General features: G+C 71.6%; 50 protein-coding genes, 3 tRNA genes and 2 pseudogenes (1 of these 55 only partly in view). 29 read left to right on the top strand and 26 right to left on the bottom strand.

Annotated elements, in window-relative coordinates:
* Window positions 1-22, bottom strand: the 5' end (the start) of a protein-coding gene (locus AC5P09_RS10400; protein WP_493873567.1) for a phosphatase PAP2 family protein. It extends 797 nt beyond the left edge of the window; only the first 22 of its 819 coding nucleotides appear in the window; it begins with the start codon at window positions 20-22; the stop codon falls past the left edge of the window.
* Window positions 23-232: 210 nt separating this feature from the next.
* Between AC5P09_RS10400 and AC5P09_RS10395 the strand changes: the two genes are divergently transcribed.
* Window positions 233-847, top strand: coding sequence for a TetR/AcrR family transcriptional regulator (locus AC5P09_RS10395; RefSeq protein WP_493873566.1), 615 nt, complete (start codon window positions 233-235; stop codon window positions 845-847).
* Between the two features lie 150 nt (window positions 848-997).
* On the opposite strand, the gene AC5P09_RS10390 is transcribed toward AC5P09_RS10395, so the two are convergent.
* Window positions 998-2,017: a DUF2510 domain-containing protein gene (locus AC5P09_RS10390; RefSeq protein WP_493873565.1), complete on the bottom strand. Its 1,020-nt coding sequence runs from the start codon at window positions 2,015-2,017 to the stop codon at window positions 998-1,000.
* A 213-nt stretch (window positions 2,018-2,230) separates the two neighbouring features.
* Window positions 2,231-2,476: a hypothetical protein gene (locus tag AC5P09_RS10385; RefSeq protein WP_493873564.1), complete on the bottom strand. Its 246-nt coding sequence runs from the start codon at window positions 2,474-2,476 to the stop codon at window positions 2,231-2,233.
* A gap of 217 nt (window positions 2,477-2,693) precedes the next feature.
* Between AC5P09_RS10385 and AC5P09_RS10380 the strand changes: the two genes are divergently transcribed.
* The gene (locus AC5P09_RS10380; protein WP_493873563.1) at window positions 2,694-5,378 is read left to right on the top strand and encodes an ATP-binding protein; all 2,685 of its coding nucleotides are present in this window, start codon (window positions 2,694-2,696) and stop codon (window positions 5,376-5,378) included.
* A gap of 4 nt (window positions 5,379-5,382) precedes the next feature.
* Here the strand turns inward: AC5P09_RS10380 and AC5P09_RS10375 are convergent, their stop codons facing one another.
* The 8 genes from AC5P09_RS10375 to AC5P09_RS10340 form a co-directional block, all read right to left on the bottom strand.
* Window positions 5,383-6,174, bottom strand: a complete 792-nt coding sequence (locus tag AC5P09_RS10375; protein ID WP_493873562.1) for an SDR family NAD(P)-dependent oxidoreductase — start codon at window positions 6,172-6,174, stop codon at window positions 5,383-5,385.
* A gap of 64 nt (window positions 6,175-6,238) precedes the next feature.
* Window positions 6,239-7,366 (bottom strand): bifunctional 3-oxoadipate enol-lactonase/4-carboxymuconolactone decarboxylase PcaDC, encoded by a 1,128-nt coding sequence (gene pcaDC / locus AC5P09_RS10370; protein ID WP_493873561.1) that lies wholly within the window; start codon window positions 7,364-7,366, stop codon window positions 6,239-6,241.
* Window positions 7,363-8,694: a 3-carboxy-cis,cis-muconate cycloisomerase gene (gene pcaB, locus AC5P09_RS10365; RefSeq protein ID WP_493873560.1), complete on the bottom strand. Its 1,332-nt coding sequence runs from the start codon at window positions 8,692-8,694 to the stop codon at window positions 7,363-7,365. The genes pcaDC and pcaB overlap by 4 nt, the downstream gene beginning before the upstream one ends.
* Complete coding sequence (gene pcaG, locus AC5P09_RS10360; protein ID WP_493873559.1) at window positions 8,691-9,296, bottom strand: protocatechuate 3,4-dioxygenase subunit alpha; 606 nt, start codon at window positions 9,294-9,296, stop codon at window positions 8,691-8,693. The genes pcaB and pcaG overlap by 4 nt, the downstream gene beginning before the upstream one ends.
* Window positions 9,297-9,302: 6 nt before the next feature.
* Entirely contained in the window at window positions 9,303-10,076 is a 774-nt protein-coding gene (gene pcaH, locus AC5P09_RS10355) for a protocatechuate 3,4-dioxygenase subunit beta (protein WP_493873558.1), read from the bottom strand.
* Between the two features lie 17 nt (window positions 10,077-10,093).
* Window positions 10,094-11,296 carry a thiolase family protein gene (locus AC5P09_RS10350; RefSeq protein WP_493873557.1) on the bottom strand — a complete coding sequence of 401 codons (1,203 nt, stop codon included), beginning with the start codon at window positions 11,294-11,296 and terminating at the stop codon, window positions 10,094-10,096.
* Window positions 11,293-11,937 carry a CoA transferase subunit B gene (locus tag AC5P09_RS10345; protein ID WP_493873556.1) on the bottom strand — a complete coding sequence of 215 codons (645 nt, stop codon included), beginning with the start codon at window positions 11,935-11,937 and terminating at the stop codon, window positions 11,293-11,295. The genes AC5P09_RS10350 and AC5P09_RS10345 overlap by 4 nt, the downstream gene beginning before the upstream one ends.
* Window positions 11,937-12,692 carry a CoA transferase subunit A gene (locus AC5P09_RS10340; protein WP_493873555.1) on the bottom strand — a complete coding sequence of 252 codons (756 nt, stop codon included), beginning with the start codon at window positions 12,690-12,692 and terminating at the stop codon, window positions 11,937-11,939. Before AC5P09_RS10340 ends, AC5P09_RS10345 begins: the two co-directional genes overlap by 1 nt.
* Window positions 12,693-12,906: 214 nt before the next feature.
* On the opposite strand from AC5P09_RS10340, the gene AC5P09_RS10335 reads away from it, so the two are divergent.
* The gene (locus AC5P09_RS10335) at window positions 12,907-13,371 is read left to right on the top strand and encodes a MarR family winged helix-turn-helix transcriptional regulator (protein ID WP_493873554.1); all 465 of its coding nucleotides are present in this window, start codon (window positions 12,907-12,909) and stop codon (window positions 13,369-13,371) included.
* Window positions 13,372-13,385: 14 nt separating this feature from the next.
* Here the strand turns inward: AC5P09_RS10335 and AC5P09_RS10330 are convergent, their stop codons facing one another.
* On the bottom strand, window positions 13,386-14,402 hold the full coding sequence (locus tag AC5P09_RS10330) for a DUF3048 domain-containing protein (RefSeq protein ID WP_493873553.1): 1,017 nt from the start codon (window positions 14,400-14,402) through the stop codon (window positions 13,386-13,388).
* Between the two features lie 190 nt (window positions 14,403-14,592).
* On the opposite strand from AC5P09_RS10330, the gene AC5P09_RS10325 reads away from it, so the two are divergent.
* Entirely contained in the window at window positions 14,593-15,783 is a 1,191-nt protein-coding gene (locus AC5P09_RS10325) for a zinc-dependent alcohol dehydrogenase (protein WP_493873552.1), read from the top strand.
* An 82-nt stretch (window positions 15,784-15,865) separates the two neighbouring features.
* Here AC5P09_RS10325 and AC5P09_RS10320 read toward each other — a convergent pair whose 3' ends face one another.
* Window positions 15,866-16,930 (bottom strand): ATP-dependent DNA ligase, encoded by a 1,065-nt coding sequence (locus tag AC5P09_RS10320; RefSeq protein WP_493873551.1) that lies wholly within the window; start codon window positions 16,928-16,930, stop codon window positions 15,866-15,868.
* Window positions 16,931-17,004: 74 nt separating this feature from the next.
* Here AC5P09_RS10320 and ligD point away from each other — a divergent pair, with 74 nt between their 5' ends.
* Entirely contained in the window at window positions 17,005-18,042 is a 1,038-nt protein-coding gene (ligD, locus tag AC5P09_RS10315) for a non-homologous end-joining DNA ligase (RefSeq protein ID WP_493873550.1), read from the top strand.
* Window positions 18,043-18,055: 13 nt separating this feature from the next.
* On the opposite strand, the pseudogene AC5P09_RS10310 reads toward ligD, so the two are convergent.
* Both AC5P09_RS10310 and AC5P09_RS10305 read right to left on the bottom strand, forming a co-directional pair.
* Window positions 18,056-18,523, bottom strand: a pseudogene (locus AC5P09_RS10310) (3-keto-disaccharide hydrolase); the annotation flags it as partial.
* A 5-nt stretch (window positions 18,524-18,528) separates the two neighbouring features.
* Window positions 18,529-20,610, bottom strand: a complete 2,082-nt coding sequence (locus AC5P09_RS10305) for a zinc ribbon domain-containing protein (RefSeq protein ID WP_493873549.1) — start codon at window positions 20,608-20,610, stop codon at window positions 18,529-18,531.
* 162 nt (window positions 20,611-20,772) lie between these two features.
* Here AC5P09_RS10305 and AC5P09_RS10300 point away from each other — a divergent pair, with 162 nt between their 5' ends.
* Together AC5P09_RS10300 and AC5P09_RS10295 are read left to right on the top strand one after the other, a co-directional pair.
* A complete protein-coding gene (locus AC5P09_RS10300) occupies window positions 20,773-21,072 on the top strand; it encodes a hypothetical protein (RefSeq protein WP_493873693.1) in 300 nt (99 codons plus the stop codon).
* Window positions 21,073-21,209: 137 nt separating this feature from the next.
* The gene (locus tag AC5P09_RS10295) at window positions 21,210-22,244 is read left to right on the top strand and encodes a LacI family DNA-binding transcriptional regulator (protein ID WP_345562794.1); all 1,035 of its coding nucleotides are present in this window, start codon (window positions 21,210-21,212) and stop codon (window positions 22,242-22,244) included.
* Window positions 22,245-22,260: 16 nt separating this feature from the next.
* Here the strand turns inward: AC5P09_RS10295 and AC5P09_RS10290 are convergent, their stop codons facing one another.
* Window positions 22,261-23,055 (bottom strand): VOC family protein, encoded by a 795-nt coding sequence (locus AC5P09_RS10290; protein WP_493873548.1) that lies wholly within the window; start codon window positions 23,053-23,055, stop codon window positions 22,261-22,263.
* Between the two features lie 257 nt (window positions 23,056-23,312).
* Here AC5P09_RS10290 and AC5P09_RS10285 point away from each other — a divergent pair, with 257 nt between their 5' ends.
* The 6 genes from AC5P09_RS10285 to AC5P09_RS10260 all read left to right on the top strand — a co-directional run bounded on the left by AC5P09_RS10285 (window position 23,313) and on the right by AC5P09_RS10260 (window position 26,656).
* Complete coding sequence (locus AC5P09_RS10285) at window positions 23,313-23,558, top strand: WhiB family transcriptional regulator (RefSeq protein ID WP_266450345.1); 246 nt, start codon at window positions 23,313-23,315, stop codon at window positions 23,556-23,558.
* Between the two features lie 270 nt (window positions 23,559-23,828).
* Window positions 23,829-23,900, top strand: a tRNA-Gly gene (locus AC5P09_RS10280).
* A gap of 49 nt (window positions 23,901-23,949) precedes the next feature.
* Window positions 23,950-24,024 (top strand) — tRNA-Glu (locus AC5P09_RS10275).
* Between the two features lie 28 nt (window positions 24,025-24,052).
* Window positions 24,053-25,381, top strand: a complete 1,329-nt coding sequence (locus AC5P09_RS10270; RefSeq protein WP_493873547.1) for an SDR family NAD(P)-dependent oxidoreductase — start codon at window positions 24,053-24,055, stop codon at window positions 25,379-25,381.
* The gene (locus AC5P09_RS10265) at window positions 25,378-26,565 is read left to right on the top strand and encodes a leucine-rich repeat domain-containing protein (protein ID WP_493873546.1); all 1,188 of its coding nucleotides are present in this window, start codon (window positions 25,378-25,380) and stop codon (window positions 26,563-26,565) included. Before AC5P09_RS10270 ends, AC5P09_RS10265 begins: the two co-directional genes overlap by 4 nt.
* A gap of 15 nt (window positions 26,566-26,580) precedes the next feature.
* Window positions 26,581-26,656, top strand: a tRNA-Trp gene (locus AC5P09_RS10260).
* Window positions 26,657-26,677: 21 nt separating this feature from the next.
* Here the strand turns inward: AC5P09_RS10260 and AC5P09_RS10255 are convergent.
* From AC5P09_RS10255 to AC5P09_RS10240, 4 genes are all read right to left on the bottom strand, one after another.
* Window positions 26,678-27,655 carry an acyl-ACP desaturase gene (locus AC5P09_RS10255; RefSeq protein ID WP_493873545.1) on the bottom strand — a complete coding sequence of 326 codons (978 nt, stop codon included), beginning with the start codon at window positions 27,653-27,655 and terminating at the stop codon, window positions 26,678-26,680.
* A gap of 211 nt (window positions 27,656-27,866) precedes the next feature.
* Window positions 27,867-28,643, bottom strand: coding sequence for a dimethylargininase (gene ddaH / locus AC5P09_RS10250; RefSeq protein ID WP_493873544.1), 777 nt, complete (start codon window positions 28,641-28,643; stop codon window positions 27,867-27,869).
* 83 nt (window positions 28,644-28,726) lie between these two features.
* Window positions 28,727-30,982: an ATP-binding cassette domain-containing protein gene (locus AC5P09_RS10245; protein WP_493873543.1), complete on the bottom strand. Its 2,256-nt coding sequence runs from the start codon at window positions 30,980-30,982 to the stop codon at window positions 28,727-28,729.
* 10 nt (window positions 30,983-30,992) lie between these two features.
* Window positions 30,993-32,618 carry an ABC-F family ATP-binding cassette domain-containing protein gene (locus AC5P09_RS10240; protein WP_493873542.1) on the bottom strand — a complete coding sequence of 542 codons (1,626 nt, stop codon included), beginning with the start codon at window positions 32,616-32,618 and terminating at the stop codon, window positions 30,993-30,995.
* A 314-nt stretch (window positions 32,619-32,932) separates the two neighbouring features.
* On the opposite strand from AC5P09_RS10240, the gene AC5P09_RS10235 reads away from it, so the two are divergent.
* Together AC5P09_RS10235 and AC5P09_RS10230 are read left to right on the top strand one after the other, a co-directional pair.
* Window positions 32,933-33,571, top strand: coding sequence for a GOLPH3/VPS74 family protein (locus AC5P09_RS10235; protein ID WP_493873692.1), 639 nt, complete (start codon window positions 32,933-32,935; stop codon window positions 33,569-33,571).
* Between the two features lie 66 nt (window positions 33,572-33,637).
* On the top strand, window positions 33,638-34,507 hold the full coding sequence (locus AC5P09_RS10230) for an isocitrate lyase/PEP mutase family protein (protein ID WP_493873541.1): 870 nt from the start codon (window positions 33,638-33,640) through the stop codon (window positions 34,505-34,507).
* A 12-nt stretch (window positions 34,508-34,519) separates the two neighbouring features.
* Here AC5P09_RS10230 and ssgD read toward each other — a convergent pair whose 3' ends face one another.
* Window positions 34,520-34,936 carry a spore wall synthesis regulator SsgD gene (ssgD, locus tag AC5P09_RS10225; protein ID WP_493873540.1) on the bottom strand — a complete coding sequence of 139 codons (417 nt, stop codon included), beginning with the start codon at window positions 34,934-34,936 and terminating at the stop codon, window positions 34,520-34,522.
* Between the two features lie 243 nt (window positions 34,937-35,179).
* Here ssgD and AC5P09_RS10220 point away from each other — a divergent pair, with 243 nt between their 5' ends.
* Window positions 35,180-36,292: a WD40/YVTN/BNR-like repeat-containing protein gene (locus tag AC5P09_RS10220; RefSeq protein ID WP_493873539.1), complete on the top strand. Its 1,113-nt coding sequence runs from the start codon at window positions 35,180-35,182 to the stop codon at window positions 36,290-36,292.
* Window positions 36,293-36,363: 71 nt separating this feature from the next.
* A complete protein-coding gene (locus AC5P09_RS10215) occupies window positions 36,364-36,693 on the top strand; it encodes a plasmid stabilization protein (RefSeq protein WP_493873538.1) in 330 nt (109 codons plus the stop codon).
* A gap of 3 nt (window positions 36,694-36,696) precedes the next feature.
* Here the strand turns inward: AC5P09_RS10215 and AC5P09_RS10210 are convergent.
* A pseudogene (locus AC5P09_RS10210) lies at window positions 36,697-36,992 on the bottom strand (YciI family protein).
* 49 nt (window positions 36,993-37,041) lie between these two features.
* On the opposite strand from AC5P09_RS10210, the gene AC5P09_RS10205 reads away from it, so the two are divergent.
* Both AC5P09_RS10205 and mmpA read left to right on the top strand, forming a co-directional pair.
* Window positions 37,042-37,731 carry an endonuclease V gene (locus AC5P09_RS10205; RefSeq protein ID WP_493873537.1) on the top strand — a complete coding sequence of 230 codons (690 nt, stop codon included), beginning with the start codon at window positions 37,042-37,044 and terminating at the stop codon, window positions 37,729-37,731.
* A 120-nt stretch (window positions 37,732-37,851) separates the two neighbouring features.
* Entirely contained in the window at window positions 37,852-37,998 is a 147-nt protein-coding gene (mmpA, locus tag AC5P09_RS10200; RefSeq protein WP_307678520.1) for a morphogenic membrane protein MmpA, read from the top strand.
* A 7-nt stretch (window positions 37,999-38,005) separates the two neighbouring features.
* Here the strand turns inward: mmpA and AC5P09_RS10195 are convergent, their stop codons facing one another.
* A complete protein-coding gene (locus AC5P09_RS10195; protein WP_493873536.1) occupies window positions 38,006-39,184 on the bottom strand; it encodes a saccharopine dehydrogenase family protein in 1,179 nt (392 codons plus the stop codon).
* Between the two features lie 93 nt (window positions 39,185-39,277).
* Here AC5P09_RS10195 and AC5P09_RS10190 point away from each other — a divergent pair, with 93 nt between their 5' ends.
* The 5 genes from AC5P09_RS10190 (at window position 39,278) to AC5P09_RS10170 (ending at window position 45,539) form a co-directional block, all read left to right on the top strand.
* A complete protein-coding gene (locus tag AC5P09_RS10190; protein ID WP_493873691.1) occupies window positions 39,278-39,658 on the top strand; it encodes an MmcQ/YjbR family DNA-binding protein in 381 nt (126 codons plus the stop codon).
* 116 nt (window positions 39,659-39,774) lie between these two features.
* Window positions 39,775-40,905, top strand: coding sequence for a CaiB/BaiF CoA transferase family protein (locus AC5P09_RS10185; protein WP_493873535.1), 1,131 nt, complete (start codon window positions 39,775-39,777; stop codon window positions 40,903-40,905).
* Window positions 40,902-42,044 (top strand): acyl-CoA dehydrogenase family protein, encoded by a 1,143-nt coding sequence (locus tag AC5P09_RS10180; RefSeq protein WP_493873534.1) that lies wholly within the window; start codon window positions 40,902-40,904, stop codon window positions 42,042-42,044. Before AC5P09_RS10185 ends, AC5P09_RS10180 begins: the two co-directional genes overlap by 4 nt.
* Window positions 42,045-42,064: 20 nt before the next feature.
* Complete coding sequence (locus AC5P09_RS10175) at window positions 42,065-43,279, top strand: acetyl-CoA C-acetyltransferase (protein ID WP_493873533.1); 1,215 nt, start codon at window positions 42,065-42,067, stop codon at window positions 43,277-43,279.
* Window positions 43,280-43,349: 70 nt separating this feature from the next.
* The gene (locus AC5P09_RS10170) at window positions 43,350-45,539 is read left to right on the top strand and encodes a 3-hydroxyacyl-CoA dehydrogenase NAD-binding domain-containing protein (protein WP_493873532.1); all 2,190 of its coding nucleotides are present in this window, start codon (window positions 43,350-43,352) and stop codon (window positions 45,537-45,539) included.
* Window positions 45,540-45,614: 75 nt separating this feature from the next.
* On the opposite strand, the gene AC5P09_RS10165 is transcribed toward AC5P09_RS10170, so the two are convergent.
* Complete coding sequence (locus AC5P09_RS10165) at window positions 45,615-46,316, bottom strand: MerR family transcriptional regulator (RefSeq protein WP_493873531.1); 702 nt, start codon at window positions 46,314-46,316, stop codon at window positions 45,615-45,617.
* Between the two features lie 249 nt (window positions 46,317-46,565).
* Between AC5P09_RS10165 and AC5P09_RS10160 the strand changes: the two genes are divergently transcribed.
* Window positions 46,566-48,047, top strand: a complete 1,482-nt coding sequence (locus tag AC5P09_RS10160) for an amino acid permease (RefSeq protein WP_493873530.1) — start codon at window positions 46,566-46,568, stop codon at window positions 48,045-48,047.
* Between the two features lie 39 nt (window positions 48,048-48,086).
* A complete protein-coding gene (locus tag AC5P09_RS10155) occupies window positions 48,087-48,578 on the top strand; it encodes a macro domain-containing protein (RefSeq protein WP_493873529.1) in 492 nt (163 codons plus the stop codon).
* 11 nt (window positions 48,579-48,589) lie between these two features.
* Here AC5P09_RS10155 and AC5P09_RS10150 read toward each other — a convergent pair whose 3' ends face one another.
* Together AC5P09_RS10150 and AC5P09_RS10145 are read right to left on the bottom strand one after the other, a co-directional pair.
* Complete coding sequence (locus tag AC5P09_RS10150; RefSeq protein ID WP_493873528.1) at window positions 48,590-49,534, bottom strand: arginase family protein; 945 nt, start codon at window positions 49,532-49,534, stop codon at window positions 48,590-48,592.
* 36 nt (window positions 49,535-49,570) lie between these two features.
* A complete protein-coding gene (locus AC5P09_RS10145) occupies window positions 49,571-51,082 on the bottom strand; it encodes a M1 family metallopeptidase (RefSeq protein ID WP_493873527.1) in 1,512 nt (503 codons plus the stop codon).
* A gap of 197 nt (window positions 51,083-51,279) precedes the next feature.
* Between AC5P09_RS10145 and AC5P09_RS10140 the strand changes: the two genes are divergently transcribed.
* The 3 genes from AC5P09_RS10140 (at window position 51,280) to AC5P09_RS10130 (ending at window position 56,265) form a co-directional block, all read left to right on the top strand.
* Entirely contained in the window at window positions 51,280-53,235 is a 1,956-nt protein-coding gene (locus tag AC5P09_RS10140; RefSeq protein ID WP_493873526.1) for a Xaa-Pro dipeptidyl-peptidase, read from the top strand.
* Entirely contained in the window at window positions 53,232-54,476 is a 1,245-nt protein-coding gene (locus AC5P09_RS10135; RefSeq protein WP_493873525.1) for a M14 family metallopeptidase, read from the top strand. The genes AC5P09_RS10140 and AC5P09_RS10135 overlap by 4 nt, the downstream gene beginning before the upstream one ends.
* An 88-nt stretch (window positions 54,477-54,564) precedes the next feature.
* Window positions 54,565-56,265: a BCCT family transporter gene (locus AC5P09_RS10130; RefSeq protein ID WP_493873524.1), complete on the top strand. Its 1,701-nt coding sequence runs from the start codon at window positions 54,565-54,567 to the stop codon at window positions 56,263-56,265.
* Window positions 56,266-56,361 lie beyond the last annotated feature (96 nt).

Here is a 56,361-nt window from a genome sequence, read left to right as displayed (position 1 = left end):
AAGGCTCGGTGCGGGCATTCATCCCCCGGCCCTTTCGCTGACGTGGTGCGTGTGCTGATGCCGGACGAGCTTGTGACTCGTAGAACGGCCGGAACTCATCGATACGAGTGAGTACCGAAACGATAGTGTACCGATACGTTGCCGTACCGGTACACTGGAGTTTCGTTTGACATACGACACACTGGAAGAGCGGGCCTCACCGCCCGCGGGATCCGAGTGAGGAGAAGGGCAGATGACGTCGCAGGCCGCGAACGGACCGGAGACGGTCGTCGCCTCGCGCCGCTCCAAGATCACGCCGGAGCGTGAGAGGGAGTTCTTCGACGCCGTGCTCGAACAGATCCGCGAATGCGGCTACGACTCCGTCACCATGGACGGCGTCGCCTCCAGCACGCGCTGCAGCAAGTCCACGCTGTACCGGCAGTGGAAGACCAAGCCCCAGTTCGTGGCGGCGGCCCTGCGGGGCAGCCGCCGGGCGTGCTTCGCCGGCATCGACGCCGGCTCGCTCGCCGAGGATCTGCGCGGGGCTGCACGGGCGGCGGGCGCCGGGGCGACGCGCGACACCAAGCTGGTCCATGCGCTCGGCCATGCCGTCACGCAGGACGAGGAACTCGCGCTGGCGCTGCGTGAGGCGCTCGTCGAACCGGAGATCGCCGCGCTCCAGGAGATTCTGCGACGCGGCGTCGAACGCGGCGAGGTCGCCGCCGATCATCCGGCGCTGGAGTACATCCCGGCCCAGATGTTCGGTGTGCTGCGCATGCGGCCCGTCCTGGAGGGCAAGTACGCCGACCCGGACTACATGGTCCGCTTCGTGGAGGCCGCGGTGCTGCCCGCGCTGGGCCTGACCTAGGACCCAGGCCGCCGTCCGCGGATGACCGGACGGCGACCTGCTCGCGCCGCACCGTGGGGACGGGGGCGGCGCGCACCCCCCGGCCGGGTGGGGTTCCTCTTGAGCGGAGAGGCGCCCCACCCGGCCGCCAGGTTTTCCGGGACCTGGACGTCACACGTCCTGGCCGCTGCCGCCGTCCGTCGACACCTTGATGCCCTTGGCGATCTCGTCCAGCACGGCCTGCGTCTCCTCGACGTCGACACCGAAGCGGACGACGACCATCTGCTGGGGATTCGCGGGGGCGGGGAAGGCCAGCGACTGGACATAACCGTCGGATCCCTTGCTGGTGACCGCCTTCCAGCGGACCAGGTAACCCTTCTGCCCGGCGACGGTCACGGCCTTGGAGGCCAGCACCTCGTGCGAGGTGATCTTGCCGTAGGTCGTGCCGCCGTAGGACTCCTCGGCGTTGGCCGAGATGTCCGCCTTGGCGATCTCCTCGGCCGTGGTGCCCTTGGTGCCGAGCGCGATGGCGGGCGTCGAGTAAGCGCCGCCCTTCGTGCAGGACTTGGAGGTGTCGCCGGGGCAGTCGTAGGAGTCGTTCGACGTGACGATCGCGCCCGCCGCCATCTGCTGGCCGTACCAGTCGTCCGGTATGGGCAGGCTGATCCCGTCGATCGGGTCGGTCACCGAACCGCTCTCGATCTTCGGCGCCCCGGACTGGCCGGGAGACGGTGACTGGCCTCCGGAGCCGCCGTCGCCCCCGGAGCCGCCGTCGCCGCTACCCGGGCCGCCCTGGCCGCCCGTGGAGCCGTCCTGGCCACCGGGGCCGCCGCTCTGCCCGCCCGGCCCCCGCGAGTTGGCGGTGTTGTCGCTGCCGCCCTTGTCGCCGGAGAGCGCGTACACGCCCACGCCTATACAGGCGAGGACCACCACGGCCGCCGCCACGGCTATGCCCGTGCGCAGTCCGCGCCGCGAGCCGCCCGGCGGCTGGACGGGGTACCCGGGATACCCCGGATGCACCGGGTAGGGCCCGGCGCCCGCCGGTGCCTCGGGGGGACCCCACGCGGCGGCCGATCCCGCGGGGCGGGTCTGGTCCGTCCATGCCTTGCCGTCCCACCAGCGCTCGGTGGCGGGACCGTCACTTGTCTGTCCGGGGTCGGGATACCACCCGGGGGGAGTCGCCTGCGTCATGTCCCCACCGTATGAGGCCTCGGTGAAAGAGGCATGAGAGAGGAGGGCCGTGAATTCTCCTCATTCCAGGACGAGTCGTACGGGATGCTCCCGCGCGGGCGGCACAAGCCGCAATCCGCCCCGGACCGGAGCGACCGAACCCGAGCAGGCTCGCGTGCCGGGCACCGGTGCTCGCCGGGCACGCCGGTTCGGTGCCGGCCACGCCGTGCACCGTCAGAAACCCCAGGACGGCGAAGGCGTACGCCTCTCTCGCCGCCGCCGGCAGCACCAGACCGCGTCCTCGCCAGGCAGCGCGTAGTACGGCTCGGCGAGCAGCCGCTCCAGCAGTACGCGGCGCATCCGCCCGCGCACGGCCGGCGCCCCGTCGACGTGGTACGCGAGTCGCCCGCCGCCGACCCCCCCCGGGCCGCCGCGTCGATCAGCGCGCACCCGGGCCGTGTCGGGGAAGTCGGCGACCACGGGCAGCCCGGTCGCCGCCCGTGCCGACGATCCCTCCCGAGCGTTTCTGACTGACGGTCAAGTTTCGTCACGGCCGGTCGCGGGCAGGGTGCGTCGCCCTCGCGCACCCGACGTCACCCGTCACGGCAACTGGTGCCCTGACCCGCCTCCGCTTCGGCATCCGGACGGCTACGCTCAAGGTCTGTACGTCGTTCGGGCGACTTGGGGAGGTAGCGCGATGACGGAGGTACGGCCCCTGGCGGCCGCCCCGGCCTCGCTGTGGGAGCGCGACGAGGAAGTCGCCGCCGTCGTACGGGCCATCGACACCCTGGGCGCGGACAGCACCTCCTCGGGCAGCCTGCTGATGATCCGCGGCGAGGCCGGCTTCGGCAAGACCGCCCTGCTCGCCGAGACCCGCCGCCTCGCCGAGGAACGCGGCTGCACGGTGTGGTCGGCGCGCGGCGGCGAAACCCTCAGGTCCGTCCCCTTCAACGTCGTACGACAACTGCTGCAGCCCGCCCTGATGTCGCTGATGCCGGAGGAGGCCCGCGAGTACCTCGGCGACTGGTACGACATCGCGGGCCCCGCCCTCGGCCTCACCGACCCCGGTGAGCGGCAGGCCGACCCGCAGGGCGTCACCGACGGCCTGGTCACCGTGGTGCGCCGGCTGTCCCGGCGCGACTGGCCGCTCGTCCTGCTCATCGACGACGCCCACTGGGCCGACCAGGAGACCCTGCGCTGGCTCGCCGCGTTCGCCGAGCGCCTGGACGACCTGTCCGTCCTGGTCGTGGTGGCCCGCCGCCCCGGCGAGATGACCGGCGAGAGCGCCCGGCTCCTCGACGCGGTCGCCGCCACCGCGGCCCGCCCCGCCACCACCCTGAGCGCCCTCACCCCGGACGCCACCGCCGGACTCACCCGCGCCACCCTGGGCAAGCACGCAGATGCCGCGTTCTGCCGCGAGGTCTGGGCCGTCACCGCGGGCAACCCCTACGAGGCCGTCGAACTCCTCGCCAAGGTCCAGGACAGCGAACTCGAACCCACCGAGAGCGCGGCCGGTGAACTGCGTGCCCTGAACCGCTCGGCCCGCGGCGGCGGCCTCGTCGCCCGCCTGGAGGAACTCGGCATCGACGCCACCAAGTTCGCCTGGGCGGCCGCCATCCTCGGCACCGGCATCTCCGTCGACCTGGTGGCCAAGCTCGCCACCCTCGGCCGCGAGGACGCCGTGCGCTGCGCCGAACGGCTGTGCAGTGCCCGCATCCTCACGGCACCCGACCCGGCGAACGGCCAAGCAGCCGAGGGCGACCTGGAGTTCGTCCACCCGCTGATCGCCACCGCTGTGTACGACTCCATCCCGCCCGCCCTGCGCACCGCGATGCACGGCATAGCCGCCCAGATGGTCACCGACCTGGGCCGGGGCGCCGCGGCCGCCTCCCGCCATCTCCTCCAGGTCCACCCGGACGACGACGAGGAACTGGTCCAGAAACTGCGCGAGGCCGCCCGGGAGCACCTCGTCGTCGGCGCCCCCGACGCGGCCCGCCGCTGCCTCGAGCGCGCCCTGCTGGAACCGCCCACGCCCGACGTCCACGCGCGCCTGCTCTACGAACTCGGCTGCGCCAGTCTGCTGACCATGCCCGAGAGGACCATCGGCCACATGCGGGCCGCGCTCGGCATGCCCGGCCTCGACGCCGACGACCGAGTGGACGCCTTCGTCCGCCTCTCCCAGGCGCTGGTCCACAACGACCAGCTGGAGGAGGCCGTCCGCACGGTGCAGGCAGAGGCGGCCCGGCTCGAACCCGGGCCCGCCCGGTTGCGACTGGAGGCCGTGCACATCATGTGGGACGGCATCCACGCCGGTGAGGCCGCCACACCCGGCCGGTCCGAGCGCCTGGCCGAACTCGCCCGGACCTGCACCGGACGGGACAACTCCGAACGCGCGCTGCTCATCCTGCGCGGTTTCGACGCCCTGATGCGGGGCGAGAGCGCCGAGGAGGTCATCGAGCTGTGCGATCGCGCCCTCGTCAACGGCCGCCTGGCTCCCGGGCTCGGCTGGACCGGCACCGAATGGGGCATCGAACTGCTGCTGATGCTGGCCAACGCGTACGCGTACACCGACTGCCTCGACCGCGCCGAAAGCCTCTACAACGAAGCCGTGCGCACCTATGTGAGGGCCGGTTGGAGCGGCGGACACCTCGCCCTGGCACACGCCTACGTCGGTGTCGGGCACCGCAGGCGCGGCCGCCTCGCGGACGCGGAGCAATCCCTGCGCGAGGCGCTGACCATCGCCGAACGCGTCGGCCGCGGACTGCCCCTGTACTGGACCGCGACCTGCAATCTCGTCGACACGCTGCTCGCCCGCGGCCACATCGACGAGGCCTGGGACATCGCTGAACGACACGGCTTCGCCCCGCCCTATCCGTCCACGATAGTGCTGCCGGACCCACGGGCCGTGCGCGGCCGCCTCCTGCTCGCCGTCGGCCGCACCAAGGACGGCATCAACGAACTGGAGGCCGCCGAGAAGGCGGCCACCGTCCGCGGCCACCACAACCCGGTGCTCGTCCCCTGGGCCTTCGACCTCGCCCGCGCCCTCGCCACCGAGGACCCGGGCCGCGCCGCGCAGCTCGCCACCGACGTCCGCCGGCACGCCGAACGTCTGGGCACCGACACGGCCATCGGCGAGGCCCTGCGCTGCGCCGCCGCCCTGGAGACCGGCCAGCGCGCGGTCCGGCTGGCCGCCCAGGCGGTCGCCTACCTGGAGGCCTCGCCCTGCCAGTACGAACACGCGGCGGCCCGCGTCGAGTACGGCATCCTCGCCCGCTCGGTCGCCGAGCTCAACCGGGGCCTGGCGCTGGCGGAGTCCTGCGGGGCGGACGGGCTGGTGGCGCAGGCGAGGGCGGAGCTCGAGACGGGGCGCGGGCTGCGGTAGGTGTTCAGCCGTCCAGCAGCCGGTCGGTGACCGCCGACAGACGTTTGCGTACGTCCCGGTCGTACGCCGCCTCGTGCGCCCGCGTCGGCCGCGTGCCGTCGAAGTAACGGCCGCTGCCCAGCTCCCGGGTGGCCAGCGCGAGCACGCCCGCGGCGCCGTCGGCGACCGAGCTCCAGGGGCTGACGCCGGCCTCGCGGACCATCGCCGTGTCCATGTAGGTCGCCGGGTGCAGCACGTTCACCAAGACCCCGGTGCCGTCCAGCTCCTCGGCCAGGGCGAAGGTGTGCGCGGCCAGCGCGAACTTGCTGCGGCAGTACGCCGAGACGCCGCTGTAGCCGCGGGTGAGTTCGGGATCGTCGGCGTCGAGCGGCTCCTGGCCGGCCGAGCCGACGTTGACGATCCGCGCGGGCGGGTTCGCGCGCAGCACCGGCAGTAGGGCGCGGGTCAGCGCGACCGGCGCCAAGTAGTTGACCGCCAGCCGCAGTTCGTGCCCGTCGGCGCTCACCTCCCGCCCCGAGCCGGGCGAACCGCTGCCCACGCCCGCGTTGTTGACCAGGACGTCGAGCTCCGGGTGCGCCTCGGCGACCTTCGCGCCCAGCTCGCGCACCTGCGCCGGCGAGGCCAGATCGGCGACGAACCCCTCGGCCGTGCCCTCGCCGCGCAGCTCCTGGACGAGCTGCTCCGTGCGGGTCGCGTCGCGGCCGTGGGCGAGGACATGGTGGCCGGAGCGGACCAGTTCGAAGGCGACGTACCGGCCGAGACCGGAGGTGGCACCGGTGATCAGAATGGTGGACATGCCCCCACCGTAGGCACGTGGCGCCGCTCTCGGCGTGGTGCTCTTGAAGCTACTACCGCCAGGGTCACCCTGCGGTGCCGTCCTCCTCCGCGAGCACCCGCTGGGCGGTCGCGAACGCCGAGTTCGCCGCCGGGACCCCGCAGTACACGGCCGTCTGCAGCAGCACCGCGCCGATCTCCTCGGGGGTGAGCCCGTTGCGCCGGGCCGCCCGCACATGCATGGCCAGCTCGTCGTAGTGGCCGTGCGCGACCAGCGCCGTCAGCGTGATCATGCTGCGCTCGCGGCGGCTGAGCGTCGGGTCGGTCCAGACCTCGCCCCACGCGTAGCGCGAGATGAAGTCCTGGAAGCGGGCGGTGAAGGGTGTCTGCCGGGCCTGCGCCCGGTCCACGTGCGCGTCCCCGAGGACCTGGCGCCGCACATCCATGCCCCGCTTGGCGCCGCCGTCGAAGTGCGCCCGCAGGGCGGTCAGGACGGCCTCGGGGCACTGCGCGGGTGCCAGATGCGAGGCGCCCGGGATCTCCACCAGCGCGGCGCCCGGCACCGCGTCCGCGATCTCCCGCAGATGCGCCGGCGGGGTCGCGGGGTCCTCGCGGCCGGCGATCAGCAGGGTGGGCGCGGAGATCTCCGCCAGCCGCTCCCGCAGATCGAACGCGGCCAGCGCGTCACAGCAGGCGGCGTACGCCTCGGGGTCGGCGTCGCGGTGATCCCGGACCAGCTCCGGCACGGTGAACCCGGAGGTGAACCAGCGCGCGTCGGCGCTCTCCGCCAGCCGGAGCAGGCCCTCGCTCCGGACGCGCGCGGCGCGCTCCTCCCACGGCTTGGAGCCGTTGAAGTGGGCGGAGGAACAGATCACCGCGAGCGACGACACCCGCTCCGGATGGTGCACGGCAAGATGCAGCCCCACCGCACCGCCCAGCGACACCCCGGCGTAGGCGAACCGCTCGATGCCGAGGGAGTCGGCGAGCGCGAGCACCAGATCGGCGAGATCGCCTACGGTCGCCCCGGCCCCGATCAGGCCGGCCGCCGAACCGCCGTGCCCCGGCAGGTCCCAGCGGATCACCCGGTGGGTGGCGGACAGCTCGGGCGCGACCTGGTCCCACAGGGCGTACGACGTGCCCAGCGAGGGCCCGAGCAGCAGCGGAGGTGCGGATTCGGGCCCCTCGGCACGGTGGTTGAGGAGTGTGTCGGTCAACGTCGCTCCAGAGCACGGTCGGTGAGGGCTGAGGCGGAACCGGTGTAGCGGGCGGGGTCGGTGAGCTCGTCGAGGTCGCTGTCCTTCAACTCGGGCTGTTCGGCGAGGAGTTCGCGCAGGTTCCGCCCCTCGGCGTAGGTACGCCCGGCGAGGTCCGTGAGCAGTTCCCTGGCGCGGGCGCGGCCCAGGACGGGCGCCAGCTCGGCGGACAGTCGCTCGGAGACCACCAACCCGTGCGTGAGGTCGAGGTGTTGGCGCATGACGTCCGCATGGACCCGCAGCCCCTCGGTCAGTTCGGCCGCGTCGCGGGCGGCACCGCCGACCAGCCGGAGCAGGTCCCGCAGCGGCTCCCACTCGGCGTGCCAGGCCCCGGCGGGCCGCTCGTCCTCGGCGACCAGCGAGCCGTACAGCGTGGCCGCGAGCTGCGGCGCCCGCCGGGCGGCGGCCGCGACCAGCGTGGACCGAACCGGGTTCGCCTTGTGCGGCATGGCCGACGAACCGCCTCCGCTGCCCTCCGCGAGCTCGGCGATCTCGGTCCGGGACAGCGTCAGCACATCCGCGGCGACCTTGCCGAGTGCCCCCGCCGTGAAGGCCAGGCACCCGGCGAGATCGGCGACCGGTGTCCGCAGCGTGTGCCAGGGCAGCGGCGGCGCGTCGAGGCCGGTCTCCCGGGCGAAGGACGCGAGCAGGGCGGTGGGGTCGGCCGCGCCGTACGCCGTGAAGGCCGCCAAGGTCCCGGCGGCACCGCCGAGTTGGGCGGGCAGGGAGTCCCGTACGGGCGTCACCCGGTCCCGGGCGTCCAGCACCAGCGACCGCCATCCGGCCGCCTTGAGCCCGAACGTCGTCGGTACGGCGTGCTGGGTCAGGGTCCGGCCGGGCATCGCGGTGTCACGGTGCTCGGCCGCCAGCCGGGCCAGCGCACGCTCGGTGCGGGCGAGGTCGGCGAGGGCCGGGTCCAGGGCGCGCCCGGCGACCAGCATCATCGCCGTGTCCATGATGTCCTGGCTGGTCGCACCCCGGTGCACGTACGGGCCGTACTCGGCGCCGACCGCCTCGGTCAGGTCGGCCACCAGGGGAATCACCGGATTCCCGCCGCCACGGGCCCGCTCCGCCAGGGCGTGGACGTCGAAGCGGTCCGCGCGGGCCGCCTCGGTCACCGCCGTCGCGGCCTCCTGCGGGGCGAGCCCCAGCGCGGCCTGGGCGCGGGTCAGCGCGGCCTCCGCGTCGAGCAGCGCCTGCAGAAAGGCGCGGTCGCCCGTCGCGGCCGCGGCGGGGGAGCCGGACCACCCGGGGGCGAGCAGTCCGGCGTCGGGTTCGGCTGATGTCACTGGAACTCCAGGAAGACCGTCTCGCCTTCGCCCTGAAGGCGGATGTCGAAACGGTACGTTCCCTCACCCTGCTCGGTCGCGATCAGCGTGTCGCGTCGCTCCGGGTCCAGCCGCGCGAGCAGCGGGTCCGCGGCGAGCGCCGCCTCGTCGCCCGGCAGGTAGATCCGGGTGAACAGGTGCACCAGCAGCCCGCGCGCGAAGACGCACACGCTGAGGTACGGGGCGCTCTGCCCGCGCGCGCCGGGCCTGAGCGTCCGTGCGGACCAGTGGCCGCTCGCGTCCGTCTCGATGCGGCCCCAGCCGGTGAACTCCACGCCGTTGCGGCCGAGGAAGCCGCCGCTCGCCGGGTCGCGCCGCATCGAGCCGTCGACGGTCGGCAGGTTGCCGTCCGGGTCGGGACCCCACAGCTCCACGAACGCGTCGGGCAGCGGATTGCGCTCGCCGTCGTACACGCGCCCGTGCACGGCGATCGTGTCCGGGTGGCGGACCGGGGCGATGTCGCCGCCGCCGGGGAACGGCAGGGCATGGCCGTAGAACGGGCCGACCGTGTGCGACGGGGTGGGCAGCACGGTCTCCGGACGACTTGGGTCGATCTTCGTCATGGCAGGTCAGCGCCCTTCTTCGATCCAGGTGGCGGTCGGCCCGTCGAGCACGATGTCCCAGTGGTAGCCCATCGAGAACTCCGGCACCGACAGACTGTGGTCGTACGTCGCCACCAGCCGCTGCCGGGCCGCGTCGTCCGTCACCGACTGGATGATCGGGTCGTAGGGGAACAGCGGGTCGCTCGGGAAGTACATCTGCGTCACGAGCCGCTGCGTGAACGCCGAGCCGAACAGCGAGAAGTGGATGTGCGCCGGCCGCCAGGCGTTGACGTGCTGACGCCACGGGTACGGGCCCGGCTGGACGGTCGTGAAGCGGTAGAAGCCGCTGTCGTCGGTCAGGGTGCGGCCGACGCCGGTGAAGTTCGGGTCCAGCGGGGCGTCGTGCTGCTCACGCTGGTGCGCGTAGCGGCCGGCCGAGTTCGCCTGCCAGATCTCCACCAGCTGGCCGCGGATCGGCCGCCCGTTCCGGTCGAGGAGCCGCCCGGAGACGGTGATGCGCTCACCGATCGGCTCGCCGTTGTGCTGCCGGGTCAGGTCGTTGTCGATCTCGGTGATGTCCCGCTCCCCGAAGGCGGGGGCGGACAGCTCCACCAACTCCGGGTCCCGGCTCACGTCGATCGCGACCGGCGGCTGCTTCGGGTGCCGCAGCACCGAGGAGCGGTACGGGGCGTAGTCACGGCGCGGCTGGTGCTCGACGGGGGCACCGTCGGCGACGCGCTTCTCGTACGCGGCGTGCTCGGCCGCGATCTCCAGGTCGATGTCCGCTTGGGTGAGAGTCATGGGATTCTTCACGCTTCCTAGCGCTCGAGGACGAGGGCGAGGCCCTGGCCCACGCCGATGCAGAGGGTGGCGACGCCGACACCGCTGCCCTGGCGGGCGAGCTGGTGGGCGACCGTGCCGGCGAGCCGGGCACCGGAGGCGCCCAGCGGGTGGCCGAGGGCGATGGCACCGCCCTGCGGGTTGAGGATCGCCGGGTCGAACTCGGGCCATTCGGCGACACAGCCCAGCACCTGGGCGGCGAACGCCTCGTTCAGCTCCAGCACTGACAGATCGTCAAAACTCTTGCCCGCCTTGGCGAGCGCACGGTTGACGGCTTCCACCGGGGCGAGGCCGAAGTAGTGCGGGTCGAGGGCGTTGACACCGGTCGCGGAGATCCGCGCCAGCGGTTCGCGGCCCGTGGCCTTCAGGCCCTCCTCGTCGACGAGGAGCAGGGCGGCGGCGCCGTCGTTGAGGGGGGAGGCGTTGCCCGCGGTGACCGTTCCCCCGGAGGTACGGAAGGACGGCTTGAGCCTGGCCATGGCGCTCAGCGACGCATCCGGACGTACGCACTCGTCGGCACCGAAGACCACCGGCTCGCCCTTGCGCTGCGGGATCGACACCGGCGCGAGTTCGGCGTCGAACAGGCCCGCCTGCTGGGCCCGCGCGGCCTTCTGGTGGCTGTTCAGCGCGAACTCGTCCTGCTGTTCACGGCTGATCTTGTGCTTCTCGGCGATCAGTTCGGCCGACTCGCCCAGCGGAACCGTCCACTGCGGCTCCATCTTCGGATTGACCATCCGCCAGCCCAGCGTGGTCGAGTACAGCTCGGCGTGCCCGGCCGGGAACGGCTTGTCCGACTTGGGCAGCACGTACGGCGCCCGGGTCATCGACTCGACACCGCCGGCCACGGCGATGGAGGCGTCCCCGACCGCGATGGCGCGGGCCGCCTGGATCACGGCTTCGAGGCCGGACGCGCACAGCCGGTTCACGGTCACGCCCGGTACGGAGGTGGGCAGGCCGGCGAGGAGCCCGGCCATCCTGCCCACGTTGCGGTTCTCCTCGCCGGCACCGTTGGCGTTGCCGAAGTACACGTCCTCGATCCGGGACGGGTCCAACTCAGGCGTACGGCCGAGGAGTTCACGGATGGCATGCGCGCCCAGGTCATCGGGGCGGACGGCGGCGAGGGCGCCGCTGTAACGGCCGATCGGGGTGCGCACGGCGTCGACGATGTAGACGGTCTTCACTTCAGGCCCTCCGCGACGGTCAGCTTGGCGTCGGTCTTGCCGGTGATCTCGTCGACGCTCACGCCGGGCGCGGTCTCGACGAGCAGCAGACCGTCCTCCGTGACGTCCAGGACGCCGAGGTCGGTGATGATCCGGTTCACACACGCCTTGCCCGTGAGCGGCAGCGCGCACTCCGCGAGGATCTTCGGGGAGCCGTCCTTGGCGGTGTGGGTCATCACGACGATGACCGTGCGGGCCCCGTGGACGAGGTCCATCGCCCCGCCGATCCCGGTGATCAGCTTGCCGGGGACGGCCCAGTTGGCGAGGTCGCCCTTCTCGGAAACCTGCATGGCACCGAGCACGGCGACGTCGATGTGTCCGCCGCGGATCATCCCGAAGGAGAGCGAGGAGTCGAAGAAGGAGGCGCCCGGCAGCACGGTCACCGTCTCCTTGCCCGCGTTGATCAGATCGGGGTCGACCTGGTCCTCGGTGGGGTAGGGGCCGGTGCCCAGGATGCCGTTCTCCGACTCGAGGATCACCTCGACGCCCGGCGGGAGGTAGTTGGGGATCAGGGTCGGCAGGCCGATGCCGAGATTGACGTACTGGCCGTCCTCGAGCTCGCGCGCGGCCCGCGCGGCCATCTGTTCACGTGTCCAGGCCATCAGGAGCTCACCGTCCGCTTCTCTATCTGCTTGTCGGCGGCCTCTTCGGGCGTCAGCGCGACGACCCTCTGTACGAAGATCCCCGGCAGATGCACCGCGTCCGGGTCCATCTCCCCAGGCTCCACCAGCTCCTCCACCTCGGCGATCGTCACCCGCCCGGCCATCGCCGCGAGCGGGTTGAAGTTGCGGCTGGACTTGTTGAAGACCAGGTTGCCGTACCGGTCGCCCTTCGCGGCCCTGACCAATGCGAAGTCCGTGCGGATCCCGTGCTCCAGTACATACTCCGTGCCGTCGAACTCCCGCACCTCCTTCGGGGGCGAGGCCAGCGCGACGCCGCCGGAGCCGTCGTAGCGCCAGGGCAGTCCGCCGTCGGCGACCTGCGTGCCCACACCGGCCGGCGTGTAGAAGGCGGGGATCCCGGCGCCACCCGCGCGCAGTCGCTCGGCGAGAGTGCCCTGCGGGATCATCTCCACCTCCAGCTCCCCGCCCAGGTACTGGCGGGCGAACTCCTTGTTCGCACCGATGTAGGAGCCGGTCACCCGGGCGATCCGCCCGGCCGACAGGAGTACCGCGAGGCCGGACTCCATCGCCCCGCAGTTGTTGGAGACGACGCTCACGCCGGTGACCCCCCGCTCGTACAGCGCCTGGATCAGCACGTTCGGCACACCGCTGAGCCCGAAGCCGCCCACCGCGAGCGACGCACCGTCCGGCACATCGGCCACCGCCTCAAGGGCCGTGGCGACCACCTTGTCCATCCGTGAAGCCCCATCCCGTCCGAGCGCCCGTCCCGAGCAATTAGTCAGGGCACTGATTATTTCAGCGAGGTGTCCCTCACGCTGCCACCGGAGCTTCGGGGCGTCAAGGCCCAGGATAAATACGAGGTCAGCTCACGCGGTGCGCGCCGCAGACAGGTGCCGCACCGCGCCGGTATTGTTCAGTGCACCAACGAATCCGATCTGGGGAGCGCACATGGCCGCGGTGGATCTCACCACCCACCCCGGGCACCTGGCCCGGCGGCTCCAGCAGGCGCACTACCTGCTGTGGAACACGATGGTCTCCGAGGAGATCACCTCGCCGCAGTTCGCGGTCCTCAACGCGCTCGTCGCCGAGCCCGGCCTCGATCAGCGCACGGTGGGGGAGCGGGTGGGGCTCGACCGGTCGACCATCGCCGAGGTGATCAGCCGGCTCGGCCGCCGCGGGCTCCTCGACAAGGTGCGCGACTCGCAGGACGGCCGCCGCTTCCTGCTGCGCCTCACCGACGAGGGCCTGCGCACCCACCGCAAGCTGACCGTGCGCACGGCCCGGATGAACCAGGTCTTCCTGGCCCCGCTCTCCGCCGAGGAGCAGTCCGTGTTCTTCGACCTCATCCGGCGCGTCTCGGACGCGGCCGAGGGGCTCCGCAACCCGACGGAACCCCTCGTCACCCAGCCCTGAGCCCGTTCAGCCGCTCATGACGCCTTCGCGAACACCACCCACACCTGCCCCTTGGCGAAGTTCACCGGCGTACCGTCGCTCGTCGTGAACTCGGTGCCCTCGGTCGCCTTCGGGCGCGACCAGTTCACGTCGTAGGTCCGCCCGCCGCGCAGCACCTCCGCCGTCCCCTCGCCGACCGTCTCGGTGTACGGCGTGTTGTTGCCGAGGAAGTCCTGGAAGCCGGACTTGCGCACGTTCACGTACTGCACGACGACCGTCGCCGGTGCCACCCGCTTCCCGTCCGTCGTCACGGTCGGCGTCCCGTCCATCGAGACCAGCCAGCGGTCCCGGTCCGCGGACCACGTGAAGGTGAAGCGCGCCGCCGGGAAGCGCACGGTCCGCGAGGTCTCCTTCTGCCCGCCGGAGGGCGCGGCGCCGTACCGGAAGCCGGTGGTCAGCGCGTCCGCGCCCGGCGCGGCGGACAGCAGCCGGTCCGGGCGCAGGTAGAGATTGTGCGGGGAGGGCTTGTCGGTGCCGCGGTAGTAGGCGCCGGACACCTCGCCGGGGGTCTGCACGACCAGCGGCGCCTCGTTGATCAGCGGCATCAGCTTGCCCTGGGCCCCGGAGAAGGCGAGGGTCGGCCGGTCGAACTGCCGCAGCAGCTCCAGGTCCGACTCGCGGGCGCTGCGCACCGGACCGACGGCCTTCGGCAGCTTGGTCGCGTAGACCGCCATCAGCCGGCTCATCCCGCCCTCGACCTGCTCGGCGTACACGATGTCGGCGGAGTTCAGGCCCGTATGGGGCCGGGCCGCGCGTGCGTTGTCGATCTTCACGGCGAGCACGGAACCGGCGGCGGCGCTCTCGCTCGGGCTCTCGCCCGGGCTCTCGGCCTCGCCCTCGCTCCGGCTCTCTGCGGGCGTCCGCACCTGTCCGCGTCCGTCGTCGCCCGTGCCACGCCCGCCCGTGCAGCCCGCCGCCAGCGAGGCGGCCGCCGTGGCGGCGAGCAGCGCCACCGCCGTAGCAGCACGCCGCGTGCGCGCCCTGTGTCCCATGCCCACCGTGGCCACCCGTCTCTTGTTATTGATTGTGCGCTTATAAGTTCATTGATGGCCATACCCGATCGAATCTGATTCGCGGCGTTCAATAGGCCGATCGGCCCAGGTGCGGTGGTTCACCGAGTGGCGCCCGGGTACCCGGGCGCCACTGCAGACCGGACACGCCGACGCGAACTGGGAGCGTGCGATGAAGGCAGTGACCTGGCAGGGCAAGCGGGACGTGCGGGTGGAGGACGTGCCCGATCCGACGATCCAGGAGCCGACGGACGCCGTCATCCGCGTCACCTCCACCGGGCTGTGCGGCTCCGACCTGCATCTGTACGAGGTGCTCACCGCGTTCATGACGCCGGGCGACATCCTCGGTCACGAGCCGATGGGCATCGTCGAGGAGGTGGGCGCCGGGGTGCCCGACCTCGCGGCCGGCGACCGGGTCGTGGTGCCCTTCCAGATCGCCTGCGGCAGCTGCTGGATGTGCATGACCGGACTGCCCACGCAGTGCGAGACCACCCAGGTCACCAGCGAGGGCATGGGCGCCGCCCTCTTCGGCTACACCCGCCTGTACGGGGCGGTCCCCGGCGCCCAGGCGGAGTACCTGCGCGTCCCGCAGGCGCAGTTCGGGCCGATCAAGGTCCCCGAGGGCCCGCCCGACGACCGGTTCGTCTACCTCTCCGACGTCCTGCCCACCGCCTGGCAGGCGGTCTCCTACGCGGACGTGCCCCAGGGCGGCAGCGTCGCCGTACTCGGCCTCGGGCCCATCGGTGACATGGCCTGTCGCATCGCCCAGCTGCGCGGCGCCGGGCGGGTGTTCGGCGTGGACCTGGTCGGCGAGCGGCTGCGCCGGGCGCGGTCGCGGGGCGTGGAGACGTACGACCTCAGGAGCTTCGACAACGAGAAGGAGCTGGTCCAGGCGATCCGCGACGAGACGGACGGCCGCGGCCCCGACGCCGTGATCGACGCCGTCGGCACCGAGGCCCACGGCAGCGCCGCCGCCAAGCTCGCCCAGCAGGCCTCGTCCCTGCTGCCGCGGAAGATCGGCGGACCGTTCGCGGAACGCTTCAGCGTCGACCGGCTCGCCGCCCTCCACACCGCCATCGAGCTGGTGCGCCGGGGCGGCACGATCTCGCTGTCCGGCGTGTACGGCGGCATGGCCGACCCGCTGCCGATGCTCACCATGTTCGACAAGCAGATCCAGCTGCGGATGGGCCAGGCCAACGTGCGCCGCTGGAGCGACGAGATCATCCCCTACCTCACCGACGAGGACCCCCTCGGCGTCGACGACTTCGCCACCCACCGGCTGCCGCTCAGCGAGGCACCGCACGCGTACGAGATGTTCCAGCGGAAGCGGGAGGGCGCGGTGAAGGTGCTGATGACGCCGTGAGCCAGGCCCGTGAGCCGGGCCGTGAATGGGGGCTCGCTGGGCCAGGCCCCATGAGCCAGGCCAGTGAGCAGGGCCTGGTGACTCAGGCGCCGAGGATCTCCTCCAGGTCGTAGCGGACCGGCTCCTCCAGCTGCGCGTACGTGCAGCTCTCCGGGGTCCGGTCCGGGCGCCAGCGGCGGAAGCGGGCCGTGTGCCGGAAGCGCGCGCCGTTCTCCATGTGGTCGTACGCCACCTCGGCCACCCGCTCCGGCCGCAGCGGCACCCAGGACAGGTCCTTCTTGCCGGACCAGCGGCTGGGCGCCCCCGGCAGCCGGGCGGTCTCGTGCGCCGCCTCCTCGGCCCAGGCCGCCCACGGGTGGCCCGTGACGTCGTCCATGCGCAGCGGCTCCAGCTCCTCGACCAGTTCGGCGCGCCGCTTCATGGCGAAGGCGGCCGACACGCCCACGTGCTGGAGGGCGCCCCGGTCGTCGTACAGGCCCAGCAGGAGCGAGCCGACCACCGGGCCGCTCTTGTGGAGGCGGTAGCCCGCGACGACCACGTCCGCCGTCCGCTCGTGCTTGACCTTGAACATGGCGCGCTCGTCCTGGAGGTAGCGCACGGTGAGCGGCTTGGCGATGACACCGTCCAGGCCGGCCCCCTCGTACTGCTCGAACCACTGCCGCGCCACGTCGATGTCGGTCGTCGCCGGCGCCACGTGCACGGGGGCCGTCGCGTCGGCCAGGGCCATGGTCAGGAGCGACCGGCGCTCGCCGAGCGGCACGTCGAGCAGCGACTCGTCCGCCAGCGCCAGCAGGTCGAAGGCGACGAAGGAGGACGGCGTCCGCTCCGCCAGCATCCGCACCCGGGAGTCCGCCGGGTGGATGCGCTCGGTCAGCGCGTCGAAGTCCAGCCGTCCCTCCCGCGCGATGACGATCTCCCCGTCCACCACGCACCGCTGCGGCAACCGCTCCCTGAGCGCCGCCACCAGCTCCGGGAAGTACCTGGTCAGCGGCTTGCCGGTACGACTGCCCAGCTCGACCTCGGCCCCGTCGCGGAACACGATCGCCCGGAACCCGTCCCACTTCGCCTCGTACTGCATGTCCGGCGGAATCGTCGCCACCGACTTGGCGAGCATGGGCTTCACGGGCGGCATCACCGGCAGATCCATGCTCCGATTCTGCCCGTGTATGCCGGGATACGCCCGGTGTGCGAGGTATGCGCGGTACGCCTACCGTGGCTCGCATGGGCGAAGCGGTGGAACTGGAGGCGGGCGGCCGGACCGTACGGCTGTCCAGCCCGGACAAGATCTTCTTCCCGGAGCGCGGCTTCACCAAGCTGGACCTCGCCCGCTACTACCAGGCCGTCGGCCCCGGCATCCTGCGCGCCCTGCGCAACCGCCCCACCACCCTGGAGCGCTATCCGGAGGGCGTGAGCGGCGAGTCCTTCTTCCAGAAGCGGGCCCCCAAGAACATGCCCGACTGGATCCCGACCGCCCACATCACCTTCCCCAGCGGCCGCAGCGCCGACGAGATGTGCCCCACCGAGGAGGCCGCCGTGCTGTGGGCCGCCCAGTTCGGCACCCTCACCTTCCACCCCTGGCCGGTGCGGCGCGACGACGTCGACCACCCCGACGAACTCCGCATCGACCTCGACCCGCAGCCCGGCACCGACTACGACGACGCCGTCCGCGCCGCCCACGAACTCCGCGCGGTCCTCGACGAGTTCGGCGGCCTGCGCGGCTGGCCGAAGACATCCGGCGGCCGGGGCCTGCACGTCTTCGTGCCGATCGAGCCGCGCTGGACCTTCACCCAGGTGAGGCGGGCCGCCATCGCGGCCGGGCGGGAGATGGAACGCCGGATGCCGGACCACGTGACGATCAAGTGGTGGAAGGAGGAACGGGGCCGCCGCATCTTCCTGGACTACAACCAGACGGCCCGGGACCGCACGATCGCCTCCGCCTACTCCGTACGACCGCGCCCGCACGCCCCCGTCTCGGCGCCCCTGCGCTGGGAGGAGGTGGGCGAGGCCCATCCCCAGGACTTCGACGTCGCGTCCATGCCGGCCCGCTTCGCCGAACTCGGCGACGTGCACGCCGACATGGACGAGCACGCCTTCTCCCTCGAGCCTCTCCTGGAGCTGGCGCGCCGAGACGAGCACGATCACGGGCTCGGCGACCTGCCGTACCCACCCGAGTATCCGAAGATGCCGGGAGAGCCCAAGCGGGTCCAGCCGAGCAAGGCGAAGAAGGCGGCGCCCCCGCCGGAGGCGCCGCCTTCCTGACCTGCAGCCCTGACTACAGCTCCTTGATCCTGATGTCCCGGTACGAGACCACGTCCGTCGTGCCGTGCACCTGGAGCCCGACGTAGCCGGAGGCGAACCGTCGCCCGTCCGTGCCCGGGTCGTCCGAGCGGGGCGGGGTGAAGTCCTGGCCGCCGATGTTGTCGAACTCGTTGATCAGCACGCCGTTGCGGTAGACCGAGTAGTGCTGGTCGACCACCCGGATCTCGTAGTCGTTCCAGGTGCCCTTCTGGGTGACGCCGGCCCCGGCGAGCCCGACCCGGTCGAAGCCGTACACCGAGCCCGTCTTGTACATGTCCCCGTCCGGCCGGTCGAGCACCTGCACCTCGTGCCCGTACTTGATGGCGACCCACTCCGGCCGCGGCTCCTCCGGGTGGTCGTGCACCCACGGGAACCGCACGAACACACCGGAGTTGGCGTTGCCGGTGCCCGGAGCGTCGTCACGCCACTGGAGCGTCGCGGATGAGCTTAGGTTTTCCTGGGTGGGGCTGGGTTTTGGGCCCGGCTCCGGTCCTGGGAAAAGGGTCTCGGCTGTCCCGGCGGCCGTGCCCGTGATGTGACGGGGGTGGCGTGGGTGTGCAGGTGGAAGCCTGCGCCGAGTCTGGCCCCACGGGGCTGGTGCCGGGTGGGGGTGCTCATCGTGTGCGGTGCCTGCCGCCGTCCGCACCGCTGGCTGCGGTGGGTTGGTGTCTGGGGCATCCGCCCCGCCGGACGCTTTCCACCCGAACCCGCGGCGGTTCGCGCTGCGGGATTGGGTGGGGCGGGGACCCTGCGTCGCTGCCTGGGCACAGGGCGGTTTCTCGTCGGCCGCGCCTTCGTCCGGTCCGCCACAGCACGTGGCTGCGGACGGTCGGAAGGGGCGGTGCCGGGGTGGGGGGTGTGCCGGACCGGCTGGTCCAGCTCCTGGACCGTGCGGTGGATCACGTATGTGCCGCTGCTCCGGTCGAGGACGGTTGTGTGCTGGTGGGTCAGGCCGCGTGCGCCGATGCGTTGCCAGGCGGCCACGTCGCGGTCCGCGCTGTACCCGCACGCCGTGTTGGGGCAGGTCGCCCATTTCCAGCCGGGCTTGGGGCTGTCGGCGGCGGCGTGGTGGCGGAAGCTGCTCAGGCAGCGGGGGCAGTACTTCGAGGTGCCCCGGGCCGGGACGATGACCACCGCGATCCCGTAGACGGCGGCCTGGTGGCGGGTGTGGGCCACGACCTGCCCGCGCACGGAGGAGGACAGGCGGGTGTTGAGGGTGCGGCCCTTGCCCCGGGCCTCCATGTCCCGCAGATCCTCCAGGTAGATCACCGTGGCCCCGGCGGCGCGGGCGGTCTCGACCATGAAGCGGGCGGCGGCCTTGGCCAGCTGTCCATTCAGCTTCGTCCGCCGCCTGCTGACCGCCGCGTGCTCGGCCTTGAGCACAGCCAGCTTCGCGGTGGTAAGTGGCGCGGGCCACTGCCCGGCCGCGGCCCGGCCGTCGACGAGGGCCTGGAGATGGGTGGTTTTGGTCCACAGGTGTTCGGCGAGGATGCGGAGCCGGTCGGCCTTGGCCAGCACTCCGTTGGGGCGGAAGAAGACGGGCTGTCCGTCGGTGACCACGGTGGGCTGAGCCCCGCCGGTCAGCGTCAGAGTGCCGCCGGTGAGCAGGGTGTTGAGGCCGTAGTCGAAGGCCACCGCCCGCACATGCCCGTTGCGGCGGGTCTTGGGGGCGGCGGTGGTGAACGCGACATCCAGCCGCAGCCGCCCGCCGCGCAGCCGCAGGGTGGGGGCGTGCAGGGCAGCACTCAGCGGGATGGTCGGCGGGAGCCGGAAGCGGATCACGGTCGGGTGCCAGTCCGCGCGGGTGCGCGGATCGGGGCGCACCGGCAGACGCACATTCAATACGGCGTAGTGGGTGGGGTCGTCGGGGCAGCGGGTCAGGGTGCACAGCTGCTTGTCGGCGGCGGCCAGCACCACCTGCCGCCCACCACCCGGAGCTGATTCCAGCGCGCACACATCCAGCGGCAACCGCCCGTACGCCGCGTGGAAGGCGGCGATCTGCCGGGTCCGGGCGCGCAGCACCGCAGCCGCCACCGCCTGGCCGTCCGGGCACGCCGCCCGCAACGCTGTCCACTCCGCCTCGGTACGCCGCATGGGATCGGCATCCGGACCGGTGGGCCAGGTGGCCAGGACCGCATCGGTGATCTCGCTGCGCCACCAGGCCGACCTCAGCGCCCGTCCGGCCTGCTCCTCGGCCACCCGCCGCACCCGGTCCGGCACGTAAAGCCCCTCCGGCACGCTCGCACCCCAGCCCAGCGTGCGCAGGGCCATCCATGCGTTCGACGGCAGCCGGGCACCGGAGAAGTCGGTCCCGGAGGCGAGCTGTGCGAGGTCGGGCCGGTTCCAGTGCGCCGAGGTCACCCCGGTACACAGCGTCTCGACCAGGGATGTCAGCCAGCCCACCCGCTCGGCCGGCACCTCCGCGCCCCACACCTCACCGGTCACCGTGTCCAGGCCCCGGAACGCGGACGCCGAGGCACACGCGACCCGCTCCGTCTCCCCGTCACCCAGCTGGATCTTCCGCCGCACTGTCCACCTCCCCGCTTCGACCTGTTGTCCGATCATCGGACTCACATATGCAACGCACCCCACCCGCAAAGGTCACGCAGCAATCGAAATCAGCCCGAGCAGACTGAAAGAATCACAGCAACCCCCAGGAAAACCAGGCAAACCGACCCGCTGTTGGCAACCGTGGGCGCCGACGAACCCGGCAAGCGGGAACTCGCCGCCGACCTGCTCGCGGCCTCGCTGCTAGTCGTTGACGACCGCGAACTTGCCGCCTCCATGGGCCCGTTGGCCACCGAGGGCCTCGATGCCCAGGTCACCCTGGGCGAGGTGCTGCGCAGTGAGCATCCAGAGCGGGACGGTATCGAGGCCCGTTCCGTCTACGCGCCTGTCGGACTGCCCTGGCAGGATCTGACGCTGGCCTGGCGGGCCTACCGGCGGGCGGCACGGGACGGCATCGGGCAACGGGTGGATCTGCTGGCCTGAGCGGGTGCCCCGAGAGCTGCGCGGAAGGTGGTCCGAGGCCCCGCCGCAACCGGGCTTCCGCCTTCAGAGAGCGCTCTCACCCCTGCCCCGCACCCGGGGCTATCCTGATCGGCACCCCGCCGATGAGGAGCCCCGAAGTGACCGAGACAGCGCCGCGTCCCACGCTGGAGGCCGTGGCCGCGCGGGCCGGGGTCTCGCGGGCCACCGCCTCGCGGGTGGTCAACGGCGGGGACGGGGTGCGGGAGCCTCTCGTGGAACGAGTGCGGCGGGCGGTGGACGAACTCGGGTACGTGCCCAACCAGGCCGCCCGCAGCCTGGTGACGAAGCGGCACGACGCCGTGGCCGTCGTCGTCGCCGAACCGGAGACCCGGGTCTTCGCCGACCCCTTCTTCGCCCTCCAACTACGCGGCATCAGCAAGGAGTTGACGGCGCACGACAACCAGCTCGTGCTACTGCTCACCGAGGGCCGCGACGACCACGCCCGGGTCGGCCGCTATCTCGCCGGCGGCCATGTCGACGGGGCGCTGGTGTTCTCGCTGCACCTCGACGACCCGCTGCCCGGCCTGATCCGCCGGGCCGGGATCCCGACCGTCTTCGGCGGCCGCCCCGGCTGGAGCGACGGCGACGGCGGTGACGTCGTCTACGTCGACAGCGACAACCGCGGCGGCGCCCGCGACGCCGTACGCCATCTCGTCGCCCTCGGCCGCACCCGCGTCGCGCACATCACCGGCCCGCTCGACCAGACCTCGGCGGCGGACCGGCTCGACGGATACCGGGACGTCATGGCCGACGCCGACCCGCGGCTGGTGGTGCCGGGCGACTTCACCCCGGCCGGCGGTGAGCGAGCGATGCGTGAACTCCTCGACCACCGCCCCGACGTGGACGCGGTGTTCGCGGCCAACGACCTCACCGCCGCCGGCGCCCTGCGCGTGCTGCGCGAGCACGGGCGGCGCGTGCCCGAGGACGTCGCCGTGATCGGCTTCGACGACATGCTGCCGGTCGCCGAGCAGACCGACCCACCCCTCACGACGGTCCGTCAGGACATAGAGGAAATGGGCCGGTTGATGGCCCGCCTGCTCCTGCGCGGCCCCGACGGCCCTCACCCCGGCGAACAGGCGCCGCGGTCCGGCGTCGTCCTGCCGACGACCCTGGTCCGCCGCGCCTCGGCCTGACCTCGCAGCTCTCCCCTTACGCCGGCTGCTGCGGCGGCGTGCTCTTGATCACCGCGAAGCGTGCCCCGTACGGGTCGGCGAGCTCGGCGATGCGGCCGACGTCCTCCAGGTCGGTCGCCGGGAGCCGGACCGTGCCGCCCCGCTCCTGCGCCGTGCTGACGGCCGCGTCGGTGTCCGGGACCTCGAAGTACGGCAGCCAGGCCCCGGCCGCCGCCTTGGTCGGGTCGTCCTCCAGCGGGACGATGCCGCCGAACATGGCGTCCGGCTCGGTCCCCGACGGGTGGACGGTGGTGTAGGTGCCCCCGGCGAAGGTGAGCGCGGAGGTCTCCCAGCCGAACAGCCCGTTGTAGAACCCGGCGGCCGCGGGAAGGTCCGGCGTGTACAACTCCAGCCAGCACAGCGAGCCCTGCTCCTGCACCACGTCCAGGCCCTTGTTGGCGGCGGGCTGCCAGATACCGAAGGCCACGCCGGCATGGTCGGCGAGGATCGCCATCCGGCCCTGGTCCATGACGTCCATGGGCTGCATCAGCACCGAGCCGTGCGTGTGCTCGGCCGCCTTCGCGGTGGCGTCCGCGTCCGGGGTCTGGAAATAGACGGTCCAGGACGGCGGGCCCTGGTCCGGGGTGGTCTGCATGCCGCCCGCGGCTGTCCTGTCGTCGAGCTGGAAGAAGCCGTAGCCGCCGGCCTCGGGCCCGCCCGACCGGAACTGCCAGCCGAAGAGGCTGCCGTAGAAGGAGGAGGCGCCTTCGATGTCGGGTGTGCCGAGATCGAGCCAGTTCGGGGCGCCGGTGACAAAACGGGTGGTGAGCATCTCTGCCACTCCTTTGAAGGGTCCCGTTGCCTGCACTGCCGAGTCTCGCACCGCCCACTGACAATCGCGCGGGCGTGACCGACGGAACCCGGTCACCCTGAGTGTCCGCAGGAACTCATCTTGTCGTACGACGTTCCGCGCGCCGCCGTGCGCCCGGGTGTCCGGCCGCGTCATCATCGGCCGTGCGGAGGCCGTGCGGGCTCCGCGTTGATCGCGCGTTGATGGAATGTTTTTCGCGCCCCGGCACGATCTCGGGCATGCACATCGACACCATCACCCCGGCCGACCTCGGCTGGCAGACGCAGGCCCTGTGCGCGCAGACCGGGGCGGACTTCTTCTTCCCCGAACCGGGCAGCTCGGTGCGCGAGGCGAAGCGCATCTGCGGCATGTGCGAGATGCGCACCGCGTGCCTGGAGTACGCACTGTCCAACGACGAGCGCTTCGGCGTCTGGGGCGGCCTGTCCGAGAAGGAACGGCTGCACCTGAGGCGGACGAACGACTAGGGCCTGACCGGCGGGTCAGGCCCGAGGAAATCGGCGGTGCCTGATCGACGAGGGTGAGTGGGGCGTCGTGCGTCGGGTGCCAGGCGGAGGAGGGCGTCGATGTGGAGCATCGGCTACCGACGACAACGCCGCCAATCGGCGTGCCATGCCCCGCGTCCGCGGCATGATCCGCCGGACAGGCACTGGAGGCTTCGGCCGCCCTTCCTCGCCGGGCGGGCCGTAAATTCGCGCGACCGACCGTAGGGGCGCGGATAGGATCCGGGAGCGCGGCCGGGCGTAGCGCAGAGGCAGTCGCGCCGCCTTGCCCAGGCGGATACGCCGGTTCGAATCCGGTCGTCCGGGCCGCGCGAGCGCAGCGAGATGGGGGTCCCCCCGGACGGAGTCTGGGGGAGGGTCGGTCGCGCAGAGGCAGGCGCGCCGCCTTCTCAGGGCGGATACGCCGGTTCGAATCCGGCCCGGCCCACCACAGCACGGCACCGGACGGGCGGGGACTCATGCGTGACGCACTCGGCGAGGAGGAGCTGGCCGCCTTCCACCGCACGGTCGCCAGGCTGCGGGCGCTGCCCGTCGACGACCCGGTACGGCTGCACGCCGAGCAGGTCGCCGCGTCCTTCGCGAGGGACGGACGCCTGCGCCGGCGCAGGACACGCGGTGCCGAACTGTCGGCCGCCGACGCCGAGGTGATGGCAGCGACCGCGACCGGCGCGCCCGACCGGCGCGAGGACGCCCCGCTGGCCGTAGCCGGTACCGGCGGAGCCTTCCGCAAGCCGCGCACCTGCTACGTCTGCAAGTCGCCCTACCGACAGGTCGATTCCTTCTACCACCGCCTGTGCCCGCGCTGCGCCGCCGACAACACCGCCCGACGGGCCATCAGCACCGACCTGAGCGGACGCCGGGTGCTGCTCACCGGCGGCCGGGTGAAGATCGGGTTCCAGCTGGCGCTGATGATGCTGCGCGACGGCGCGAAGCTGCAGGTCACCTCGCGCTTCCCGCACGACACGGTGCGCCGCTTCCGTGCCGAGCCGGGCAGCGAGAAGTGGCTCGACCGGCTGACCGTCCTCGCCGTCGACCTGCGCGACCCGCGCCAGGTGCTGGGCCTGTGCGAGGAGTTGCGGCGGGAGGGCGAGCCGCTGGACGTCCTCGTCAACAACGCGGCGCAGACCGTGCGCCGCCCGCCCGAGTCGTACGCGCTGCTCGCGGCCGGCGAGTACGACGCGCTGCCCGAGGGCGCCCGGCACGCGCCCGGCTTCACCCCGATGCGGATGCTGGGCGGCGGTGCCGCGTCCCTGACGGCAGCGCTGCGCGAGGCCGACGAGGCCGGACTGCTGCCCGACCCCTCTCCGGAGAACTCCTGGTCGGCCCGGCTCGGTGCCCTCGACCCGGCCGAGGTCCTGGAGACCCAGCTGGTCAACGCGCTCGCCCCGGCTCTGCTGTGCGACCGGCTGCTGCCCCTGTTGCTCGCCTCGCCGCACCCGCGCCGGTACGTGGTGAACGTGACCGCCGTGGAGGGCCGGTTCGCCGTCCGCAACAAGATGCCCGGCCACCCGCACACCAACATGGCCAAGGCCGCCCTCAACATGCTCACCCGCACCAGCGCCGCCGAACTCGCCGAGCAGGGCGTGCACATGTGCGCCGTCGACACCGGCTGGATCACCGACGAGAACCCGGCGCCGAAGAAGGCCCGGATGGCGGACGCGGGCTTCCGTACGCCCCTGGACATCGTGGACGGCGCGGCCCGCGTGTACGACCCGATCGTGCGCGGCGAGGCGGGGGACCCCGTGTCCGGGGTGTTCCTCAAGGACTACCGGGAGGCGCAGTGGTGAGCGAACAACCCGTGACGGGCTTCGCGGGTGTGCCGCATGTCGTGCCGCGCCCGCGCACCGAACTCGCTCCGCTCCTTGACTGGTTGCGGTCCGGCCGCCCGGCCGGGGAACGCCTGGACTTCACGGCCGGTACGGCGCTGCCCGACGGCCGCCTCGACCTGTGCAAGCAGGGACTGGGTGCCCAGGGCGCCGCCCTGGTCGCCGAAGCCCTCTCCCAAGGCTCCTCTCCCGTACGACACTTGCTGCTCGGCACCGACGCGCTCGGCGACGCCGGCGCCACCGCGGTGGCCGGTTCGCACACCGGTGTCGAGACGCTCTACCTCGGCTGCAACAACATCACAGCGGGCGGCGCCTGCCGCATCGCCGACCAGCTGCGCGCGTCCCCGCAGGTGGTCACCGGCGTCTGGCTGAAGCGCAACCCGCTGGGAGGCGGGGGCGGCCGGGCGGCGGCCGAACTTGTCGAGTCGGCCCGGTCGTTGCGCACCCTCGACCTCGTCCAGACCGGCCTCGACGCGGCGGGCATCGCAGTCCTCGCCGATGCCCTGCTCGCGGCCGCCGGCAACGGACGCCGTATCGAACGGCTCTTCGTCGGTGGCAACCCACTGGGTGAGGCCGGGGCGGTACCGCTGGCCGCCGTGCTCGCGGCCGGGGCGATCGACGAACTGTACGTCTCCGCAGCCGGGTTGGGTGACGTGGGCGCCCAGCACCTTGCCCACGCGCTGGAGCGGGCACCGTACGGATGGCTCACCCGCCTGTCCGTCGCCGGCAACGGCATCGGTCCGCGGGCCGCGGCCCGGCTGGTGGCGGCGGCGACCACGGCCGGTGTCACCCTGCTCGACCTCGGCCGGGTCCGGGCGGCGGCGGTACTGGGCGCGGCCGACAACCACATCGACCTGCCGGCCGCCGAAACGATCGCGGAAGCCCTCGCGGGCACCACGCACCGCCTCACTCACCTTGTCCTCACCCACACCGGCATGCGCAGCCGCGAGGCCCACCGCCTCCTCGACACCGCACCCCGCGCGGCCACGGCCACCCGCTTCGTCCTCGGCCGGTCCATCGCCACCAGCGTCAAACGCCGCCTGGAGGCCCTGAGCGCCCACGTCCCGCTCCCGGCGGTCCCGGCCGACGTGGCAGCCGTACGCAGCGTGCACAGAACAGCCCCCCGGCCGTGGCCGGGGGGCTAGTGTCTGATGTCAAGGGCGGGGTCGTAGCGCAGAGGCAGGCGCGCCGGTCTCCAGAACTGGAACACGCTGGTTCGAATCCAGCCGCCCCGCCCCCTCTGGAACGACGTGGCTGTCAGCCGGCCGCGCGAGCCGCCATGCGCGCCTTGCGCGCCGCGAGCTTCTCGTCGAACTTCGACGCCTCCGCGTCCAGGCCGTCCATGTACAGGCCGAGTTCCTCCTGGGCCTTGAGGCCCTCGGGGCCGAGGCCGTCGATCTCCAGGACCTTCAGGAAGCGCAGGACGGGCTGGATGACGTCGTCGTGGTGGATGCGCATGTTGTAGACCTCGCCGATCGCCATCTGCGCGGCGGCCCGCTCGAAGCCGGGCATGCCGTGGCCGGGCATCCGGAAGTTCACGATCACGTCGCGCACCGCCTGCATCGTCTGGTCGGGCGCGAGGTCGAAGGCCGCCTTCAGCAGGTTGCGGTAGAAGACCATGTGCAGGTTCTCGTCGGTCGCGATGCGCGCCAGCATGCGGTCGCAGACCGGGTCGCCGGACTGGTGGCCGGTGTTGCGGTGCGAGACGCGGGTCGCCAGCTCCTGGAAGGCGACGTAGGCCACCGAGTGCAGCATCGAGTGCCGGTTGTCCGACTCGAAGCCCTCGGCCATGTGGGCCATGCGGAACTGCTCCAGCTTGTCCGGGTCGACCGCGCGCGAGGCGAGGAGGTAGTCGCGCATCACGATGCCGTGCCGGCCCTCCTCCGCGGTCCAGCGGTGCACCCAGGTGCCCCAGGCGCCGTCACGGCCGAAGAGGGAGGCGATCTCGTGGTGGTAGCTGGGGAGGTTGTCCTCCGTGAGAAGGTTGACCACCAGTGCGATCCGGCCGAGCTCGGTGACCTTGGACTGCTGCTTGTCCCACGCCTCGCCGTCCTCGAAGAGGCCGGGGAAGTTGCGCGCGTCGCTCCACGGGACGTACTCGTGCGGCATCCAGTCCTTGGCGACCTTCAGGTGCCGGTTGAGCTCCTGCTCGACGACTTCCTCCAGCGCGTACAGCAGGCGGGCGTCGGTCCAGGCGGAGGACGGGCTGCCGAGGTGAGGGGAAGTGATCGTCACGGGTACTCCAGGGGGACGCGGAACAGTTATGAGGGTGGCCGGCGAGCGGTGCCGAACCGGTACCTACGGAATCGTAGGCTACGTATCCGTAGGTTACGAGACCGTAGGTTAAGAGCCGTGTAAAGATCCCTGATCAGGCGTGTTCCCCAAGCATGACAAAGGGCCCCGGGAAGCGCAGGTCCGGGGCCGGAAGGGCGAGTTGCTCACCCGGTCATGCATACAGTTCCCGCAGGCGCACCGAGAGACAAGTCACACAGCCTTCGAGCTTCTCGAACTCGCTGATGTCGACGAGGACGGGCTCGTGGCCGAGGTCGCCGAGGAGTTCGGCGGTCTTCGGTGCGCTCGCCGCCATCAGCAGTTTGTCGCCCCCGAGCAGTACCACGTGCGCCCCGGACTCCTCCGGTACCGGCAGGAAGCGCGGGAACAGCGAGGGCGCGTCCAACTGCGGGATGCGTCCGAGGACGGTCCCGTCGGGCAGCGCGGTGACCGCGGTCTTCAGATGCAGCACCTTGCTCACCGGTACGGCGACGATCCGCGCCCCGAGCGGTTCGAAGGCGGCCCGCAGTTGCTGGACCCCCGCCGCGTTGGTGCGACCGCCCCGGCCGACGTAGATCGTGTCGCCGATCTTCAACACGTCACCGCCGTCCAGCGTGCCCGGGTCCCAGATCCAGTTGACCGAGCAGCCCAGGCGGGCCACGGCCTCCTCGACGCCCATGGTCTCCTCGCGCCGGGACTCGGCGCCGGGCCGGGTGATCAGCGCGACGTTCTTGTACATGACGACGGTGTCCTCGACGAACACCGAGTCGGGGCAGTCGTCCTCCGGATCCACCTCGATGGTCTCCCAGCCGTGCGTGCGCAGGGCCTCGACGTACGCCTCCCACTGGTCGAGGGCGAGGTCGGCATCGACCTTCTCGCGCTCGATGTGGGTCACCAGGCCTTCGGCGAGGCGCGGGCTGGGGCGGCGGACGAGGGCCTTCTTGCTGGGCACGAGGGATCTCCGGATCGGTGGGACAGGGTTGTGGCCTGTCCGCCATCATGCAGGGCGGGTGCGCGCGGGCAAAACCCCTGTTGTCAGGCTGTGGCCCTCCTGAGATGCTCCGCCGTGCTGGAGTCCCGTGCGGACAGCAGTTCCCGGGGGGTCCCTTCGAAGATCACCCGACCGCCGTCCCGGCCCCCGTCCGGGCCCAGGTCGATGATCCGGTCGCCGTGTGCCACCACGTCCAGGTGGTGCTCCACGACCACGACCGTGTTCCCCGCGTCGACCAGCCGGTCCAGCAGGCCGAGCAGCCCGTCCACGTCCGACATGTGCAGCCCGGTTGTCGGCTCGTCGAGGACGTACACCGCTCCCGTCCGGTGCAGCCGGGTCGCCAGCTTCATCCGCTGCCGTTCACCGCCGGAGAGCGTGGACAGCGGTTGGCCGAGCGTGAGATAGGTGAGGCCGACGTCCCGCAGGGCGCTCAGCCGGCGTCGTACACCGGAGTCGTCGAAGAACTCCAGCGCCTGGTCGGCCGTCATCTCCAGGACGTCCGCCACCGAGTTGCCGCCGACGGTCAGCCGCAGCACCTCGTCCTTGAAACGGCGCCCCTCGCAGTCGTGGCAGGTCGTCGTCACCGGATCCATGAACGCCAGATCGGTGTAGACGATCCCGCGGCCCTCGCACGTGGCACACGCACCGGTCGAGTTGAAGCTGAAGAACCCCGGCTCGGCACCCGTCTCGCGCGCGAAGGTCTTCCGTACCGTGTCCATGATCCCGATGTACGTCGCCGGGGTGGACCGCGCGGAGATCCCGATGGACGACTGGTCGACGACCACCGTGTCGGGGTGGGCGGCGGTGAACTCCGCGACCAGCGTGCTCTTCCCGGACCCGGCGACCCCGGTCACCACGGTCAGCACCCCGGTCGGGAACGCGACGGTCACGTCCCGCAGGTTGTGCCGGTCGGCACCCTTGACCCACAGTGCGCCGGTGGCGTCCCGCACGTGCTCCTTGAGTGCCGTACGGCGGCGCAGGCACCGCCCGGTCGGCGTCCCCGACTCGGCGAGCTCCGCCGGCGTGCCCTCGAACACCACCTGCCCGCCCTCGGCACCGGCTCCGGGCCCCATGTCGACGACATGGTCGGCCAGCGTGATGACGTCCGGGTCGTGCTCGACGACCAGCACGGTGTTGCCCTTGTCGCGCAGCCGCAGCAGCAGGTCGCCGAGGCGGCCGACGTCCCGCGGGTGCAGGCCGACGGTGGGTTCGTCGAAGATGTACGTCATCCCGGTCAGGCTGGAGCCCAAGTGCCGGACCGTCTTCAGCCGTTGGCCCTCGCCGCCGGACAGGGTGGAGGTCTCGCGGTCGAGGCTGAGGTAGCCGAGGCCGATCGCGTCGATGCGTTCGAGGGCGGCGACGGCGGCCCCGGCGATCGGCCGGGCGACCGGGTCGTCGATCTCCTTCAGTACCCCGATCAGATCGCTGACCTGCATGTGTGTGCAGTCGGCGAGTTTCCGGCCGCCAATCCGGGTGGCGAGCGCCGCCCGGTTGAGGCGGGCGCCGGCGCAGGCCGGGCAGGTGCCCTCCGCCAGGAACTCCTGTACCAGGTCACGGGTCTTCTGGCTCATGGCGGACAGGTCGCGCTTGAGGTACAGCCGCTCGAAGCGGTCGGCCAGGCCCTCGTACTCGGTGGTCCAGGTGCCGCCGGTGGCGTTGACGGTGACCTTGCTGCCGGGGCGGCCGCGCATCAGGAACCGCCGCTCGGCGGCGGTGAAGGTGCCGACCGGCTTGTCGGGGTCCAGTTCCTCGGTGTTGGTGTACGCCTGCCCCTGCCAGGTCCCGGCGGCGAACGGCGGGAAGCGCACCGCCCCGTCCGCGAGCGAGCGGCCGGGGTCGAGGATGCGGTCCCAGTCGGGTCGTACCGTCCGGCCGAGACCGTCGCACTCGGGGCACATGCCCGCCGGGTCGTTGAACGAGTACGCCGTCGCCGGTCCGGCGCTCGGGGTGCCGTGCCGGGAGAACAGCACCCGCAGCACCGAGTAGACGTCGGTCATCGTGCCGACCGTGGACCGGGAGTGGCCCCCGACCGGCCGTTGGTCGACGACGATCGCGGGCGACAGGTCCTCCAGCGCGTCCGCGTGCGGCCGCTCGTACTTGGGCAGACGGTTGCGCACGAACCAGGTGAAGGTCTCGTTCAGCTGGCGCTGGGACTCGACCGCGATCGTGTCGAACACGACCGACGACTTCCCCGACCCCGAAACGCCGGTGAACACGGTCAGCCGGCCTTTCGGGATGCGGAGGGTGACGTCCTTGAGGTTGTTCTCCCGGGCTCCGGTGAGGGTGATGAAATCGGGCATGCACCCGACGCTAGGCGGGATACCCGACAGCTTCTGGCTTGATTTCCCTGAGTTCTCCTTCTTCCATCAGCAGCCAGCGGGTGATGCCGATCGACTCCAGGAACGGCAGGTCGTGACTGGCCACGATCAACGCTCCCTCGTACGACTCCAGGGCCGTCGTCAGCTGTCGCACGCTCGCCATGTCGAGGTTGTTGGTCGGCTCGTCCAGCATCAGCAGCTGCGGCGCGGGCTCGGCCAGCATCAGCGCGGCCAGGGCCGCCCGGAAACGTTCGCCGCCGGACAGGGTCTCCGCCTTCTGGTCGGCGCGGGCGCCCCGGAACAGGAAGCGGGCCAGCCGCGTCCGGACCCGGTTGTTGGTGGCGCCCGGCGCGAACCGGGCCACGTTCTCGGCGACCGTCAGCTCGTCGTCGAGGACGTCGAGCCGCTGCGGCAGAAACCGCATCGGCACCTGCGTCCTCGCCTCGCCCGACACCGGCTCCAGCTCCCCGGCGATCGTGCGCAGCAGCGTCGTCTTGCCCGCGCCGTTGCGTCCGATCAGCGCGATCCGCTCCGGACCGCGCAGGTCGAAGCCGCCCGCAACGCTTGCGCCGTAGGCGAGTCGCAGGTCCATGAGGGTGAGGACGGTACGGCCCGGCGGTACGGCCGTGTACGGCAGGTCGACGCGGATCTCGTCGTCGTCCCGTACGGCCTCCACCGCCTCGTCGAGCCGCTCCTTGGCCTCGGCGAGCCGTTCCTCGTGCAGGATGCGGTGCTTGCCCGCGGACTCCTGTGCCGCGCGCTTGCGTGCCCCCATGATGATCTTCGGCTCGCGCTTCTGGTCCCACATCTTCTGCCCGTACCGCTTGCGCCGGGCCAACTTGACCTGGGCCTCCGTGAGTTCACGCTTCTGTTTCTTCAGATCCGACTCGGCGACCCGCACCATCCGCTCGGCGGCCTCCTGTTCGGTGGCGAGCGCCTCCTCGTAGGCGGAGAAGTTGCCGCCGTACCAGGTGACCTCGCCGGAGTGCAGATCGGCGATCTGGTCGACCAGTTCGAGGAGTTCGCGGTCGTGGCTGACCACCACCATGACGCCCGGCCAGGACTGGACGGCCGAGTACAGCCGCCTGCGCGCGTACAGGTCCAGGTTGTTGGTGGGCTCGTCGAGCAGCAGGACGTCCGGGCGGCGCAGCAGCAGCGCGGCCAGCCGCAGGAGCACCGACTCGCCGCCCGACACCTCGCCGATCGCCCGGTCCAGCTCGATGTGACCGAGCCCGAGTTCGCCGAGGGTGGCGAGCGCGCGCTCCTCCACGTCCCAGTCGTCGCCGACCGTCTCGAAGTGCTTCTCGGCCACGTCACCGGCCTCGATGGCGTGCAGCGCGGCCCGCTGTGCGGCGATGCCGAGCGCCTCGTCGACCCTCAGACGGGTGTCGAGGGTGACGTTCTGCGGGAGGTAGCCGACCTCGCCGGCGACGCGGACGGTGCCGTCGGCAGGGGTGAGCTCTCCGGCGATCAGCTTCAACAGGGTCGACTTTCCGGACCCGTTGACGCCGACGAGGCCGGTGCGGCCGGGGCCGAACGCCACGTCGAGGTCCTCGAAGACGGGGGTGCCGTCGGGCCAGGCGAAGGCGAGGGAGGTACAGGTGATGGAAGTAGACATACGGGGTCTCCGCGGTTGCTTGAGGTGGTCGGGGGCAAACGCGTATCGAGACACCTGCGACCAAGGGGGAGAGGCCCCGGAGACCAAGGGGGCATGAAAAATAGCCCTGTTCCGGAGGACGGCTCGGACGCCGAGGTCGCACGCAACGCACACACTGCACGTGTGTGACGCGGTGTCTCAGGACCTCAGACGAGCAACGTCCTTCTCCAATCGACGGCAACAGGACCGCTGTACACCGTATGAGCGGCCCTGGGGGCTGTCAACGCATTAACTGAGCCCCGATCCCACCGTCCGAAGGAGACCCCGTGCACCCCGTGCCTCATGGCTCGCTCTCGCTCCCGGCCCGGCTGTGCCTGCTGGCCTGGGACAGCACGGAGACCGGTGTCGCCGACGCCGGCCGGCTGCCCGCTCTGGTCCGGGCCGGTGCCCTGGTCGAGCTGGTCCGGCGAGGTCTGCTCGTCGACGAGGACGGCGTCGCCACGCCGGCCGACATGGACTCCGACACAGGGGACCCCGTCCTCGACGGCCTGCTCGAACTGGTCCGGGAGTCCCGGCCGCACCGGTGGCGGACCTGGGTGACCCTGCGGGCGCGGATCACCCTGGACGCCGTACGGGAGCAGTTGGCCGCCGGGGGCTTCCTGCACGCCGAGAAGCGACGGGTCCTCGGAGTGTTCCCGACTGTTGAGTACGCCTTGGAGGGCGTCGCCGTGGTGGACGCGCTGCGTGCGGAGGCGCGCGCGGTCGTGCTGGGGCCGGTGCCGGTCACGGAGGTCTCCGAGCGGGACGCGGCCCTCGCCGTGCTCGCGGACGCCGCGGGGCTGGTGTCCGACGACGCACACGACCGGGGGCGCCTCGAAGAACTCACCGAGCGGGGCGGGGTGGCGGCACCGGTGTTGCGGACGGTCGTCCGGGAGGTACGGACGGCGAGGGCGGCGGCGTCCGCCCTCGACTGATCCGCCGCACGTCCCTGTCGGATTCCTGCCAGACCGCCCTGTGCGGCCGCTGGTTGAGTGAGGCGCATGACGAACCAGAGCATCCTGCGCGCCCGCGCTCTCGCCTTCCGCTTCCTGCACGTGCCGGGCAGCCCGCTCGTTCTGCCCAACGCCTGGGACACCGCGAGCGCGCGCATCGTCGAGGACGCGGGCGCGGCCGCGGTGGCGACCACCAGCGCGGGTCTCGCCTGGGCCCTGGGCGCGGCGGACGGCGACACGCTGGACCGCGACCGGGCCCTGGCGGCCGCGGCGGACATCGCCGCCGCGGTCGACGTGCCCGTCAGCGCGGACGTCGAGAGCGGTTACGCGAAGGACCCGGCCGGGGTGGCCGACACGATCCGTGCCGTGCTCGCCGCGGGCATGGTCGGCGTGAACATCGAGGACGCGCTGTACGGGGCCGGGGCCGGCCCGCTGCGGCCGGTCGGCCAGCAGGCCGAGCGAAGCGAGATGGGGGTCCCCCCGGACGGAGTCTGGGGGAGGATCGCCGCCGCCCGCGAGGCCGCCGACGCGGCGGGCGTGCCGTTGTTCGTCAACGCCCGCATCGACACGTTCCTGCGCGCCGCCGGGGGAGTCGACCTCACCCTGGAGCGGGCCGCCGCCTCTCTCGCCGCGGGCGCCGACGGCATTTTCGTTCCCGGGGCCGTCGACCCGGAGACGGTGAAGCTGCTCGCCGACGGCGTGGGCGGACCGCTGAACGTGATGGCCGGTCCCGGTGCCCCGCCGGTCGCCGAGCTGGCCGCGCTCGGCGTCGCCCGGGTGAGCGTCGGCTCGGGCATCGCCCAGGCCGCGCACGCCCTGGTCCGCCGGGCCGCCCGGGAACTGCTGGGCACGGGGACGTACGACGCGCTGGCGGACGGACTCGACTACGGCGAGCTCAACACACTGCTCGGCCGCTGACGCCGGCCGGGCTCAGCAGGCGTCCCGCATCAGCTCCGCCAAGTCGTGGTCCAGGTCCAGCTGGAGATGCTCCAGACCCACCGGCACCAGCTCACTGGTCGCCTCCAGGAACCGGCGCAGCTCGCCCGAGCGGATGTGCACGACGGCGGTGCCCTCGGGAGCGTGGAACTCCAGGACGGTGCGGTCGTAGCCGTACGGCCGCACCCGCACATCGCCGTGCCCCTCGGGCTCCCGGAGGCCGGCCGTGAGGAGTTCGCGGCTGAAGGTCCAGCAGACCTCCACGCCCTCCAGGGTGGCCGGGGCCGGGAAGGTCATGCGGACGGCGAACGGGTCGCGCCGGTCGTAGTGCAGCGTGGCGGGAATACTCGGCATCCGCGGCGCGGCGGCGACGAGCCGGGCCTCGACGGGCTGCTCGATGACGATGGACAACGCCTTGCTCCCTTGTGACGGCTGAACGGACTTCCGGGGATGAGGCCGGGCATGAAAAGAGACGACGGAATGAGCCAATCCGTGCACACCGATGTCGAGTGACCTCTGTCACCGTCTTCATTCACGGAAGTGACCAGGCTCTTCTCCTGGGGTGTGAAAGGCACTTGTGGCAAACGCAGCCTCCGGGGAGGGCGGTCGGCGCCCTCTGGACGGCACCCGGGCGGTGGGCTAGCTTCGCCCGCCATGAGGCGCTTGGGGATCACGCGACGCACGAGACGGCCCGGACGGACGAGGCGAGCGGTGGGCGCGGGGGTGGCGTGCGCGGCGGCGCTGGCCGCCCTGACCGCCGTACCCGCACAGGCGCAGGAGTCCGGACAGCGGACACCGCACTGGCAGGTGAAGGACACCGGCAGCACCGGTGTGCGGTTCCGGGGGCTCGCGGCCGTCGGCCGGGACACCGCCTGGGTGTCCGGCACCCAGGGCACCGTCCTGCGCACCACGGACGGCGGGGCGAGCTGGCGGAACGTCTCGCCGCCCGGCGCCGAAGAGCTGCAGTTCCGGGACATCGAGGCGTTCGACGCGCGGCGTGCGGTGGTGCTGGCCATCGGCGAGGGCGAGGCGTCCCGCGTCTACCGCACCGACGACGGCGGCGCGACCTGGACCGAGTCCTTCCGCAACACCGACGCGCGGGCCTTCTACGACTGCCTCACCTTCTTCGACCGCCGCCACGGCCTCGCGATGAGCGACCCGGTCGACGGCAAGTTCCGCATCCTGTCGACGAGCGACGGCGGCCGCTCCTGGACGGTGCTGCCCAGCGCCGGCATGCCGGCCGCGCTGCCCGGCGAGGCCGGGTTCGCGGCGAGCGGCCAGTGCCTGGTCTCCGCCGGATCCCGGGACGTCTGGCTGGCCACCGGCGGGGCCGCACGCGCGCGCGTGCTGCACTCCGCCGACCGGGGCCTGACCTGGACGGCCTCCGACACGCCGATCCCGGCGGGCGACCCGGCCCGCGGCGTCTTCGCGCTCGCCTTCCGGGACCGTACGCACGGTCTCGCGGTCGGCGGCGACTACCGCCCCGACCAGACGTCCACCGGCCCTGCGGCACGCACCGCCGACGGCGGCCGCGACTGGCGGCCCGCCGCCGAGCCGCCGCCCGCCTACCGCTCGGGCGTCGCCTGGCTCCCGTACAGCCGCACGGCCGCCCTCGCGGTCGGACCCACCGGCACGGACCTGACGACGGACGGCGGCCGCACCTGGCGGACGGTGGACACGGGCTCGTACGACACCGTGGACTGCACGCCCGACCTGGGGTGCTGGGCGGCCGGGGAACAGGGGCGCGTCGCCCGTCTGGAGAGCTGAGTCCGCAGGGTGTGCCGCATAGGTCCGGAATGCGGGTACCCGTTCCCCGAACGGGAAAGGAGTGAGCGGACATGCCACGTGGTTCGAGCTCCAAGCGGGAGCGCCAGTACGAGCACATCAAGGAGAGCGCCGAGGACCGGGGCGAGAGCAAGGGACGCGCCAAGGAGATCGCCGCTCGGACGGTGAACAAGGAACGCGCACGGTCCGGCGAGTCGAAGACCGCCAGCCGTACCTCGACCCAGGACATGTCGTCCGGCAAGCGGGGCGGCCAGCGGTCCGGCAAGGGCTCCGAGGGGCCCACCTACGACCAGCTCTACCAGGAGGCCAAGCAGCGGGGCATCAAGGGCCGTTCGGACATGAACAAGAGCCAGCTGCAGCGGGCGCTGGGCGGCAAGAGCTGAGCCTCAGGCCGGCGTCTCCCGGAACCGCTCCAGCCCCGGTGCCGTCTTCGTCGCGGCGAACTCGGCGATGCGGTACTCGCACACCCCGGCGGTGACGAAGGGATCGCCCGCGGCGATCCCCTCGATCCACGCCCGGTTCCCCGCGACGGCGAGGATCACCCGCCCTCGCGGGGATTCTTGGGCCCGGACGCCAGGAAGACCCCCTGCTCGTACAGCCCGTCGAGCCAGGCGACATGCGCCTCCAACACGGCGTCGACGGCATCGAGCGGGGCGGTGTAGGTCAGCTCCAGTACGAACATGATCGCGAGGCTACGCCGTCCGGGGGACGGGCCGTAGGCTCGTCCCATCATGACGACGGTAGGAACTCCCCCCGACTGGCCCGCGACCGAGGAGCAGGCCCGCGCGGTCCAGGACGAGTTGCGCGGGCGCGTGGTGCTCGACGAGCCGGGACCGCCGCCCGGCACGGGCCATGTGACCGGCGTAGACGTGGCCTACGACGACGAGCACGATGTCGTCGCGGCCGCCGCCGTGGTGCTGGACGCGGCGAGTCTCGACGTCGTCGCCGAGGCCACGGCCGTCGGCCGGATCTCCTTCCCGTACGTGCCCGGCCTGCTCGCCTTCCGCGAGATCCCCACGGTCCTCGCGGCCCTCGACGCCCTGCCCTGCCCGCCCGGCCTGGTCGTGTGCGACGGCTACGGCCTCGCCCACCCGCGCCGCTTCGGCCTCGCCAGCCACCTCGGCGTCCTCACCGGGCTGCCCACCATCGGGGTCGCCAAGAACCCCTTCACCTTCACCTACGACGACCCGGGCACCGCACGCGGCAGTACGGCCCCCCTGCTCGCGGGCACCGAGGAGGTCGGCCGCGCCCTGCGCACCCGCGCGGGCGTCAAGCCGGTCTTCGTCTCGGTCGGTCACCCCGTGGGCCTCGACAACGCCTGCGCCCACACCCTCGCGCTGACCCCCGAGTACCGGCTGCCGGAGACCACGCGCAGGGCGGACGCGCTGTGCCGACGGGCGCTGCGGGAAGCAACTCCCTGAGGAGGCGCGAGGACTGCGTCTGCGTACTGCTCTGCTGCTGCTCTGAGTACTGCTCCTGAGTACGTCGTCTGAGTACCTGTACGGATGTGGGCCGGCGGTCCGCTCGGCAGGCTGTGGCGCATGACCTCGCACCGTTCCCCGAAGCCCCTCGCCGACCCCGACCGCCCCGTCGAGCGTGCCGTGACCGCCGCGCTCGTCCTCGCCACCCTCGCGGGGCTCGGCTGGATCGTCGGCATGATCTACACCGTCGCCCAGTGGCCGCTGTAGGGCCCGCTCACCGGCTCCCGGCCACCCGGAAGGTGATCCCGGCCCGCCGCAGCCGCTCGGTCAGCGCGTCGCCCATCGCGACCGCCGTGGTGACCTGACCGGCGGTCGGCGGGAGGTCGTCGAAGGCCAGGCACAGTGCCGCCTCGGCGAAGATCTTCGCCGTCTCGCCGTACCCGGGGTCGCCGCCCGCGACCTCCGTGTACACCCGCCGGCCGCCGCCCTCGCCGACGAAACGGACCTTGAACCAGCTCTTCGCCCGCTTCTCCGGGCCGGGCCCCTCCCCGGGCTTGAGCCGGTCGGACAACCAGCGCCGCGCGGGCGGCAGTTGGGCCGCCGCGATCAGCGCGCCCACGGCCGCCACCCCGCCCACCGCGACCGGCAGGTGCCGTACCGCCGCGTACTCGCGGTAGCGGAAGTCCGGGCCGTACCGCTCCAGCGCCTGCGCGGACCGCCGGACGATCTGCGCGTCGATCGTCGGCAGGGGCAGCGCCCAGGCGCCGACCTCCGGGGCGAACCGTGGTGCGCCGGTCGGAGCGCAGACACGCCGGCCCACCAGGCGCGGCTCGTGCCGGCCGCGGTCCCGGGCGGCGGCCAGCATCTGCCGTCCGCGCGCGAACTGGTTGAGCGCCGAGGCGAAGGTGCCGCCCGAGAAGGTCGCGTCCGCGGTCACGAATCCGTCGACCTTCAGGGGTACGCCCTCCGGGAGCTGCCGGACGGTGAAGTACGCCCCCAGGTCGTGCGGCACCGAGTCGAAACCGCACGCGTGGACCAGCCGGGCGCCCGTCTCTCTCGCGCGTGCGTCATGGCGGACGTACATCAGGTCCACGAACTCCGGCTCACCGGTGAGGTCCAGGTAGTCCGCTCCGGAGTCCGCGCAGGCGGCGACGAGTTCCTCGCCGTGGGTCACATAGGGGCCGACCGTGGTGGCCACCACGCGCGCGTGCTCCGCGAGTTCACGCAGCGAGGCCGGATCCGACACGTCGGCCCTCAGCACCCCGACCGCCGAGCCGCCGGGCAGCCCCTCCCGCAGCCGGTGGAGCTTCTCCTCGCTGCGGCCGGCGATCGCCCAGCGCAGCCCCTCTGGAGCGTGCGCGGCCAGGTACTCGGCGGTGAGCGTGCCCACGAAGCCGGTGGCTCCGAAGAGCACGATGTCGTAGGGACGATCCGTCCTGTTCAGCCTGCTCATGACACCTCTTCGGTTTCGCCGCACGCGCCGTTGTCGGTGGCCGAGGCTAGCGTGAGGAGTGCGGAGCCCGCCGACGAGGCCGGAGGTGTGCAGGTGGCCGTGCCGAAGAACGCCCTGAAGAAGTGGGAGAAAGTGCGCGAGTTCGCTCTCGGGATGCCGGGTGCCACGGAGGAGTTCCCCTGGGGCGAGACCGTCGCCAAGGTCAACAAGAAGGTGTTCGCCTTCCTCGGTGTCGACGACGGCAGCTACCCGCTGGGCGTCACGGTGAAGCTCAAGGACGAGGCCGCCCACGCCCACGCGCTGACCTGCCCCGGCGCCGAACCCGCCGGGTACGGCCTCGGGAAGTCCGGCTGGGTGAGCGTCCCGCTGGAGCCGCGGGGCGCCCCGGCCGCCGAAGTGCTGTGCGACTGGGTGGAGGAGAGCTACCGCACGATCGCGCCGAAGCGGCTCATAGCCGAGCTCGACGGTCGCTGAGCCGGTCCACGGGGCACAATCCGACTAAGCGCTTGCTCTCCAGGTCTTGTGCCCGTTGGGCGGCGTTCTTAGCATCACTGGTGTTACATCGCTTGTGTCATACCTTTGGGGGCTGCATGGCAACGACGCCGAGGCCGGGCCCGCTCTCCGGCGTACGCGTGGTCGAGCTGGCCGGGATCGGGCCCGGCCCGTTCGCCGCCATGCTCCTGGCCGATCTGGGCGCCGACGTGGTGTGTGTGGACCGGCCCGGTGGGTCCGGGCTCGCCGTCGACCCGGAGTTCGACGTCACCAACCGCAACAAGCGCTCGGTGATCGTCGACCTCAAGGCACCCGACGGTCCCGCCCGTGTCCTCGACCTCGCCGCCCGCGCCGACGTCCTCGTCGAGGGCTACCGCCCCGGGGTCGCCGAGCGCCTCGGCGTCGGCCCCGAGGACTGCCACGCCCGCAACCCGAAGCTCGTCTACGGCCGGATGACCGGCTGGGGCCAGGAAGGCCCCCTCGCCCCGCGCGCCGGGCACGACATCGCGTACATCGCGCTCACCGGCACCCTCGGCATGATCGGCGAACCGTCCCGGCCGCCCGCCGTCCCGGCCAACCTGCTCGGGGACTACGCGGGCGGCTCCCTGTACCTCGTCGTCGGCGTCCTCGCCGCCCTGCACCACGCCCGCGCGACCGGCACCGGGCAGGTCGTCGACGCCGCCATCGTCGACGGCACGGCCCACCTCTCCGCGATGATCCACGGCATGCTCGCCGCCGGCGGCTGGCAGGACCGGCGCGGCGCCAACCTCCTCGACGGCGGCTGCCCCTACTACGGCACCTACGAGACCGCCGACGGGAAGTACATGGCCGTGGGCGCCCTGGAGCGGCAGTTCTACGAGGAGTTCCTGAGCCTGCTCGGCCTCGAGGAGCACACCGGGGCCCGCAAGGACTGGACCCGCTGGGGCGAGCTGCGCGAGGCCGTCGCCGCCCGCTTCACATCCCGCACCCGGGATGAGTGGACGGCCGTCTTCGAGGGTTCCGACGCCTGCGTGGCGCCCGTACTGACCCTGCGCGAGGCCCCGCAGCACCCGCACCTGGCCGCCCGCGGCACCTTCACCGACCACGACGGCATCACCCAGCCCGCCCCCGCACCCCGCTTCTCCGCCACCCCGACGGAGGTCCGCACCGGCCCTGCTCAGCCGGGCGCCGACACCGTGGACGTGGCACGCGACTGGGACGTACCCGACCTCCTGAAGGGCCTCGGATGAAGCGGCAGATCTTCGCCCCCGAGCACGACGTGTTCCGCGGGACCGTGCGCAGCTTCCTGGCCAGGGAGGTGCTGCCGTACTACGAACAGTGGGAGAAGGACGGCATCGTCTCCCGCGAGGCCTGGCGGGCGGCCGGCAAGCAGGGCCTGCTCGGGCTCGCCGTGGACGAGGAGTACGGAGGCGGCGGCACCGCCGACTTCCGCTACAGCGCCGTCCTCGCCGAGGAGTTCACCCGCGCGGGCGCCCCAGGGCTCGCCCTCGGCCTGCACAACGACATCATCGGCCCGTACCTGACCGGCCTGGCCACCGAGGAACAGAAGCGGCGCTGGCTGCCCGGCTTCTGCGACGGCACACTGATCACCGCCATCGCCATGACCGAGCCCGGCGCCGGATCCGACCTCCAGGGCATCCGCACCCACGCCGAGGACCGGGGCGATCACTGGCTGCTCAACGGCTCCAAGACGTTCATCTCGAACGGCATCCTGGCCGACCTGGTGATCGTCGTGGCGAAGACGACACCGGAGGGCGGCGCGCACGGCCTGTCGCTGCTCGTCGTCGAACGCGGCATGGAGGGCTTCGAGCGCGGCCGCAACCTCGACAAGATCGGCCAGAAGGCGCAGGACACGGCCGAGTTGTTCTTCCACGACGTGCGCGTGCCCAAGGAGAACCTCCTCGGCGAGCTCCACGGCGCCTTCGTGCACCTGATGACGAACCTCGCCCAGGAGCGCCTGAGCATCGCCGTCGCCGCGATCGCCGCCGCCGAGCACCTGCTGGAGATCACCACGGAGTACGTCAAGGAACGCGAGGCCTTCGGCCGGCCCCTGGCGACCAAGCAGCACATCCGCTTCGAGATGGCCGAGATGGCCACCGAGTGCGCCGTCACGCGGGCGTTCCTCGACCGCTGCATCGAGGAGCACTCCAGCGGCGGACTCGACGCCGTGCACGCCTCCATGGCCAAGTGGTGGGCGACCGAGCTGCAGAAGCGGGTCGCCGACCGCTGCCTCCAACTCCACGGCGGCTACGGCTACATGACCGACCATCCCGTCGCCCGGGCCTTCACCGACGGGCGTATCCAGACCATCTACGGCGGGACCACCGAGATCATGAAGGAGATCATCGGCCGATCCCTGCTGGGCTGACCCTCCCCGAAAGGCTTGATGTGAGCACCGAAGCGTACGTGTACGACGCGATCCGCACCCCGCGCGGCCGCGGCAAGGCGAACGGCGCCCTGCACGGCACGAAGCCCATCGACCTGGTCGTCGGGCTCATCCACGAGATCCGCGACCGCTTCCCGGGCCTCGACCCGGCCGCGGTCGACGACATCGTGCTCGGCGTCGTCGGCCCGGTCGGCGACCAGGGCTCCGACATCGCCCGGATCGCCGCCGTCGCCGCGGGACTGCCGGACACGGTGGCGGGCGTCCAGGAGAACCGCTTCTGTGCCTCGGGTCTGGAGGCCGTCAACATGGCCGCCGCCAAGGTGCGTTCCGGCTGGGAGGACCTCGTCCTCGCGGGCGGCGTCGAGTCGATGTCCCGGGTGCCGATGGCCTCGGACGGCGGCGCCTGGTTCAACGACCCGATGACGAACCTCGCCACCAACTTCGTGCCGCAGGGCATCGGCGCGGACCTCATCGCCACCATCGAGGGCTTCTCCCGCCGGGACGTCGACGAGTACGCGGCGCTCTCGCAGGAGCGGGCGGCGACCGCCTGGAAGGAGGGCCGCTTCGACCGGTCCGTCGTCCCGGTCAGGGACCGCAGCGGCCTCGTAGTCCTCGACCACGACGAGCACCTGCGCCCGGGGACGACCGCCGACTCCCTCGGCAAGCTGAAGCCGTCCTTCGCCGACATCGGCGACCTCGGCGGCTTCGACGCCGTGGCCCTGCAGAAGTACCACTGGGTGGAGAAGATCGACCACGTCCACCACGCGGGCAACTCCTCCGGCATCGTGGACGGCGCGTCGCTGGTCGCGATCGGCTCCAAGGAGGTCGGTGACCGCTACGGGCTCACCCCGCGCGCGCGGATCGTCTCCGCCGCCGTCTCCGGCTCCGAGCCCACCATCATGCTCACCGGCCCCGCCCCCGCCACCCGCAAGGCCCTCGCCAAGGCCGGGCTGACCATCGATGACATCGACCTCGTCGAGATCAACGAGGCCTTCGCGGCCGTCGTCCTGCGCTACGCGCGGGACATGGGCCTGTCCCTTGACAAGGTCAACGTCAACGGCGGAGCCATCGCGCTGGGCCACCCGCTCGGCGCCACCGGCGCCATGATCCTCGGCACGCTCGTCGACGAACTGGAGCGCCAGGACAAGCGCTACGGCCTCGCCACCCTCTGCGTGGGCGGCGGCATGGGCATCGCCACGATCGTCGAACGCATCTGAATCCCCGGCGGAAATCCGGACCCAGGAGACCTCTGATCCGGATCCAAGAGACCTCTACGGAGACCCTGTCATGACACAGAGCACCACCATCCGCTGGGAACAGGACCGCACCGGCGTCGTCACCCTCGTCCTCGACGACCCGGACCAGTCCGCGAACACCATGAACCAGGCGTTCCGCGACTCCCTCGCGGTGATCACCGACCGCTTGGAGGCCGAGAAGGACACCATCCGCGGCATCATCATCACCTCCGCCAAGAAGACCTTCTTCGCCGGCGGCGACCTGCGCGACCTCATCCGCGTCACCCCCGAGACCGCGCGGGAACTCTTCGACGGTGGCATGGCCATCAAGCGCGACCTGCGCCGCATCGAGACCCTGGGCAAGCCGGTCGTCGCCGCCATGAACGGCGCGGCCCTGGGCGGCGGCTACGAGATCGCCCTGGCCTGCCACCACCGCATCGCCCTCGACGCCCCCGGCTCCAAGATCGGCTGCCCCGAGGTCACCCTCGGCCTGCTCCCGGGAGGCGGCGGCGTCGTCCGCACCGTCCGCCTGCTCGGCATCGCCGACGCGCTCCTCAAGGTCCTCCTCCAGGGCACCCAGTACAGCCCCCAGCGCGCCCTGGAGAACGGTCTCGTCGACGACGTGGCCGCCACCCAGGATGAACTCCTCGCCAAGGCCCGCGCCTTCATCGAAGCCAACCCCGCCTCGCAGCAGCCCTGGGACAAGCCGGGCTACCGGATCCCCGGCGGTACGCCCGCCCACCCCAAGTTCGCGGCGAACCTGCCCGCCTTCCCCGCCACCCTGCGCAAGCAGACGGCCGGTGCGCCCTACCCAGCGCCGCGCAACATCCTCGCGACCGCTGTCGAGGGCTCCCAGGTCGACTTCGAGACCGCCCAGGTCATCGAGGCCCGCTACTTCGTGGAGCTGGCCGCCGGGCAGACCTCGAAGAACATGATCCAGGCGTTCTTCTTCGACCTCCAGGCCGTCAACTCCGGCGCGAACCGCCCCAAGGGCATCGAGCCGCGCCCGGTCCGCAAGGTCGCCGTCCTCGGTGCCGGGATGATGGGTGCGGGCATCGCCTACTCGTGCGCCCGCGCCGGCATCGACGTCGTCCTCAAGGACGTCTCTCCCGAAGCGGCCCTCAAGGGCAAGGGCTACTCCGAGAAGCTGTGCGCCAAGGCCGTCTCCCGGGGCCGCACGACGCGGGAGAAGGCGGACGCGCTGCTCGCCCGCATCACGCCCACCGCCGACCCTTCCGACCTCGCGGGCTGCGACGCCGTCATCGAGGCCGTCTTCGAGGACACCTCGCTCAAGCACAAGGTGTTCCAGGAGATCCAGCACCTCGTCGAGCCGGACGCGCTGCTGTGCTCCAACACCTCCACCCTCCCCATCACCGCCCTCGCCGAAGGCGTCGAGCGCCAGGCCGACTTCATCGGGCTGCACTTCTTCTCGCCCGTCGACAAGATGCCGCTCGTCGAGATCATCAAGGGCGAGCGCACCGGCGAGGAGGCCCTCGCCCGCGCCTTCGACCTGGTCCGGCAGATCAAGAAGACGCCGATCGTCGTCAACGACTCGCGCGGCTTCTTCACCTCACGCGTCATCGGGCACTTCCTCAACGAGGGCGTGGCCATGGTCGGCGAGGGCATCGAGCCCGCGTCGGTCGAACAGGCGGCGGCGCAGGCCGGCTACCCGGCCAAGGTGCTGTCCCTGATGGACGAGCTGACGCTCACGCTCCCGCGCAAGATCCGAGGCGAGACCAGGCGGGCCGTGGAGGAAGCGGGCGGCACCTGGACGGCCCACCCGGCCGAGGCCGTCATCGACCGCATGGTCGACGAGTTCGGCCGCACCGGTCGCAGTGGGGGAGCGGGCTTCTACGAGTACGGGGAGGACGGTGCGCGGACCGGCCTGTGGCCGGGGCTGCGGGAGCACTTCACGCGCAAGGACGCGGAGATCCCCTTCGAGACTGTGCCTTTCAAAGACATGCAGGAACGCATGCTCTTCTCCGAGGCGCTCGACACGGTGAAGCTCCTGGAGGAGGGCGTCCTGACGTCCGTCGCGGACGCCAACATCGGTTCCATCTTCGGCATCGGCTTCCCGGGATGGACGGGGGGTGTCCTGCAGTACATCAACGGCTACGAAGGCGGGCTGCCGGGCTTCGTGGCACGCGCGCGTGAGCTGGCCGAGCGGTACGGGGAGCGGTTCGCGCCGCCCGCGCTGCTGGTGGAGAAGGCGGAGAAGGGGGAGCGGTTCGGGGACGGGTGATGTCTGGCGGCGGGCGGCGATTCTCGCCCCCGCCGCCCCCTGGGACGGGGCGGGAAGCGCGCGGAGGTGTCCACGTCACTCCGTCGCCCACTCCCGCAGCTCCTCCCTGAGGGACCGCTGGAAGGTGGTCAGCAGCGCCTGCACGACCAGCGGATGCATGTGCGCGGACAGCGACCGCACATCCTGCGCGTCCCGCTCCGACACCTCGCCGCGGAAGAGCTCCGCCAGCTCGTGGGCAGCCGCGCGCGAGTGCTCGACGAGGACGTTCCGGGACGCCAGGATCGCCTCCTGCGACAGCGGTACGTCGAGCAGCTGGACGCCGAGCCGGAGCAGGCCCAGGTCGACGCGGTAGGAGTCGCCGTCCGCCCGGACCACGCCCATCGCGGTGAGCCGCGCCATGTCCCCGTCGTCCAGCTCCCGCCCCGCCCGCCGCCGAAGTTCCTCCCGCGACAGCGTCTCCACCGTGTCCGGCGCCCAGGAGGTGACCACGGCCCGGTGGATGGCGAGGTCGTGCGCGCTCAGGTCCGGCGGCAGCTGCTGCAGATAGCGCTCGATGGCCGCCAGCGTCATGCCCTGTTGCTGCAACTCCTCGATCAGCGCGAGCCGCGCGAGGTGCTCCCGGCCGTAGTGACCGACCCGCCGCGCACCGATCACCGGCGGGGGCAGCAGACCCTTGGTGCCGTAGAAGCGGACCGTGCGGACCGTGACACCCGCCCGCGCGGCCAGCTCGTCGATAGTGAGGGTCGGCTCCCCGGCAGCTGTGGTGTCGGTCGTCATGTGCAGCAGTATCGCTGTCTCACCAATGGTGTGAAACCTCTTGGGCGCCCTCTGGGCCCAACTGTGTGCGATGTGCACCTATGTGACATGTGCCACCGCGTGTGAGGTGCGTTCCGGGGCAGGCGACCCCTCGGCCTGTGCCTTGTTCACCGAGCGGCAAACCGAGCGGCAAACCGACCGGCACGGGCCGCATCACGTCCGGACACCCGAGCGGAACCCGCCGGGGCGCACCAGAGAGTGGAACCACCCGTGAGCAAGGACGCCGTGAAATCGGCACAGACCGGCTCCCGCACCGGGGCGGCCACGACGCCCGTGGACGCGGGCGACGCCGGCTACAGCAAGGACCTCAAGGCCCGTCACGTCAACATGATCGCCATCGGCGGCGCGATCGGCACCGGACTCTTCCTGGGAGCCGGCGGCCGCCTGCACGACGCGGGCCCGGCGCTCGCACTCGCCTACCTCGTCTGCGGCGTCTTCGCCTTCTTCGTCGTCCGGGCCCTCGGCGAGCTGGTCCTCTACCGCCCGTCGTCCGGTTCCTTCGTGTCGTACGCGCGGGAGTTCCTCGGCGAGAAGGGCGCCTACGTCGCCGGCTGGATGTACTTCCTCAACTGGTCGACGACCGGCATCGCCGACATCACCGCGATCGCCCTCTACACGCACTACTGGAGCCTGTTCACCGACATCCCGCAGTGGACGCTGGCGCTGATCGCCCTCGCGGTGGTCCTGGCGGTGAACCTGATCTCGGTGAAGTACTTCGGCGAGATGGAGTTCTGGTTCGCGATCATCAAGGTCGCCACCCTCGTCGGCTTCATGCTGATCGGCATCTTCCTGCTGGCCACCCGGCACGAAGTGGGCGGTGGGACACCCGGCTTGGGCGTGATCACCGACAACGGGGGCGTCCTCCCGCACGGCCTGATGCCCGTCGTCCTCGTCATGCAGGGCGTGATCTTCGCGTACGCCGCTCTGGAGCTGGTCGGCGTCGCCGCGGGCGAGACCGCCGAGCCGGAGAAGGTCGTCCCGCGCGCGGTGAACTCGATCATGTGGCGGGTGGGCCTGTTCTACGTCGGCTCGGTCGTCCTCCTGGCCCTGCTGCTGCCCGGCTCGGTCTACTCGGCCGGCGAGAGCCCCTTCGTCACGGTCCTGTCGAAGATCGGTGTACCGGCGGCGGGCGACGTGATGAACCTGGTGATGCTGACGGCCGCGATGTCGTCGTTGAACTCCGGCCTGTACTCCACGGGCCGCATCCTGCGCTCCATGGCGATGGCGGGCTCGGCCCCGAAGTTCACCGCCCGCATGAACCGCAGCCAGGTTCCCTACGGCGGCATCCTGCTGACCTGCGCGGTCTGCGTCCTCGGCGTCGGCCTCAACTTCCTCGTGCCGAGCCAGGCCTTCGAGATCGTGCTGAACGTCGCCTCCCTCGGCATCATCAGCACCTGGGTGATCATCATGGTCTGCCACCTGGTCTTCGTCCGCCGCGCGCGGGCCGGCCTCGTGGCCCGCCCCTCCTTCCGCCTGCCCGGCAGCCCGGTCACGGAGATCACCACGATCGCCTTCCTGCTCGCCTGCCTCGGCATGATGGCGAACGACCCCGAGGTCGGCCGCAGGACACTGCTGCTCATCCCGGTGATCGCGGTCCTGCTGGTGGGCGGCTGGTTCGGGATCCGGCGCAGGGTCGCCAGGGCGGCGGACCAGGAGCCGGCGGGGTTCACCGAATCGGGGTTCACCGAATAACGAGGGGCCACTGTCAGTGGCGGCCTCTACGGTGGCGTCATGTCGGAGATCACGTACGTCCGGGGTGACGCCACCGTTCCGTCGGTCAAGGGCGTCAAGCTGATCGCCCATGTCTGCAACGACATCGGGGGCTGGGGGAAGGGTTTCGTCCTCGCCGTCTCGCGGCGCTGGCCGGAGCCGGAGGCGGCGTTCCGGGCCTGGCACCGTGACCGCGCGGCGAACGACTTCGGTCTGGGCGCGGTCCAGTTCGTGCAGGTGGAACGATATGTGTGGGTGGCCAACATGGTCGGTCAGCGGGGGACACGCACGGGCACACGCACGGGCAGCAAGGGCGTGCCCGTGCGGTACGAGGCGATCGACGCGGCGCTGGGCAGGGTGGCCGACAAGGCGGCCGAGCTCGGCGCCTCCGTGCACATGCCCCGCATAGGGTGCGGCCTGGCCGGAGGCAAGTGGTCCCGGGTCGAGCCCCTGGTCACCGAGCGGCTGGCGAAGCGGGACATCGCGGTGACGGTGTACGACCACGGGGACTGACCGAGCCCCCGTCAGGCGGCCCGGAACGCCCGTACCAGACACTCGGTGAGGCGTGCCGCGATGCTCCCGTCCGGATCCAGCCGGGGATTGAAGATCGTGACCTCGAAGCCGACGGCTCCCGGGCCGGACAGCGCGGTCCGCAGCACGGTCTCCAGCTCCTGCCAGGTCAGCCCGTCGGGCAGGCGGTAGTCGACCGCGGGCATGATCGCGTCGTCCAGCACGTCGGCGTCGAGATGGATCCAGTAGCCGTCGGCACCGCCCGGGCGGTCCACCGCGAGCAGGTCGACCGCACTGCCTGCCGCCCGGTCCACGCCGAGGGCACGCACGTCGTACAGGTCCATCGCGTGCAGCTCGGCCGGCAGCGGCTGCATCCCGGCCGCCGCGGACTCCTCCGCGTCCCGGAAGCCGAGGGCGACCACGTCCTCGTCCCGCACCAGCGGCCCCCGGCCCTCCAGATCGGCCAGGACGTCCGGCCCGCGGCCGGTGGCCAGGGCGAGCTCCATGGAGGCCACCTCGCCGGCCGGCTCCGCCGCGGGCTGGTAGAAGTCGGTGTGCCCGTCGAGGAAGAGCAGACCGTGGCGACCCCGGCGGTGCAGCGCGAGCAGACTGCCGAGCAGGACACTGCAGTCACCGCCCAGGACCACCGGGAACCAGCCGTGGTTGAGGACACCGCCCACCGCGTCGGCCAGCGCGAGGGAGTACGCCGCGATGCCGTCCGGGTTGAGGACCCCGGTGTCCGGGTCCCGCCGCGAGTCGTACGCGGGCGGCTCGACCCGGCCCGCCCGCACCGCCCCCAGCCCCTCGGCCAGCCCGGCCCCGAGCAGCGCCCGCGGCAGCTCCTCGACACCGGTCGGCCGCAGCCCCAGCACGGACGGCGCCTCGATGACCGCCACGTTCCGCACGTCCGACACCTCCGTCAGTCCGGCGGCGCCGGCCGGCTCACGCGTCCGGCGCATGAGCCAACCGTAGACCGCCGGGCAGAACGGGGCCCCTCAGTGAGCGTGCTCGTGCTCGTGCACGTCGTTCGTCGCCGCGATCTTCTTCCACGACCTCGGCCTCGGCTGTACGGGAGCCGCCGCGGACTGGGCCAGGGAGGCGTCCCGCGCCGCGGGCGCCGCCGGCTTCACCGGCTGGAACAGCCACGTGTCGAACAACGCGGCCAACGGCTTGCCGGACACCTGCTCGGCGTACTTCTGGAAGTCGGCGACCGACGCGTTGCCGTGCGCGTACTTCTGCGGCCAGCCCTTCAGGATCGCGAAGAACGCCTCGTCACCGATCTCGTTGCGCAAGGCCTGCAGAGCCAGCGCACCACGGTCGTAGACGGCGAGGTGGAACTGGTTCTCCGGCCCCGGATCCCCGGGCTTCACCGTCCAGAACGGGTCGTCGGCCGGATGCGAGGCGTACACGTAGTCGGCGAGTTCCTGTGCCGTCCCCTCGCCCTCGTGCTCGGACCACAGCCACTGGGCGTACCGCGCGAAGCCCTCGTTGACCCAGATGTCCTTCCAGCCGGCGACGGACACGAGATCGCCGTACCACTGGTGGGCCAGCTCGTGCACGACCACGGAGGTGTTCGTCCCGGCCGCGAACTGGCGCGGGCTGTAGAAGGGCCGGGTCTGTGTCTCCAGCGCGTACCCGGTGTCGGTGTTCGGCACGTACCCGCCGAGCGCGTTGAACGGATACGGCCCGAAATAGCCGGTCAGCCAGTCCGCGATCTCCCCTGTCCGCTCGATGCTCGCCCGCGCCGCGCCGTAGTTGTCGCCGAGGTCCTTGCTGTAGGCGTTGACGACCGGGATGCCGCTCTCGGTCGTGCCGGTCGTGACGTCGAACCTGCCGACCGCCAGGGTCGCGAGATAGGTGGCCTGCGGCTTGTTGGACCGCCAGTTGTAGCGGGTCCAGCCGGCGCGTGAACTCGTCGACTGGAGCGTGCCGTTGGAGATGGCCTGGGTGCCGTCCGGCACCAGCACGGACACGTCGTAGGTGGCCTTGTCGAGCGGATGGTCGTTGCTGGGGAACCACCACCAGGCCGCCTCGGGCTCGTTCGCCCCGACACCGCCGTCCGGAGTGCGGTGCCAGCTGGTGAAGCCGTACGCCTGTTTCGACGACGGCACACCGCGGTAGCGCACCACGACGGTGATGTCGGTGCCCTTCGCGAGCGGGGTCTTCGGGGTGATCTCCAGCTCGTGCTCGCCGGAGGTCGCCAGCGACGCCTTCGCGCCGTTGACCCGCACCTCGCTCACGTCCAGCAGGAAGTCCAGATTGAACCGCGACAGATCCTGGGTGGTGCGGGCCAGCAGGGTCGCCGTGCCCTCCAACTCGTCCGTGGACGGCTGGTACTTCAGCCGCAGGTCGTAGTGGGAGACGTCGTATCCGCCGTTGCCGTAGTCCGGGTAGTAGGGGTCGCCGATGCCCGGCGCACCAGGGGAGTGACTTGCGGCCGATGCCGGGATCGCCAGCAACAGGGTGGCCGACGCGAGTGCGCCCGGCGCGGTGATTCTGCGGTGCACAAAAGCTCCAAGTCGTAGGGGCACGAGGTCAGTTCGAAGGCTATTGATTCCCTGTGGACCCGGGTATGTCCACGGCCACCGCTGTCACATGAATGCCATTCGGCCCTCATGAACCCACGGCTCCGGAGGCCTCATGCGCCTCTCGCCTGTCCGGTTGCCCTCTTCTGCACGGGAGTTGACCGATGTACCGTCCGCGCATGCCGATACGCATGCGCTTCACGACCTGGAGATCGCTCGCCACGGCCGCCGTCGCCGCCCTGGTGGCAGCCCTCGTCACCCCGATGGCCGCCCACGCCGCCCCACAGGAGAGCAGACCTGTCTACTCGTACGAGAACGCCGTCCGCGAGGCCGTCTGGGTGGACACCGGACTCGACGGCGACAGCGACGGGAAGTCGGACCGCGTCGCCGTCGACATCGTCCGGCCGCGCGAACCCGCCCAACAGGGCCGCAAGATACCTGTGATCATGGACGCCAGCCCGTACTACTCCTGCTGCGGACGCGGCAACGAGAGCCAGAAGAAGACGTACGACGCCGCGGGCAACGTCGTCCAGATGCCGCTGTTCTACGACAACTACTTCGTGCCCCGCGGCTACGCCTTCGTCGGCGTCGACCTCGCCGGAACCAACCGCTCCGACGGTTGTGTGGACGTCGGCGGACGCTCCGACATCCAGTCCGCGAAGGCCGTCGTCAACTGGCTGAACGGCCGCGCCAGGGCCTACACCAGCCGCACCGGCACCACCACCGCCAAGGCGAGCTGGACGAACGGCAAGACCGGCATGATCGGCAAGAGCTGGGACGGCACCATCGCCAACGGCCTCGCCGCCACCGGAGTCAAGGGACTCAAGACCATCGTCCCGATCAGCGCCATCTCCACCTGGTACGACTACTACTTCTCCAAGGGCGCCCCGCTCTATGACTCGGGCCCCGACTGGCTGTCCAACTACGTCGACAGCCCCGACGCCCGCGCCAAGTGCGCCGCCGTCCAGCAGGAACTCGTCGCCGGAGCCCCGCGCACCGGCGACCGGACCCCGCTGTGGAGCGAGCGCGACTACGTCAAGGCCGCCTCCAAGGTGAAGGCCAGCGTCTTTCTGATCCACGGCCTCCAGGACCTCAACGTCCGTATGCAGCACGTCGGTCCGTGGTGGGACGCCCTCGCAAAGAACGGCGTCGAGCGCAAGATCTGGCTCTCCCAGACCGGCCACGTCGATCCCTTCGACTTCCGCCGCACCGCCTGGGTCGACACCCTGCACCGCTGGTTCGACCACGAACTCCTCGGCTACGACAACGGCATCGACCGCGAGCCCATGGCCGACATCGAACGCCATCCCGACCAGTGGGTCACCTCGAAGGCCTGGCCGCCGCGCGGCACCGACACCACCACCCTGCGCCCCGCCGAGGGCAGCCAGGAGGGCGTCGGCACGCTCGGCCTGCGCAAGGGCAGCGGCACGGAGACGTTCACCGACAACCCGCAGTTGAGCGAGACCGACTGGGCGGCGCAGATCGACACGTCGACCCCCGACAAGGCGGGCTTCGTGACCGGGCCGCTCACCCGCGACCTGCGCGTCTCCGGCTCCTCCAAGGTCACCGTCACCGCGACCCCGACCACGTCGACGGCCCACCTGTCCGCCGTCCTGGTCGACCTGGGCCCCGACACGATCCGCGACTACGCGGCGAGCGGCGAGGGCATCAGCACGCTAAGCGACCGCACCTGCTGGGGCGTGAGCACCACGGGCGACAGCTCCTGCTTCAGGGAGACACAGGCGAAGACCACCGACGTGGACTACACGGTCGTCAGCCGCGGCTGGGCCGACCTCGGCAATCACGCCTCCGACTCGAAGGGCGTCCCGCTCACCCCGGGCAAGGCGTACACCATCACCCTCGACCTCGGGGCCACCGACCACGTCGTCCCGGCAGGCCACCGCCTCGCACTGATCGTCGCGGGCACGGACAAGGACCTCATCGACCCGCCGTCCACCACCCCCACCCTGACGGTCGACCTGTCCCGTACGTCCGCCCGCGTCCCGCTCGTCGGCGGCGCGGCCGCGTTCGCGCGCGCCACCGCGGGCTCCGCGTCCGCCGCCCCCGAGGCCACGCCCCTCGACGGGGTCCAGGCACCGCGCACCGCCCAGCGCGTCCCGGAGGGAGCCCGGTGATCCGCACCCTGACACTCGTGACGGCCGCCCTGGCCGCATCCCTGATCGCGACCCCGGCCGAGGCCACACACACCCCGCCCCGCACCGGCTTCGAGGAGTCGAACGGCGCCCGCTGGACCGGGGAGTCCGAGGAGCAGGACTTCCTGGCGGCCGTCGACCGGGCGAGCAGCCGCGTCTCGGTCGCCTCCATCGGTACGACGAAACAGGGCCGCCCGGTCCAACTCGTCCAGGTCGGCGCGCGGAACGCCCCGAACAAGGTGCTGCTCGTGTGCAGCCAGCACGGCGACGAACCGTCCGGCCGCGAGGCCTGCCTCACCACGGTGCGCGACCTGGCGTACGCGCAGGACGGGCCGACCCGCCGCTTCCTGGACCGCACCACCGTCCTCGTCGTCCCCACCGCCAACCCCGACGGCCGCGCCGCCGACACCCGCGGCAACAGCGACGGCGTCGATGTCAACCGCGACCACCTCGCCCTGCAGACGGCCGAGGGCCGCGCCCTGGCCGCCGTCATTCGAGACCAACGGCCCGACGTCATCTACGACTTGCACGAGTACGGCGCCACGCCGCCGTACTACGACAAGGACCTCTTCGACCTGTGGCCGCGCAACCTCAACACCGCCGCGGCCGTCCACGACGAGGCCGAGACCCTGTCCCGGGCGTACGTACGCCCCGCCGCGCAGAGCGCCGGGTACACGACCGGTACGTACGGCATCTGGACCGACCCCGTCACCGGTGAACCGATCCGGCAGGTCGCCGGCGACGGTCAGGAACGCATCCTGCGGAACATGTCCGGAATCAAGCACTCGCTGGGCCTGCTCATCGAAAGCCGGGTCGAGCCGCTGACGGACGTCGGGGAGGCCGTCAACAACAAACGCCGGGTGGACTCCCAACTCGCTGCCCTGAAGGGGCTGTTCGGGTTCACCGGCGAGCGCCGGGCGCAGGTCGAGGCGGCGACGAACGCGGCCCGGCTCGCGGGCTACGCCGACACCGGCCCCGTCTACGTCGGCGGCGCCGACAACGACCCGCCCGAACCGGCCGAGGTGATCCCGGACCCGCCCTGCGGCTACCGGCTCACCGCCGACCAGTACGCGGAGGTGCGCGACGAACTCGCCCTGCACGGAGTGAGAACGAAGGGCACCTACGTCCCGCTCCGCCAGCCCCTGCGCGCCCTCGTCCCGCTGCTCCTCGACGAACGCGCCCCGTACCACCTCACGGTCGGGGAGCCCGACACCGACTGCTGAAGCGGGGGAGATACACGGCACTTGTGGCAGGTCCTAGGGCGCGTGCGGAACATGCGTACCCGCGGGCTTACCGGGGAAGATGCCGCAAATGACGGAAGACCTGAAGAAGAGGGGAGGCCGGGAAGGTCCTTCGGACGTTTCCGGCCACCAAACGGACCGAGTGGTGTTCGGCGTCGCCGCTGTCATCACCGTGGCCTTCGTGCTCTGGGGCGCGGTGGCGACGGACTCGCTGGAGAGCGCCTCCACGAAGATGCTCAACAGCCTGATCCACAACGGCGGCTGGGGCTTCATACTGGCGGCCTCGTGCTTCGTCGTCTTCGCGCTGTGGCTCGCGGTCAGCCGCTACGGCCGGATCCACCTCGGCGCGGAGGGCGAGGAGCCCGAGTTCCGCACGGTGTCCTGGGTCGCGATGATGTTCAGCGCCGGCATGGGCATCGGCCTGATGTTCTACGGCGTGAGCGAACCTCTCTCGCATTACACGACCGCACCGCCGGGCACCAGCCCCGCCGACTCCGCCGAACGGATGGAGACGGCGATGGCCACCACGCTGTTCCACTGGACGCTGCACCCCTGGGCGATCTACGCGGTGGTCGGTCTGGGTATCGCCTACAGCACCTTCCGCAAACGCCGGCGCCAGACCATCAGCGCGGTCTTCACGCCGCTCATCGGCGAGAAGCACGCTAACGGCATCCCGGGCCGGGTGATCGACATCCTCGCGATCATCGCCACCGTCTTCGGATCCGCGGCCTCACTGGGCCTGGGCGCGCTCCAGATCGGTTCCGGTTTCCAGGAGCTGGACTGGATGGACGACGTGAGTACCGGCCTGCTCGTCGCGATCATCGCCGTGCTGACCCTGGCCTTCGTCGCCTCGGCGGTCTCCGGCATCGAGCGGGGCATCCAGTGGCTGTCCAACATCAACATGATGCTGGCCCTCCTGCTCGCCCTCTTCGTGTTCGTCGCGGGCCCCACGATCATCGTTCTCGACCTGCTGCCCACCTCCGTCTTCTCCTACCTCGGTGATCTGCCGCAACTCGCCGGCCGCACCGAGGCCAGTGCCGGCGCGGGCGTCGCGGACTGGCTCGGCAGCTGGACCGTCTTCTACTGGGCATGGTGGATCTCCTGGACCCCCTTCGTCGGCATGTTCATCGCCCGCATCAGCCGGGGCCGCACCATCCGGCAGTTCGTCGGCGGCGTCATCCTCGTGCCCAGCACCGTCAGCCTCGTCTGGTTCGCGGTCTTCGGCGGTACGGCGATGAAGCTGAAGGAGGGCGGCGCGCTCGGCGGCGAGGCGACCCCCGAGGGACAGCTTTTCGGCGTCCTGCAGGAGTTCCCGATCGCGACCGTCACCAGTCTGCTCGTGATGATCCTCGTCGGTATCTTCTTCGTCTCCGGCGCCGACGCCGCGTCCATCGTGATGGGTACGCTCTCCCAGAAGGGCGCGCTGGAGCCGGGCCGACTGGTCGTGGTGTTCTGGGGTGTGGTGACCGGAGCTGTCGCCGCCATCATGCTGCTCGTCGGCAGCGGCCAGGGCGACGCGCTCACCGGGCTGCAGAACCTCACGATCCTGGCCGCCGCGCCCTTCGTCCTCGTGATGATCGGCATGTGCGTCGCCCTCATGCGCGATCTGCGCCAGGACCCGGTCATCGTGCGCGGCGAGATGGCCTCCGAGGCCGTCGAACTCGCCGTGATCGAGGGCCACAAGAGGTACGACGGAGAGTTCGAGATCAGGGTCGGCCCCGGGTCGGGCACCGAGACGGTGGGCGACCCACTCGGCCACGACCACGGCTGAGCACGCTCGCGCAGAGGCTCTAGGGGGTGTTTCGAAAGTCCTGTGCGGTGCCCGCGGTGTCCGGTGCGTGCTCTCGGTGTGCCGGACGGAAGGCCC

It is taken from the genome of Streptomyces sp. a15, assembly GCF_059026085.1.
This window is presented reverse-complemented; position numbering and strand designations above follow the sequence as displayed.

What these genes read in the sequence shown, in the direction of transcription:
- AC5P09_RS10240 (WP_493873542.1), bottom strand. Translation starts at nt 32,618, where the DNA reads ATGTCTACTTCCATCACCTGTACCTCCCTCGCCTTCGCCTGGCCCGAC.
- AC5P09_RS10345 (WP_493873556.1), bottom strand. Translation starts at nt 11,937, where the DNA reads ATGGCCTGGACACGTGAACAGATGGCCGCGCGGGCCGCGCGCGAGCTC.
- AC5P09_RS10230 (WP_493873541.1), top strand. Translation starts at nt 33,638, where the DNA reads ATGACGAACCAGAGCATCCTGCGCGCCCGCGCTCTCGCCTTCCGCTTC.
- AC5P09_RS10150 (WP_493873528.1), bottom strand. Translation starts at nt 49,534, where the DNA reads ATGCGCCGGACGCGTGAGCCGGCCGGCGCCGCCGGACTGACGGAGGTG.
- ligD (WP_493873550.1), top strand. Translation starts at nt 17,005, where the DNA reads ATGGGCGAAGCGGTGGAACTGGAGGCGGGCGGCCGGACCGTACGGCTG.
- AC5P09_RS10390 (WP_493873565.1), bottom strand. Translation starts at nt 2,017, where the DNA reads ATGACGCAGGCGACTCCCCCCGGGTGGTATCCCGACCCCGGACAGACA.
- AC5P09_RS10245 (WP_493873543.1), bottom strand. Translation starts at nt 30,982, where the DNA reads ATGCCCGATTTCATCACCCTCACCGGAGCCCGGGAGAACAACCTCAAG.
- AC5P09_RS10165 (WP_493873531.1), bottom strand. Translation starts at nt 46,316, where the DNA reads ATGACGACCGACACCACAGCTGCCGGGGAGCCGACCCTCACTATCGAC.
- AC5P09_RS10140 (WP_493873526.1), top strand. Translation starts at nt 51,280, where the DNA reads ATGCCGATACGCATGCGCTTCACGACCTGGAGATCGCTCGCCACGGCC.
- AC5P09_RS10270 (WP_493873547.1), top strand. Translation starts at nt 24,053, where the DNA reads ATGCGTGACGCACTCGGCGAGGAGGAGCTGGCCGCCTTCCACCGCACG.
- AC5P09_RS10285 (WP_266450345.1), top strand. Translation starts at nt 23,313, where the DNA reads ATGCACATCGACACCATCACCCCGGCCGACCTCGGCTGGCAGACGCAG.
- AC5P09_RS10215 (WP_493873538.1), top strand. Translation starts at nt 36,364, where the DNA reads ATGCCACGTGGTTCGAGCTCCAAGCGGGAGCGCCAGTACGAGCACATC.
- AC5P09_RS10335 (WP_493873554.1), top strand. Translation starts at nt 12,907, where the DNA reads ATGGCCGCGGTGGATCTCACCACCCACCCCGGGCACCTGGCCCGGCGG.
- AC5P09_RS10220 (WP_493873539.1), top strand. Translation starts at nt 35,180, where the DNA reads ATGAGGCGCTTGGGGATCACGCGACGCACGAGACGGCCCGGACGGACG.
- AC5P09_RS10320 (WP_493873551.1), bottom strand. Translation starts at nt 16,930, where the DNA reads ATGGATCTGCCGGTGATGCCGCCCGTGAAGCCCATGCTCGCCAAGTCG.
- AC5P09_RS10195 (WP_493873536.1), bottom strand. Translation starts at nt 39,184, where the DNA reads ATGAGCAGGCTGAACAGGACGGATCGTCCCTACGACATCGTGCTCTTC.
- AC5P09_RS10185 (WP_493873535.1), top strand. Translation starts at nt 39,775, where the DNA reads ATGGCAACGACGCCGAGGCCGGGCCCGCTCTCCGGCGTACGCGTGGTC.
- AC5P09_RS10375 (WP_493873562.1), bottom strand. Translation starts at nt 6,174, where the DNA reads ATGTCCACCATTCTGATCACCGGTGCCACCTCCGGTCTCGGCCGGTAC.
- AC5P09_RS10130 (WP_493873524.1), top strand. Translation starts at nt 54,565, where the DNA reads ATGACGGAAGACCTGAAGAAGAGGGGAGGCCGGGAAGGTCCTTCGGAC.
- AC5P09_RS10395 (WP_493873566.1), top strand. Translation starts at nt 233, where the DNA reads ATGACGTCGCAGGCCGCGAACGGACCGGAGACGGTCGTCGCCTCGCGC.
- pcaG (WP_493873559.1), bottom strand. Translation starts at nt 9,296, where the DNA reads ATGACGAAGATCGACCCAAGTCGTCCGGAGACCGTGCTGCCCACCCCG.
- AC5P09_RS10325 (WP_493873552.1), top strand. Translation starts at nt 14,593, where the DNA reads ATGAAGGCAGTGACCTGGCAGGGCAAGCGGGACGTGCGGGTGGAGGAC.
- AC5P09_RS10170 (WP_493873532.1), top strand. Translation starts at nt 43,350, where the DNA reads ATGACACAGAGCACCACCATCCGCTGGGAACAGGACCGCACCGGCGTC.
- pcaH (WP_493873558.1), bottom strand. Translation starts at nt 10,076, where the DNA reads ATGACTCTCACCCAAGCGGACATCGACCTGGAGATCGCGGCCGAGCAC.
- AC5P09_RS10290 (WP_493873548.1), bottom strand. Translation starts at nt 23,055, where the DNA reads ATGCTCACCACCCGTTTTGTCACCGGCGCCCCGAACTGGCTCGATCTC.
- mmpA (WP_307678520.1), top strand. Translation starts at nt 37,852, where the DNA reads ATGACCTCGCACCGTTCCCCGAAGCCCCTCGCCGACCCCGACCGCCCC.
- AC5P09_RS10155 (WP_493873529.1), top strand. Translation starts at nt 48,087, where the DNA reads ATGTCGGAGATCACGTACGTCCGGGGTGACGCCACCGTTCCGTCGGTC.
- AC5P09_RS10330 (WP_493873553.1), bottom strand. Translation starts at nt 14,402, where the DNA reads ATGGGACACAGGGCGCGCACGCGGCGTGCTGCTACGGCGGTGGCGCTG.
- AC5P09_RS10180 (WP_493873534.1), top strand. Translation starts at nt 40,902, where the DNA reads ATGAAGCGGCAGATCTTCGCCCCCGAGCACGACGTGTTCCGCGGGACC.
- AC5P09_RS10380 (WP_493873563.1), top strand. Translation starts at nt 2,694, where the DNA reads ATGACGGAGGTACGGCCCCTGGCGGCCGCCCCGGCCTCGCTGTGGGAG.
- AC5P09_RS10205 (WP_493873537.1), top strand. Translation starts at nt 37,042, where the DNA reads ATGACGACGGTAGGAACTCCCCCCGACTGGCCCGCGACCGAGGAGCAG.
- AC5P09_RS10340 (WP_493873555.1), bottom strand. Translation starts at nt 12,692, where the DNA reads ATGGACAAGGTGGTCGCCACGGCCCTTGAGGCGGTGGCCGATGTGCCG.